The sequence below is a fragment of the Luteibacter yeojuensis genome, assembly GCF_000964085.1.
In the GTDB taxonomy this organism is placed as follows: domain Bacteria; phylum Pseudomonadota; class Gammaproteobacteria; order Xanthomonadales; family Rhodanobacteraceae; genus Luteibacter; species Luteibacter yeojuensis_A.
The window spans coordinates 1-55,007 of the sequence record NZ_JZRB01000028.1 but is presented as its reverse complement, the minus strand read 5'-3'; the positions used below and the strand labels follow the sequence as shown (position 1 = coordinate 55,007).

Here is a 55,007-nt window from a genome sequence, read left to right as displayed (position 1 = left end):
CGGAGAGGATCTGCGCGCCGATGGTCGAGGCTTTTTCGATGACGCACACCGATACATCGGGATTGAGCTGTTTCGTACGAATCGCGAACGCGAGGCCGGCGGGGCCGGCCCCGACGACAACGAGGTCGTATTCCATGGTTTCGCGTTCGCTCATCGCTGGCTCTCGAATCTGGCTGGCAGGATCAAACGGGTATTCTCGCGTTTCCCCCTAGGCCGGGCAAATCGCCGTTTGAAACGGCCGGGGAGGGGCTTGCACGTCGTTCACATACCGGGTTCATAATCGTCTCCAAGAGCAAGGAGATTCCATGAATACGATGTTGCCCGTCACCGCCACGGATATGCGCCGGGCCAGCCTGCTGCAGATCATGCATTGGCTGGCCATTGGCCGCGCACAGCCCCAGGCGCTGTCGGACGTGTACCAGGACGCCATTGAACGCCTTAACCCCGTGCTCAACGCGTATACCGATGTCAGCGTCTCGCTGATCCAGGAGCAGGCGCTGGCCGCCGACCGTCGCCGGCGCGATGGCGTCATGGGCCGCCTCGATGGCCTGCCCATCGCCATCAAGGATAATTTCGATGTCGCCGGCGTGCCCACGCGGGCCGGCATGCGGCGCCGCACCGTGGTGCCCGCGCACGATGCGCACGCGGTGGCGCGCCTGCGCGCGTCAGGCGCCGTGCTGCTTGGCAAGACGAACATGGATGAAGGCGCGCTCGGCCTCACCACGCATAATCCGTTTTATGGCGCAACGCACAATCCGCATCGCCTCGGTTACACCGCGGGTGGGTCGTCCGGTGGCGCGGCGGCCGCCGTCGCCGCCGGCATGGCCGTGGCCGCCATCGGCTCCGACACGCTGGGCTCCATCCGCGTGCCTGCCAGCTACTGCGGCATCTACGCCCTGAAGCCCACCCACGGCGAGATCTCCGCGCGTGGCCTGGTGCCGGCCGCGCGCCGCCTCGATGCGGTCGGCCTGCTGGCGCGTGGCGTGGACGATCTCACGGTGCTGTTGCAGACCCTGGCCGGCTACGACGCCGACGACGCTCGCTCGCGCCGCCGCCGCGTCGCGTTCCAGCCACCGGATTGGGAGCCGGGCAACCTGCGCACGGGGTTCCTGCCCGACCTGGCCGCCGTCGGCGTCGAGCGCGACGTGGCCGATGTCTTCAACAACGCGCTCTCGCAGCTCACGGGCGAGCTCGGCGAGCGCCGCCCCGTCGATTTCTCCGACTGGGATTTCGCCAGGACGCGCCGTGCCGGCTTGCTGCTGATGGAAGCCGAGATGCTCAACACGTTTGCCGATGAACTGGCCGACGAGGCCTATCCCGTCTCGCCGGGGTTCCGGCAGATGGTGGATTTCGCGGCGAAGAAGTCAGCGGCCGACTACGTCGCCGCCGACCTGGTGCTCGACGCCGCCACGCTGAAGATGCGCCGGCTGTTCGCGCAGGTGGATGTGCTGGTGCTGCCGACCACGCCGCAGGGCGCGTTCCCGCTCGACCAGCCCGCACCGGCGTCGCAGGCCGATTTGTGCAGCTTCGCCAGCCTGGCGGGCTGCCCTGCGGTCAGCATTCCAATGGGTACGCTGCCCAACGGCATGCCGGTTGGCATGCAGCTCGTGGGCGCGCGTGGCTCCGACCTGCGGCTGCTCGAGTTGGCGGCGGTGTGCGCTTCGTCGCTCGACGCCGAGCCCGCGTACCCCGTCGAGCCAAAGGCCTGAGCACCGCCTGGCAGCGCATTCCCTTGCCCGGCGCGGACGTGGCGTTCGCGCCGGCCTGGTTGCCGGGGGCCGAGGCCGACACTCTATATAAGGTGTTGCTCGACGAGATCCCGTGGGAGACCCACCAGCTGCGCATGTTCGGCCGGTGGGTCGATGCCCCGCGGCGCAATGCATGGGTGGGCGACGAGGGCACGAGCTACCGTTATTCGGGTAACACCTTCGCACCGCGGCCGTGGACACCGGCGCTGGCATCGCTGCGCGACCGCGCGGCGGTGGCGTGCGGCACGCGCTTCAACAGCGTGCTCGCCAACCTCTACCGCGATGGCGCCGACAGCATGGGCTGGCACAGCGATGATGAGCCGGAGCTGGGGGCTGAACCGGTAATCGCATCGGTGAGCCTGGGCGCCGGGCGGGATTTCCGGTTTCGCGCGAAAGCCGACGATGGCGAGACGGTGGTGCTTGCGCTGACGCATGGCTCGTTGCTGCGGATGGGCGAGGGCACCCAGCGGCTATACAAGCATGACCTGCCGAAGCGGCTGCGGGTGAAAACACCCCGCATCAACCTGACGTTCCGCTGGATCGCCCCGCTGTCGTAGGAGCGCACACCCGTGCGCGATGGGTGCTTGCCGCAAGATCCATCGCGCACAGGTGTGCGCTCCTACAGGGGTGGTGCGGAGGCAAACGTCCACGCCGTGACATCCGCCGACACCTTGTCCATCGCCCGGCCGAAGGCCTGCACCACCTGCGGTACCTCTTTCCCGTCGACCGGCTCGCGCACTTCGAAGCGGCGGCTGGCCACGATCTGGTGCTTGCGGGTGCTGGATAGCGTGGCGTCGTAACGCACCACCACCTCGGGCTTGCCGCTGGCGTATTCGGTCTGGAACGCGGCGAGGTTGCCACCGAGTTCCAGGTCGGCGGCGAGGTTGCTGTCGTCGGTGCTCAGCGCGGTGACGCGGCCCGTGTCGCGGAAGGCGTCGGCCAGGCGGTCGCGGAACAGGTGCGGCGCGCTGTCGCTCCAGCGCGCGCTGGCGTACACGGTGATGACATTCGAATCGGGCACCACGGCGATGCGCGCGTTGTCGAGTGCCCGCGGCGCGTTCGGCGCGGTGATGCGCAGCGCCCACGGCACCGGTTGCGGCGCGGCGGGTCGCCCACCCGGCGCGGCGGGCAACGTATAGATGCTGGGCTGCTCCGCCTTCGGCAGGATGGAGCAGCCCGCCAGCAGGGCGACGGCGAGGGGCAGGGCGATACGCATGCGGCTCATGGGGTGAACTCCTTGGTTTTCTCTCGCCCGAACAGGTAGCCGCTGGGGTTCTCGTCGAGCCGCCGCGTGATCGAGCGCAGCGACGAGAGGGTGTCGCGCAGCTCGCGCAATGCCGGGCCCAGGTCGCCGAGGCTGGCGGCGCCGCCGTTCAGGGCATCGCTGTTGTCGTTGAGCAGGCGGTCCACCGAGGCCATGGAGTGCTCCAGCGACGCCATGGCGCGCTGGGCGCTTTGCAGGGTGGCCTTGCCCTGGCCCTCGACGAGCCCGTTGGCGTTGTGCACCAGCGCCTTGCTTTCCGCCAGCGTGTCGTTGGCCTGCTGCGTGGCCATGGCCAGCTGCTTGATCAGCGAGCGGATGTCTTCGCGCTCGTCGGCGATCACGCCCGTGGTCTTGTCCAGGTGGTCGAGCGTGTTCTCGATGCGGTGCACGTTGGCGGGTGAGAGCAGCTCGTTGGCGCGGGCCGTCGCCTGGCTGATGTTGGTGATGAGGTCTTCGCCATTGCTCAGCAGCTTCGCCAGCGGCGAGGTATCGGCGTTGATGATGGGCACCTCGCCGTCATGCCCCACCAGCAGCGGGCTGCCGGGCGAGCCCCCGGAAAGCTGGATGATGGCGACGCCCGTCACGCCGGTCAGCGCCAGCTTGGCGTGGGTATCGGTACGCAGGGGCGTATCACCCGAGACGCGGATGCGCGCCAGCACGCGGCGCGGATCGTTCGGGTCCAGGCGCAGCTGGTTGACGTCGCCCAGGCGGATGCCGTTGTACTGCACGGCCGAACCCCGCGAGAGGCCGGTCACCGCCTCGTTGAACACCACGTCGTAGTAGTTCCATTCCTTCTCGGAATGCGCCTTGGCCAGCCAGATGCCGAACAGCAGGCCACCGATGACGATAAGCACGGTGAACAGGCCGATCAGGATGTGGTGCGCACGGGTTTCCATCGTTCACTCCTTGGCGGCGGCGCGGCCGCGGGGGCCGTTGAAGTAAGCCTGCACCCAGGCATCGTCGGTGCGGGCCACTTCGTCGATCGGGCCCACGGCCAGCACGCGGTGCTGCGAGAGCACGGCGACGCGGTCGCAGGTGGAATACAACGTATCGAGGTCGTGCGTGACAAGGAACACGGTGAGCCCCAGGGCGTCGCGCAACGTGACGATGAGGCTGTCGAACGCCGCGGCGCTGATCGGGTCGAGCCCCGCGGTGGGTTCGTCGAGGAACAGGATCTCGGGATCGAGCGCCAGCGCTCGGGCCAGCGCGGCGCGCTTTACCATGCCGCCGGAAAGTTGCGCGGGCGACTTGCGCCCCGCGTCCACCGGCAGCCCGGCGAGGGCCAGCTTGACGCCGGCGAGGCGGGTGGCGTCCACGCGGTCGAGCTTCGCGTGTTCGACCAGGGGCAGCGCGACGTTTTCGGCCACCGTCAGCGACGAGAACAGCGCGCCGCTCTGGAACAGCACGCCGAAGCGGCGCTCCACCAGGCTGCGCTTCTCGTCAGGTAGCGCCAGCAGATCCTGCCCGAACACGCGCACCTCGCCCGCCTGCGGCCGGTTCAGGCCGATGATGGTTCGTAGCAGCACCGACTTGCCCGTGCCCGAGCCGCCGACGATACCGATGATCTCGCCGCGGCGCACGTCGAGGTCGAGGCCCTCGTGCACCACCTGGGCACCGAACCGGTTGGTGAGGCCGCGCACCTCGATGACGGTGTCGTCGTTCACCAGCCCATCTCCATATAGAAGAGGGCGGCCACGGCATCGAGCAGGATGACCACGAAGATGCACTGCACCACCGACGAGGTGGTGTGCTCGCCCACCGATTGCGCGCTGCCCGAGACCTTGAAGCCCTCCATGCAGCCGATGACGGCGATCATGAAGGCGAACACCGGCGCCTTGGCCATGCCCACCAGGAACTGGCGCAGCTGCATGTCGGCCTGGAACATGCTGAGGAACATGGACGGCGACATCTTCAGTACCGCCAGGCACACCATGCCGCCGCCCACGATGCCGGCGATCATCGCCACGAAGGTGAGCAGGGGCAGCGCGATGAGCAGGGCCAGCACGCGTGGCAGCACCAGCAGTTCCACCGGGTCGAGGCCGAGCGTGCGGATGGCGTCGATCTCCTCGCGCGCTTTCATCGAGCCGATCTGCGCGGTGAAGGCACTGGCGGTGCGGCCGGCCAGGAGGATGGCGGTGAGCAGCACGCCGAACTCGCGCAGGAAGGCGAAGCCGATGAGGTCGACAGTGAAGACACTGGCACCGTAGGCCTCCAGCGCCGTCGAGCCAAGGAAGGCCACCACCGCGCCCACCATGAACGAGAGCAGGGCCAGGATGGGCACGGCATCCAGCCCGGTCTGCTCCAGGTGCGCCACCAGCGACGTCACCCGCCAACGCCGGGGGCGCAGCACGGTGCTGGCGAACCCCTGCAGCGTGATGCCGATGAAGCCGAGCAGTTTCAGCGTCTGCTTCCAGAACGATTCAACCGCGTTGCCGATGCGCTCCAGCATCACCACGAAGCCGGCGTCGCGGGGGCGCCGCACGCCGGTGCAATACGTATCGATGGCGTCGCCCACGGTTTTCAGCAGCGCGCGCCGGGCGGCGGGCAGCGCCTCGTCCTGGGCCAGCGCCTGGGTGCGCTGGCTGCCGAGCAGTTCCGCGACGACGAACGCGCCGGCGGTATCCATCGCGCCCACGTCGTGGAGGTCGATGGCGGCGCCGGCGGCGATGGTGCCCGCCAGCTCGTTGGCCCGCGCCTGCAGCGCCATGTAATAGGGAAGGGTCCAGTCGCCCCGCAGGATGAGGCGCTCGCCGCCGGCGTCGCGGGTGAGGGTGAGCGTGCCGGGCAGCGAAGGGGTGGCCATGGGGCGGAAGGCTAGCAGGAAGATGTTGCGGCGCGCTTGGACTTGGCGCTCGCTGGCCGGATAATCGGGGGCTGCCCCCATGGCCCACCCCCGAAGGTAAGACGATGACCGACAAGACCGAACTCAACGCCACCCACCGTGAACTCGGTGCCCGCATGGTCGACTTCGGCGGCTGGGACATGCCCATCGCGTACGGCTCGCAGATCGAAGAGCACCACGCGGTGCGCAAGGACGCCGGCATGTTCGATGTCAGCCACATGACCGTGGTGGATCTCACCGGCGAGAACACCCGCGGTTTCCTGCGCACGCTGGTGGCCAACAACGTCGACAAGCTGGCCAAGCCGGGCAAGGCCCTCTACACCTGCATGCTGGACGAGAACGGCGGGGTCATCGACGACCTCATCGTCTATTTCCTGCGCGAGGATTTCTTCCGCCTGGTGGTCAACGCGGCCACGCGTGCCAAGGACCTCGCCTGGATCGAGAAGCAGGCCGCCACCTTCGGCGTCGCCGTCCGCGAGCGGCCCGAGTTCGGCATGATCGCCGTGCAGGGGCCCAACGCGCGCGAGAAGCTCATCGGCCTGCTCCCGGCCGAGGCCCAGGAAAAGGCCCGCAAGCTCGGCAAGTTCGCCGCCCTGGAAACCGAAGGCCCCGACGGCATGCCGCTGTTCCTCGCCCGCACTGGCTACACGGGTGAAGATGGCTTCGAGGTGGTGGTGCCGAACAGCCGCGTCGTCGAACTGTGGAAGCACCTGCACGCGGCGGGCGTCGCGCCGGCGGGCCTGGGCGCACGCGATACGCTTCGCCTCGAGGCAGGCATGAACCTCTACGGCCAGGACATGGACGAAACCGTGTCGCCGTGGGAGGCCGCGCTGGCCTGGACCCTCTCGTTCGACGAGGGCCGCGACTTCATCGGCCGCGCCGCGCTCGAGCAGCACAAGGCCGCCGGCGTGAAGCGCGTCATGGTCGGCCTGGTCATGGACGACAAGGGCGTGCTGCGCCACGGCCAGAAGGTGCTTACCGCCAACGGCGAGGGCGAGATCCTCTCGGGTGGTTTCGCGCCCACACTGGGCAAGTCCATCGCGTTCGCCCGCATCCCTGCGGGCGAACCGGGCGAGGTCCGTGTCGACATCCGCGGCCGCGAGGTACCGGTCCGCGTGGTGAAGTTCCCGTTCGTCCGCGATGGTCAGCCGATGCCCGGCATCATCGGCTGACCCACCGCCGCGCCGTCAGCCGACGGTGTACGGCTCGAGGGTGAGCGTCGCGTTGTTCGACGCCCCCTTGTAGTCGGTGTAGGTCTTGCCGCGCTCGAGCACGTAGAACGAATCCACGTGGTCGGGGTTGTTCTTGAACCAGCCCGAATCCATGGCGCCTAGCACCGCCTGGCCCAGCGCCGACACCGCGGCGAACGGCGCGGTCACCGGGCTGAGCTTCAGCCCTTCGCCCACGGCCTGCACCAGGGCCTGTGCCAGCTTATGGAAGTCAACATCGCCGTCTTTGTCGAACAGCTGCAGGTTCACGTAGGGGGCGGAGCATTCCGCCCAGTTCACCAGGTCCATGTTCGGCGTGTAGTCCACCTTCGCCTTGGCGAGAAACGGCATGAGCTGGGTTTTCACGAAGGGCTGGCCATCGGCGCCGAAGCCCGTGGTGATGGCGAAGATCTCGGCATCGCCCTTCAATACGTTCTCCTTGTTGTCTTCGACCCGGATCTTCCGCAGCATGCTGAGCTCCTGCGAGGCGGCGGTAGCATGCGCACCGAGCGCGCATGCCAGCGGGGGCTGGCGCGAGCCGCCCAGGCCAGCAGCCGACAGCGCGTCGTTCATGATCGCGATGCCGGCCCGCAGCGCCGCCAGGCGGTCGGGCGTGGTGCGATCGGTGACGTGGGTGAGGTCTTCCATGGCATGTCCTTGATGAGTGGGGGAGGCCGGTACCGACCCTGGTACCGGTGCCACGCAGGGTAGGGCGGCCGGTGGCGCGAAGATGTAGGCCTGCGCCGCGACCGGCATCGGGCCATGGCTGATGCTGGCAAGGCGCCGCCCGTCACGGAAGCCGGGCTTACGCGCCGGGCGCGGACCGGTACAATCGTGGGGTCACCACCGCCCACTCCCTTACGAGGCCTACCCCATGAGCAACGAAATCCCAGGCGACCTGCATTTCCTCAAGTCCCACGAGTGGGTGCGCATCAACGACGACGGCACCGCCACGGTGGGTATCTCCGACCACGCCCAGGGCGCACTTGGCGACCTCGTCTATGTCGAGTTGCCGGAAGTGGGTAGCTCGGTCGAAGCGGGCGATGGCAAGGGCGTCGCCGTCGTCGAGTCGGTCAAGGCCGCATCCGATATTTATTCGCCGCTCTCGGGCGAGGTCGTCGCCGTCAACGAGGCACTCTCGGACGCACCCGAAACCATCAACTCGGAACCTTACGAGGGTGGCTGGATCTTCAAGATCAAGTACAGCGATCGGAAGGAAGTGGACGAACTCCTCACCCCCGACGCGTACGCCGAACTGATCGAAAACGAAGATCACTGACAGCCCTTCGACACGTTCGAACCTGGTGCCGGTCGTCCTCGACCGGCATTTTTTTGTCCGCGGCACCCCTTTCGGGAAATTTTTTTTTGGCCGCCAGTCGAGTTCCGTTCATCCCCGCGGACGCCCTTCGAGGACGTTCGCGGGCGCCCTGCGCGGCGTGGCGCCGGCGCGGTTCGTGGCGAAACCCGATTCGGAATTCCGTTCACGAAATGCCTTTATTTAAGGTGTTTTCGCAATGCGATGAATCTCGCAACGCGATTCAAAATGTAACGGCGCGAGTGGAACGGGGCGACGGAAAATGCGCCCAGCGGTTATCTCCGATGCCCCTCGCGGTCGCGTCGCGCATCCGCAACGTCTTCAATTTAGAGCCAAAATTTATTGACAGCGGATTTGTTCAGGAATAGCTTTTGCGTCAATTGACGGGGAACCCGGAAATGGAACTAGACAACTTCATCCGTCCGTATGTGGAGCACGGTTCGAAAGCAGGCGCGGTACGCAAGATCACGGTATCGATTCCACTGCATGTGCTCCGCCTGCTTTCCGATGAACGCACCCGCCGACAGGTGAACAATTTAAGGCACGCGACGAACAGCGATCTGCTGGTTGAAGCGTTCCTCCACGCTTTTACTGGGCAACCACTGCCAACTGATGAGGAGCTGAGACGAACCATGGCCACTGCCAAGAAAGCCACTGCCAAGAAGTCGGCCGCCAAGAAGGCGACCAAGAAGTCCACCGTGAAGCGCACCGCCGCCCGCAAGGCCCCGGCGAAGAAGACCGCCCGCAAGGCCGCGGTCAAGAAGACTGCCCGCAAGGCTGCAGTGAAGAAGACCGCCCGCAAGTCGGCGGTGAAGAAGGCTTCGACCCGCAAGGTCGCCGCCAAGAAGGCTGTAAAGAAGGCCGTCCGCAAGGCTGCGCCGAAGAAGGCCGCTGCCAAGAAGTCGGTTGCCAAGAAGACCGCCCGCAAGGCCGCTCCGCGCAAGGCCGCCTCGAAGAAGGTCGCCGCTGCCAAGGTCGTCCGTGCGACCAAGGCCGCCAAGGCCCCCAAGGCTCCGCGCGCCCCGCGTGCCCCCAAGGCCCCCAAGGCCTAAGCGACAAAGCGTCACCTAATAAGAAAGCTGTTTTACGAATTAGCTCCCCGCGGTGCCCAGCGCGGGGAGCCACTTCGAAAACCTTGACCCCGGCCTGGCCGGGGTTATTCATTTAAGAATTCCTCCTAGGCCGGCAGGCTGGATTCACGCCCCCATTACGGGTACCTTTCAGCCACGCGCTGCGTGGGACGGGGGGTCCTTCGCGTCAAGCCATCAGGGGGCGCGCGTTCATTCCGGAGTGCAGTACCGCCGCCATGGATACCCGCCGTCGATTCCCGATGCGCCGCCGCGTGGGCGGTGCCGTCAATCCCGTCACGCTTGCCGTCCTCGCCATCGTCGTGGTGCTGGGCGTGGCGGCGTACTTCCTTATCGTGAAGCCCTACCGCGACGCCAACGCGGACCTGGCCCAGCAGAATGCCGCCAGCGCGCCCAAGCAGGGCACGTCGAAGGAGGCGCCGCCGGCCAACGTCGATGCGCTCAGCGTCGACCAGCTGCTGGCCGAGGCGCGCACCGCCATGAACGACCAGCGCCTGGTCGCCCCGGCGGGCAACAACGCATTCGAGTTCTACATGAAGGTGCTGCAGAAGCAGCCCGGCAACGCCGTGGCCGCCGACGCGCTGCGCGAGACGTTCTCATATGGCGCCGCCGCCACCGAGCAGACCATCAACGGCCGCGACTTCAACGAAGCGCAGCGCGAGATCGACCTGCTCGCCAAGGCCGACCCGGCGAACTACACCCTGACCATCCTGCGCTCGAAGCTCGATGCGCAGCGCAAGACGCAGGACAGGGAGCAGCAGCAGGCTGCGCAGGACGCGCAGAAGGCGCAGCTGGCACAGCAGAACGCGGCTGCGGCGGCGAAGGCCCAGGCCGAGCAGCAGGCGGCCGCAGCGGCCGAGGCGCAGCGCCAGCAGGCGTCGCGTGACCAGGCCACGCGCGTGGCGCAGCAGCAGGCCACGGCGCAGCCCGCGGCGGCCGCGCGCGCACCCGCCGCCGCGGCACGCCCGGCGGCCGATTCGGAAGCCATCTCCGATGCCGTGCTGGTCCGCCAGGTGAACCCGCGCTACCCGACCGCCGCCATGCGTTCGAACCAGGAAGGCTGGGTGGACGTGGAGCTGACCGTTGGCACCGATGGCGCAGTGAGCAACGTCAATGTCGTCGACGCCCAGCCGAAGCATGTCTTCGACCGCTCGGCCATCGACGCGGTGAGCCGGTGGGAGTTCAAGCCGGCCACGCGCAACGGCGAGCCGATGACGGTGACCCTGCGCAGGCGCCTGCAGTTCAACCTCGGTCGCTAAGCAAAAAGGCCCCTGGTGAGGGGCCTTTTTTTGCCTGTCGCTTTTGTGGGAGCTTGCTTGCAAGCGATGTTCCTAAATCGGTTCATTCGCACGCGCGAATGAACCGATCTTATTTTTTCTTCTTCGACTTGGTGGTCGTGGCCTTCTTCTTGGCCGGTGCCGCCTTGGTCTTTGATTTGGCCGGTGCCTTGGCGACGGGCGCCGCGTGGACGCTGCCCTCCACCCCGGCCCAGTCGACATGCGGCAGGCCCAGCAGGTCGTCGAACACCATGGGCATGAGGCCGGCCGGGATGGGCGCCGCGGCATTCCACATGGTGACCACGCCCGCGTGGTATTTCGGGAAGAAGCCGATCATGGTGCGGTAACCGGACACGGCGCCCGCGTGGTAGACGAGATCTTCGTTCGCGTAACGGAACAGGCGCCAACCCAGGGCGTAGTGCGCGTCGGTGACGCGCGCGCGGCGCCACGGCTGCGAGTGTTCCTCGCCCGGCGTGGGCACGCCCGGTGCGTGCAGCACGTCGAGCAGCGGCGTGGGCAGCACGTCGGGGCGGCCACCCATCTGCGCCATGAGCCATTGCTCCATGTCGCGGAGGCTGGCGTTGACGCCGGCCGCCGGCGCGACGCGGTAGTAGGCGTCGTTGGGCTCGTAGGGGATCCAGTTGTGCGGTGCGCCGCGGTGGGGGCGCGCCCAGCTCTTGCTGGCCTCGAGCGCATCGCGGCCGTAGCTGGCGGTGGTCATGCCCAGCGGCGCGAAGATGCGGCGCTCCACCTGGCGGAAGAAGTAATCGCCCGTGGTGGCGTAGATGACATCGCCGATCATGCTGAAGGCGACGTTCTGGTAGCCGTAGCACGCGCCCACCTTGCAGGAGAGATCCACCTCGTCGAGCTTGCGGACCAGTTCCTCGTAGGGCGCATCGGCCTCGAGCATGGCATCGTACGTGTTGCGCGGCAGGCCCAGGCGCTGGCCGAGGATGTCGCGCACGGTGGCCTGCTCACCGGCCTGGGCATCCTTCAGCTTGAAGTAGGGCAGGGTGTCGGCGAGCTTGGTATCCCAGCTGAGGAAACCATCCTTGACCAGCACGGCGGTGACGCCGGTGGCGAACGCCTTGGACAGCGAGGCCAGGCGGAAGACGGTTTCCGGCGTGGCGGGTTCTTTCGTCTTCGCGTTGGCATAGCCGATGGCGCGTTCATAGACGACCTTGTCGTCGACGATCACCGCGGTGACGATGGCGGGCGCCGCGTCGCGTGCCTCGGCGCTATCCAGCCAGGCCTTGTAGTCGTCGATCGTCTTCCTGACGCGGTCGGCGGGAATTTTCGCTGCTTCCGGGTCCACGTGCACGACCGGCGGCTTGGGCGGTGGGGCGGCAAGGGCGAGTGGCGTGGCGAGGGCGGCGGCGAGCGCGCAGGCGAGCAGGGAGGTGGGACGGAACGGCATGCTGATCTCGCGGCTGTTGGATCGTAGTGCTGGCGAACTACCCTGCATTGTGGTGCGTTTGCCCCGCATCCACAACGCAAGCGTGAAGGCGGCCCCACGCAAGGGTTTGCCGCGCGAGCCGTGCTAGGCTTTGCCCGCCTCCACCGGAACCGCCGGCCAACGTGAACGCACGCCGACCCGCCCTGGGCGAGGGTGCCACCCTCGCGCTTTCGGTCATCGCCTTTTTCTTCGTGATGACCTCGTACTACGTGCTGCGGCCCGTCCGCGACCAGCTCGCCGGCGCCGCGGGCTCGTCGTCGCTACCCGGCTTCTACGCCATCGTGTTCATCGCCATGCTGCTGCTCACGCCCGTGTTCGGCTGGCTGGTGGCGCGGTTCCCGCGCAAGCGCGTGGTGGGCACAAGTTACCTTTTCTTCGTCGCGTGCCTGGTCGGCTTCGTGCCGCTGTTCGTGGCGCAGGACCGTATCGGCGCCGTCACGCTCGGCAAGGTGTTCTTCGTCTGGGTCAGCGTGTTCAACCTGTTCGTCGTGTCGCTGTTCTGGAGCTTCATGGCGGATATCTACCGCAGCCGCCAGGCGCGCCTGGTGTTCCCGTTCATCGCCTTCGGCGGCATGGGCGGCGCGCTGCTGGGGCCGCTCGTCACGCGCCTGCTCGTCGAGCGCATCGGCGTGCCTTCCATGCTCGTGATCTCGGCCGTGGGCCTGTTGCTGGCGCTGGGCGCGCTGCTGGCGCTGTCGGCGCGCCCCGGCGAGGAGGGCGCAGCGTCCGAAGCCCCGGTGGGCGGCTCCATCCTCGAGGGTGCGAAATCGGCCTTCTCGCAGCCGTTCCTGCGCTACATGACCCTGCTGATGCTGCTCAGCGACGGCATCGCCACCATGGCGTACGCGCTGGTGGCCGACTACGCCAAGGCGCACTTCGTCGATAACGCCGCCCGCACGGCGTTCTACGCCGACCTCGACCTGTGGGTCAACGGCATGGGCGCCGTGCTGCAGCTGACCCTCACGCCGCTTATCCTGCGCGGCCTGGGCGCGGTCTGGGCCATGGTGCTGCCCACCCTCGTCAATTTCCTGCTGCTGGCCATGCTGGCGTACTTCGGCCCGGTCGATGTCGGGCTCATGGGGCACGCGGTGCCGCTGATCGCCCTGGTGATGATCGGCAGCCGCGGCATGACCTACGGCATGACCAAGCCGGCGTCGGATTCGCTCTACACACGCATGCCGCGCGAGGCGCGCTACAAGGGCAAGAACTTCATCGAGACGGCCGTGTGGCGCTTCGGCGACCTGGTGGTCACGACCTCGCTGAACGCCGCGCGCGGGGCGGGCGTGGGCATCGCCACGATCGGGCTGGTGTGCGCCGGCCTCGCGGCGGTGGCCACCGAAGTGGCACGCCGCGCCGCCACCGCGCCCGACCTGGCGCCCGAGCGCGAGCCACCTAGCTCGTGATGTAGCTCTCGAGCTGGTTGATGGTTTCCTTCTGCTCCGAGATGGTGGCCTTCACCAGGTCGCCGATGGACACGACGCCGACCACGCGGCCCCCGTCGAGCACCGGCAGGTGGCGCAGGCGGCCATCGGTGCAAAGCCGCATGCAATCGTCCACCGTGGCGTCGGTGGCCACGGTGACGACGCTGGCGGTCATGATGTCGGCGACGGGCGTGTCGCGCGACGAGCGGTCTTTGAGGATCACCTTGCGGGCGTAATCGCGCTCGGAAATGATCCCGACCAGTTCGCTGCCCTTCATGACCACGAGCGCGCCGACGTTCTTCTCGGCCATCTGCCGGATCGCGTCGATGACCGGCGCATCGGGCGCCACCGCGAAGACCTCCCTGCCTTTCGTTCCCAGGAGATGCTTGACCTGCTGCATGCTCGACTCCCCGGATGGGTGCGGCGCGACCGCCGCGATGCGTCGAGTCTACGCCGGCCCGGCGGCGTGGGGGTCACGGGGGGGTGAAGGGGCTCACCGGGCCGCGCGAATCTTCCACGTAGTACAGCGGGCGGCGCTTGGTTTCCGAATACGTGCGGCCCACGTATTCGCCGATGACGCCGAGCGCCATGAGCTGGGCGCCACCCAGGAACAGGATGACGACGAGCAGGGTGGGGTAGCCCCGCACCGGGTCGCCCCATACCAGCACTTTCAGGATCACCCAGATGCCGTAGAGGAAGGCGAGGGCGGCGGTGGAGAGCCCCAGCCAGGTCGCCATGCGCAGCGGTGCCGCCGAAAACGAGGTGATGCCCTCGATGGCCAGGTTGGTGAGCCGCCAGTAGTTCCATTTCGTGGCGCCCGCCGCGCGTGCGTCGCGGTGGTAGCGGAACGCCACCTGGCGGTAGCCGATCCACGCGAACAGCCCCTTCATGAACCGCTGGCGCTCGCGCAGGCCGCGCAACGCCGCCACGGCGCGGCGCGAGAGGACGCGGAAATCGCCCGTGTCGCGTGGCATGGGGTTGTCGGAGAGCCGCTCCATCAGGCGGTAGAACCCCGCCGAGGTGAACTTCTTGAAGCGGGTTTCCCCCGCGCGGTCGTCCCGCGTGGCGTAGACGACGTCGTTGCCCTCGCGCAGGCGCGCGACGAGCTGGGGGATGAGTTCCGGCGGGTCTTGCAGGTCGGCGTCGATGACGACCACGGCATCGGCATCGGCGGCGTCGAGGCCCGCGGTGAGCGCGGCCTCCTTGCCGAAGTTGCGTGACAGGCGCAGGCCGGCGACACGGGAATCGCTGGCTGCCAGGCGCGTGATGATGGCCCAGGTGTCGTCGGCGCTGCCGTCGTCCACGTAGATGACGCTCGCCTCCACGTCCATCGTTGCGAACACGGCGGCGAGGCGGCCGTGGAAGCGCTCCAGCACCTCGGTTTCGTTATAGGCGGGCACGACGACGGCGAGGGAGTAGGGCATGGTGGTCGTCATCGCACGCGGCCTTTCACGGGGGCGGGGCGGGTAAGGTAGCCGGGGCCGCCGAGCTGGCCCATCTGCTGGGCGATCCACGCCGTGCGCCGCTGCACGTAGGCGCTGGGCGCATCCACGCGAAAACGCCGCGGGTTCGGCAGCACGGCGGCCAGGCGCGCGGCCCGCGTGACATCGAGCCGCGACGGCGGCACGTGGTAGAAGACATCGCTGGCGGCACCAACGCCGTACACGCCATCGCCCAGCTCGACGATGTTCATGTACACCTCGAGGATGCGCTGCTTCGGCCACAGCGCCTCGATGAGCACGGTGAAATAAGCCTCCAGGCCCTTGCGGACAAAGCTGCGCCCGTTCCACAGGAACAGGTTCTTCGCGGTCTGCTGGCTGATGGTGCTGGCGCCGCGCAGCCGCTTGCCTTCATCCGCCGCATCGATCGCATCCTGGATGGCATCGACGTCGAAGCCGTGGTGGAACGGGAATTTCTGGTCCTCGCCCGCCACCATGGCGATGCCCACCTGCGGCGAGACCTCGTCCCACGGCACCCAGCGGTGATGGAACGTGAAATCCTTCTCGCCCGTGGCGAGCGCTTCGATGCGGCGCTCCATCATCATGGCGCTGGTCCACGGTGGCACGAAGCGCAGCACCAGCACCACCAGGCACGAGAGCGCGAGCCAGGCGACGGCGAGCGTGGCGACGAGGCGGACGATGCGGCGGGGCAGCGAGCGGGGCGTCGAAGGCATGGGAGCATGATGGCGAGGGATGGCGCAGTATAAGGGCCATGGCACCGGGCTTGTCGCCCGCCGCCCGCGCCCCCATCTTCCGTCGGATCACCAGGAGACCATCGTGACCGATTCCCTTGTCGAAACCATCGCTTCCGACGACGTGCTGCACCGCTTCATGCTGGAGAACGCCGGCGTGCGCGGCGTGCTCGTGCGGCTGGGCCCGAGCTGGCAGGAAATCGCATCGCGCATCGACTACCCCGGTGCGCTGCAGAACACGCTGGGGCAGGCCGTGGCCGCCAGTGCCCTGCTCACGGGCAATATCAAGTTCGAGGGCGCGCTCTCGCTCGAGTTCAAGAGCCAGGGCGCCGTGCGCCTGCTGTTCGCCGAATGCACCGACCAGGGCCGCGTGCGCGGCCTGTCGCGCTTCGATGCCGAGACCGTGGGCGATACGCTCGACCTCGCCACGCAGCCCGAGTCGATGCTCGTCATCACGGTGGGCCATGCCGAGAAGGGGCGCTACCAGGGCGTGGTGGACCTCGACGGCACCGGCTCGCTGGCCGAGGCGATCGAGGGCTATTTCGAGCGATCCGAGCAGCTGCCCGCGCGCATCGTGCTGGCTGCCAACAGCCACCACGCGGTGGGCCTGATGCTGCAGCCGGTGCCGGGCGAGGGCGGCCACAGCGCGGCTGACGCCGACGACGACGCCTGGGAGCGCGTGGGCCACCTCACCGCCACGCTGGGTGCGAAGGAACTGCTGGAAACCCCGCCCGACGAACTGCTCTACCGCCTGTACCACGAAGAAACAGTGCGCCTGTACGAGCCGCGGCCGCTGGCGTTCGGGTGCACGTGCTCGCGCGAGCGCGTCGAGGGCATGCTGCGCGCGCTCGGCCGCGACGAAGTGGAGGCCACGCTCGACGACCGCGATGGCGAGATCGAAGTGGTGTGCGAGTTCTGCGCCACGCGCTATACGTTCGATCGGGTGGATGCGGAGCAGGTGCTCGCGGGGCCCGAGGCCCCGCCGGCGCCTAGCACGCTGCAATAAGAGCATCGCGCGCAAGCGCGCTCCCACAGAAGGGCAACGGGTCACAGCGTGCCATGTGGGAGCGCGCTTGCGCGCGATGTTTTTCAGGCGTCGAGCGACAACGGCGCGCCCAGCCACTTGCTGGCCGGCTGCGGCTGGGCGAACAGGAACCCCTGCCCATACCGGCAGCCAATGCGGCGCAGCGCGCGTAGCTGGGCCTCGGTCTCGATGCCTTCGGCGATCACCTGCATGCGCAGCGAATCGGCCAGCGCCTGGATGGCGCGCACCACGGCCGTGCTATGGCCTTCGCTTTCCTCGGCCGGCAGCTCGATGACGAACGAGCGGTCGATCTTCAGCGTCTCGATCGGGTACTGGTGCAGGTAGCTCAGCGACGAGTAGCCCGTGCCGAAATCGTCCAGCGCGATACCCACGCCGTGGTGGCGGAGGTTCTCGAGGATGCGCTTCACCTGCGCCGGGTTCTCGAGCAGCGCGCGCTCGGTCACTTCCACGCGGATGCAGCGCGCCGGCACCTGGTGCTCGGCGAAGAGGTCGAGCAGGCGCTGGTCGAGGTTAGGCGAGCGGAAATGGCTGCCGCTGACATTGATGCTGATGAAGCCCTCGTCGCGCGTCAGCGCGCGCGCCTGGCGGGCCACCTGCTCGAAGATCTGCCAGTCGATGGCCTCGGCGCAGCCGGTGTCCTCGGCCACGGCCAGGAACTCGCCCGGCGGCAACAGGCCGCGCTCGGGGTGGCGCCAGCGCAGCAGGGCCTCGTAGCCCACCACGCGCGTATCGACGATGTCGACGATGGGCTGGAAGAACGGTACGAACTCGTTTCGCGCGATGGCGCGGCGCAGGTCGCCTTCCAGTTCCAGCAGCATCAGCGCTTCGCGGCGCAGGCGGTCGTCGAACACGGCGGCGCGGTGCCGGCCCTCGGCCTTGGCGCGGTACATGGCCGAGTCGGCGTCGCGGAGCAGTTCTTCCGGCCGCGTGTAATCCGGCGTGGGCAGCGCGATGCCGATGGATGCCGAGGTGAAGATTTCCTTCGCGCCCAGGCGGAACGGGGTCTGCAGCTGCGCGATGATGCGTTCGGCGATGTGCGTGGCCGCCTGCGGGTCGGTGATGCCCTCGACCAGCACGGCGAACTCGTCGCCGCCCAGGCGCGCGACCACGTCGCGGGTCTTCAGGCAGGCACGCACGCGGCCGCCCACCTGGAACAGCAGGTCGTCGCCCACCAGGTGGCCGACGGAGTCGTTGATGACCTTGAAGCGGTCGAGGTCGATGAACAGCACCGCGAAGAGGTCCGACGGGTTCTCGCGGTAATGGTTGAGCGCCTGCTCGAGCCGCTGCAGCAGCAGCGTGCGGTTGGGCAGGCCGGTGAGCGAATCGTGCAGGGTTTCGTACTTCAGGCGGCGCTCGACGCGCTCGCGCTCGGCGATCTGCTCGCGCAGGTCGCGGTTGGCCAGGGCCAGCGCGCGGGTGCGCTCGGTGACGCGGCGCTCGAGGCTGGCGTAGGCCTGCTTCAGCGACTCGGTGGTGTATTTGCGCTGCAGGGCGTTGGCGATGTGGTAGCTCACGAACGTGAGCAGCTCCTGGTCGCGCGCGCTGTAGGTGTGCTCGGGCGTGTAGCTTTGCACCGCGAGCACGCCCATCGATTTCTCGTTCCAGATGAGCGGCACGCCCAGCCAGTGCAGCGAGCGCGCGCCACTGGTCGAGAGCACCATGTCGCGGTTCAGGCGGTCGATCTCGTCGCGATCGGCCAGCAGGGCTTTGCCGTTGCGGAGCACGAACTCCGTGAGGCCACGGCCCAGCTCGCGCGGTTCGCGCACGCCGTCGAGTTCGTCGACAGAGTACGGGAAGGTGAGCTTGTTCTGGTCTTCGGAAAGCAGCGCGATGTAGAAGTTGCGGGCGTAGAGCAGGCCACCGATGACGCGGTGCACCGCGGCATAGAAGTTCTCGATGCTGTCCGAGGTGTTGGCCAGCTCGGCGATGCGGAACAACGCGGCCTGCAGGCGCTCGCCGCGCTGGCGCTGCAGCACCTGCTGGCGCAGCACGCGGTTGGCCTCGCGCAGGGCGGCGGTGCGCGTGGTGACGCGGCGCTCCAGCTCCTCGTGCGCCTGGCGGCGCTCCAGCGCCGTCTGCACGTGCTGCGCCACGTAGGTGAGCAGCTCGCGGTCGTTCTGCGTGTAACGGGTATCCGGGCGGTAACTCTGCACCACGAGGGCGCCGACGACATCGTCGGCGCGCTTCATGGGCACGCCGAGCCAGTCGTCGCTCGGCGGCCCGATGGGCACGCGCGGGCCGGGCAGGTTCTTTTCCAGCTCGGTGCTGGCACCCATCATCGACTTGCCGCTCTTGAGCACATGCCAGGTAAGCGTGTTCTCGATGGCCTCGATGGGGCGGATGCCTTCGGGGTCCGGGATATCCGGGTCGACCGAATCGACGAAGTACGGGAAGCGCACCGTGCGGTTCTGCGCGTCGTACAGCACGATGAAGAAGTTTTCGGCGTACATGAGGCTGCCCACGATGCCGTGGAGCGCGCTCATCATGTCGTTCATGTTGTGCTCGGCGCCCGCCTGCTCGGCGATGGCGTAGAGCGCGCGCTGCAGCCGCTCGGCCAGCGCAAGGCGCGAGATGGCCTCGTAGAGGTTGGCGGTCTCGGCGAGCTGGCGCAGGCGCGCCGATGCCAGCCGGCCCAGCCAGCCGATCATGTCGGCCCAGGCCGCGCTATCGGGTTCGGTGGTATGCAGTTCGAGCACGCGATCGGTTTGCGGATCGGCGCCTAGTTCCACCACGAGGTGGCCACCCACGGGCTCGGCCGCGGCCTCACGCCACGTGAGCCGGGCCTCGGGCAGCAGGCAACGGGCGAAGGCCTCGCACTCGTTGCGGACACTCTCGGCATCGGCGGCCCGCAGCAGGCGCTCCACGGCATCGTGCAACGGCTCGATCTCGCCGTGACCGGACGCCTGCAGAGCGGGGCTTTGTGATGGAGCGATGGTCATCGCCTGCATGGTTCCGGTCGTGGTCGGGTCAGTCTATATGCGTTCACGCCGGGGCGCGACGGGCGCCACCGCGCCAGTCTCACCGGCGCTGCGCCAGCCCCGGTTCTACCCCTGTGGATGTCATAAACGGCAGCTAATCTTTTTTCTTAAGGTGGCCCCGATGGGGTGTTAGTAAAAAGTAAAATGAAGTATGCTCGAACCCTCCCGCCACAGCTGGCGCGGGGGGAACGGGGAAAGCCAGCTACCTGCCACCACGGTACCCATGCGCAAGTCCTTGCTCACCACGCTTTTGCTGATGCCGCTCGCCGCGGCAGGGCAGGTCGTGCCGGTGGGTTCGGATACGTCGCCGGCCCGGCTGCTCGCCGCGCCGGTCGAGGGCGATGCCGGCCAGTCGGCCGTGCCGCTGTGGCGCACCCAGGATGGCAGCCGCACGCTCTCGGCCACGTCCAACGACCGTGCCGACCCGTCGGCCCCGCTCGCCCCGCGTGCGGTGCAGTCCGGTCCGTTCCTCTCCAGTGGCCTGCAGTACGACCTCGGCCCGCGCGTCTCCGCGCACGCCAACGTCAGCGGCCAGGGCTGGGTTAATTCCACCGAATCCTGCGGCACGCCGTCCGCGGCGGCGCGCAGCGGCGATCGCTGCAGCACGCCGGGCACGCCGCCGCGCATCGTCGGCAGCGAGGTGGGCGCCACCTACCGCGGCACGGGCTACAGCCTGGGCATCGGCGTGGGTTCGTCGCGCCCCAACGGCACCAACGCCGCCTTGCCGCGCGTGCTGCCGGGGCTCACCACCCAGTCGGGCCTGCCGTTCAGCGCGCTGTCGTCCAGCACCGAACTCAATGCGCATGGCCGCCTCGACCTCGGCGCCCGCAGCGGCATCGACCTCGGTGCCAGCGTGGGCCGCGTGCGCCTCGTGCCGGGCAACCTGCTCGGCATCGGCGCCGTCGACCAGAAGTCGCTGAGCCTCGGCGTCGATCGCGGCCCCATCTACGGCGCCATCACCGGCCGCACCATGGCGCCGGAGGCCGGCACGGTGAACGCGCTGAACGCGGGCGACCGCCGCTGGAATGCCATCGACCTGGGCGTCACGCTGCGCCTGCCCTGGCGTGGCGAGCTCTCCGTCGGTGCCCAGAATGTCTGGTCGTCCGGCTCCAACGAGCCTGGCAACGGGCCCGCGCTCCGCGAGCCCGACCAAAGCCGAACGCCCTACGTCCAGTACCACCAGGACCTTTAAAAAAGCCGCGCACCCCGCGGCTTTTTCTTGGTTAAACCGTTTTCCCCTTGCCTGCATCCAAGCTGGCAAGATGAACGCACTATGCCTCGCCGCCACTTCCTTCATGCAGCCTGAGCTGCCCGCCGCGACGTCGGACGACGACATCGTGCGCGCCGCGGCCGGTGGCGACCGCAAGGCGTTCGAGACGCTCTACCGCCGGCATGCCGATCGCGTGTACGGCGCCGTGCTCCGCCTCGCCGCGTTCGACCACGCGCGGGCGGAGGACCTGACCCAGGAGGCTTTCGTCCGCGCCTGGCAGAAGCTGGAAAGCTTCCGCTTCGAGAGCGCCTTCGGCACCTGGGTCTACCGTCTGGCGGTCAACGTGGCGCTCATGTCCATACGCGCCCGCAACGCCGACCCGGTCAGCATCGTCGACGACGAACACCTGCCGGATATCGCCGACACCGATAACCCGCTGCGCGCCATCGAGCGCGGCGAACTGGAAAAGGCCATCTCGGGTTTGCCCCCGAGGGCCCGCGCCGTCCTCGTGCTGCACGACGTGGAAGGTTGGAAACACGAGGAAATCGCCGCCGAGCTCGACATGGCGGTGGGCTCCTCCAAAGCTCAGTTGCACCGTGCCCGCGGCCTGCTACGCCGCGTGCTGGGAGAAAGGCCATGAACGAACTCGATTACCTGCGCCAGATGCGCTCGCTCAACCGCCCCGTCGCGCCCCGTCGCGATCTATGGGCCGATATCGACGCCCGCCTCGATGCCGCGCCGGCCGCCGCGCCCTCGCGACATCGCCGCGCGCAGCCCTGGCTCATGGCTGCCGCCATTGCCGCGGTCGCCGTCCTCAGCGGTGGCATCGGCCTGCGCCTGGCACCGGGCGGCGGCGACCCCGCCGTGGCCCAGGCGCACGCCGGCTGGAAACCCACCGACCCGCGCCTCACCGGCGCCGCGGTGGAACTGGATGCCGCCCGCATGGAACTCACCCAGGCCATGCAGGATTCCCCGCAGTCCGCCGCCCTGCAGCGGTTGCTGCAGAAGACCGAACGCCAGCGCGACCGCCTGCGCACCTTCGACAAGCAAGCCGGCTAATACCGCGACAATCGCCAGGATCCATGCCATGAAAACGCTCTATGCCACCCCCCTGCTGCTGGCGCTGTCGATCGGTCAGGCGTACGCCTCCACGCCGATCAACCTTTCGAAAGACATCCAGCCCACCGCGAAGATCAGTATCGACAACACCAAGGGTGAGGTCACCGTCACCGCCTGGGACAAGAACCAGGTGCAGGTCACCGGTACGCTCGGCGACGGCGCCAAGCCCATCGAACTCGAGGGCGACGCCAACAGCGTCGATATCCGCGTCGATACCGGTGGCAAGAACGGCAGCTGGTTCAGCTGGGGCAACGACACCCGCATGCAGCCCACGGTGCTCAACGTGCGCGTGCCCAGGGCCGTGCAGGTCGATATCAACGTCGTCAGCGCGCCCGTCAGCATTGACGGCCTCGACGGCGGCAAGGTGTCGGTCGATTCGGTCAGTGGCCGCATCCGCGCCAACGTGCGCTCGCCCGAGGTCAGCATGCAAACGGTGAGCGGCACTATCGACCTCGCCGGCAAGGCGGGCAAGGCCGACCTGCAAACCGTCTCGGGCGACATCACCGCGCCGGCCATCGGCGAGAAGGTGGAAGCGCAGACGGTGTCGGGCCGCATGACGATCGGTGGCGGCCCGTGGCATGAAGCGAACTTCAGCACGGTCTCCGGCGAAACCCAGGTGCGCGGCGGCATCACGAACGGCGGCAAGCTCACGGTGGATTCGATGAGTGGCGACGTGGATATCGGCTTGCCTTCCGATACGTCGGCGAAGCTCGAGGCGTCCACGTTCAGTGGTGACCTGCGCAGCGATTTCGGCAGCCCGACGAAGGGCGAGGATGGCCCGGGCAAGGAGCTGAAGGCCACGATCGGGTCGGGCAGCGGCACCATCCACGTTGAAGCGTTCAGCGGTGACGTGAAGATCCGCAAGGGCGGTAACTGAGCTCAAAAAAAGGGGCCCCCGAAGGGGCCCCCCGACGGGCGCTTACGCCACCCGTTCCTCCCTCCGCTCCGCCGCAGCCTCCAGCGCGTGGCTGACGCGCTGGCGCTCGGCCTTCAGGCGGCCCGGCATGCGGGCGCCGAAGCCATCGAGGTACGTGCCAATGGCGTTGAGCTCTTCCACCCACCCATCGATATCGACGCGGAGCAGGTCGTCGACCGTGGCTGGCGCGATCGCCAGGCCCTCGGTGTTGAGCTCGCCCCTCGCCGGCACGATGCCGATGGGCGTGTCCTCGCCAACCGCGAGGCCCTCCACGCGCTGGATCATCCAATCCAATACGCGCAGGTTCTCCCCATACCCCGGCCACATGAAGCGGCCTTCGGCGTCCTTGCGGAACCAGTTCACGTGGAAAATGCGCGGCAGCTTCGCACCCGGCTTGTCGAACGACAGCCAGTGCGCGAAGTAGTCGGCGAAGTTGTAGCCGCAGAACGGTTTCATGGCCATGGAATCGCGGCGCAGCACGCCTACGGCACCCGTGGCGGCGGCGGTGGTTTCCGAGCCCATGGCGGCACCGACCAGCACGCCGTGCGCCCAGTCCTTCGCCTCGAACACCAGCGGCACCAGCGACGGGCGCCGGCCACCGAACACGATGGCGGATATGGGCACGCCCGCGGCGTCTTCCGACTCCGGCGCCCAGCTGGGGCACTGCCGGGCCGACACGGTGAAGCGGGAGTTCGGATGGGCCGCCGGGCCGTTGGCGGCCGCATAGGGGCGGCCTTGCCAGTCAACGGCCGGCTCGCCTTCGCCCAGGCCCTCCCACCATGGCTGGCCGTCGGCGGTGATGGCGGTGTTGGTGAAGATGGCATCGTGGCGCAGCGTGGCGAGCGCCGCGGGGTTGGTGTTGGCGCCCGTACCCGGTGCCACGCCGAAGTAGCCGGCCTCCGGGTTGATGGCCCACAGGCGGCCGTCGGCGCCCGGGGTCATCCAGCAGATATCGTCGCCCACCGTCCATACCTTCCAGCCAGCCTTGCGGTAGCCCTCGGTGGGGATGAGCATGGCCAGGTTGGTCTTGCCGCAGGCGGAAGGGAACGCGGCGGCGATGTAGTGCTTCTCGCCCTTCGGGTTCTCGATGCCCACGATGAGCATGTGCTCCGCCAGCCAGCCTTCGTTGCGGGCCTGGTGGCTGGCGATGCGCAGGGCATGGCATTTCTTGCCGAGCAGCGCGTTGCCGCCGTAGCCCGAACCAAACGATTTGATGGCCAGCTCATCGGGGAAATGCATGATGAAGCGGCGCTCGGGGTCGAGCTCGCCCGTGGAATGCAGGCCCCTGACGAAGCGGCCTTCGCGCTCGATCCGCGCCAGGGCCGGCGCGCCCATGCGGGTCATGATGCGCATGTTGGCCACGACGTAGGGGCTGTCGGTGATCTCGACGCCGCAGCGCGCGATGGGCGAATCGATGGGCCCCATGCAGTAGGGGATGACGTACATGGTGCGGCCACGCATGGCGCCCGCGAACAGGGCATCCATCTTGGCGTGGGCATCCGCCGGGGCCATCCAGTGGTTGTTCGGGCCGGCGTCGTCCTCACTGGGGGTGCAGACGAAGGTGAGGTGCTCGACGCGGGCCACGTCCGAGGGGTGGGAGCGGTGCAGGTAGCTGCGGGGGTTGGTCTTCTCGTTGAGCGGGAGGAGATCGCCGCTGGCGAGCATGGCCGCGACGAGCCGGGCATATTCCGCCTCGGAGCCATCGCACCACACGACGGAGGCGGGCTCCGTCAGGCGGGCGACATCGTCAACCCATCGATTCAGTGCATCCAACGAACTGCCTTGCGAACCCATCCGGTGTGGTCTCCACGTAATTGCCTGTGGAGACAGTAGTTTGCAGTTCGTGGTATTTACAAGGCACGGCGCAGCAATTTGCCGGCGCCGTTCAGGTCAGTCTTCGGGCTTGGCCGGCGTGAGGGTACCGATGACGTGCTCGACGTAGGCGTCGAACTCCTCGTGGGAGAGCCGCGGCAAGCCCAGCGTGAAGTTGAGTTGCAGGAAGCCGACATACGCCGCGTAGGTGAGGCGGGCGCGGTGCAGGGCCACGACGGGCTCCAGCCCGGCTTCGCGGTACATGCGGGTGAGGAACTCCATGCGGCGCTGGGAGACGCGCGACATGACCGGCACCACCTGTGGGTGGTCGAGCGCCTTCAGCAGCGCGGCGTAGACGCGGTGCGGCTGCAGCTCGTGGGCCACACGGCGGAAGAGCTCGGGCAGGCGCTTGCGCGGGTCGGCGATGCGGTCGATCTCCGCCAGCACCTCGCGTTCGCCGTACTCCTCCCAGCGTTCCAGCGCCGCCTGCAGCAGGGCCTCGCGGGTGCGGAAGTGCCAGTAAAAGCTGCCTTTGGTGACGCCCAGGCGGCGGGCAAGGGCCTCCACGGCCAGCGCGCCCACGCCTTGTTCGGCGATCAACGCCAGGGCGCCGTCTTCCCAATCTTCGGCGGAGAGGCGGACTCGTTCGGTCTTGGCACCATCGTTCATCGCCGCATGGTAGCTGGAACGCGCCCATTTGCAATCCATCCGCCTCCGTACGTGCTGCGTAAGACCTTGACTTTCCGGCCGTTACATGACCGTACGGCGCCGTATTGACGTAGGGCCCGGCGCCCCACATACTCGGCCGTATGGTTGCCCAGCCCTCCACCACCGACGTCACGCCCCTCCGCCTCACAGCGGCTGATGGCCTGCGGCTGGCTGGCGAGCGTTTCGGAGGCGGCGCGGGCCCCGCGCTGGTGTTCGCGCACGGCTTCGGCCAAACCCGCCACGCGTGGACGGGCAGCGCCCGCACGCTCGCAGGGCAGGGCTTCCCGGCCATCACGTTCGATGCGCGCGGCCATGGCGAAAGCGGGCGCGTGCCGCGTGGCGATTACCACATGGAGCAGTTCGTCGCCGACCTGCTCCACGTCGCGGCGGCGGCCACGCCCGCGGGTGGCCCGAAACCGGTGGTCGTCGGGGCGTCGATGGGCGGCCTGCTGTCGCTCGTGGCGGCGGGCGAGGCCACGGGCGAATGCCCCTTCTCGGCACTCGTGCTGGTGGACATCACCCCGCGATGGGAAACCCGCGGCGTGGAACGTATCCTCGGTTTCATGCGCGCCCACCCCGACGGTTTCGCTGGCTACGACGAGGCGGCCTCGGCCATCGAGGCGTACCTGCCGCACCGCCGCGAGCGCAAGACCGAAGACCAGCTGAAACCCCTGCTGCGCCAGGGCGCCGATGGCCGCCTGCGCTGGCACTGGGACCCGTCCCTGCTCGATGGCCTGGTGGAAGAGAGCGAACGCTACCAGCCGCGCCTCTTTGCCGCCGCCGCCAACGTGCGCGTGCCCGTGCTCCTGCTCTCGGGCGCGCGCAGCGATGTCGTGTCAAGCCATACCGTGGAAGAGTTCCTCCGCCTGGTCCCGCATGCGCGCCACGTGTCGCTTGCCGACGCCACGCACATGGTGGCCGGCGACGCGAACGACGCGTTCACGCGCGAAATCGCAGCGTTCATGCAAACCCTTTGAGCCACCCTTTCCAAAGCAACACATTCGTCACGAGGTGATACCCATGTCTGCGATCCTGGTTGTACTGGCGGCACTGATCGCCTCCGGTGCATGTGCCTACCACCGCACGTCCCTCAAGACGTGGGCCATCGTCACCGCGGCGGCCACGCTCGTCGTTGGCGTCCTCGCCGGCGCGCCGGTCACCACGGTCATCCTGCTGGTGCTGCTGGCCGTCGTCGCCGTGCCGCTGCTGATGGTCGATTTCCGCCGCAAGAAAATCAGCGCGCCGCTGCTGTCCATGTTCGCGAAGGTGACGCCGAAGCTGTCGGAGACCGAGCAGACGGCGCTGGAAGCCGGCACGGTCGGCTTCGAGGGCGAGCTGTTCTCGGGCATGCCGAAGTGGAGCGTGCTGCTGAAGCAGCCGAAGCCGGAACTATCGGTCGAGGAGCAGGCGTTCCTCGACGGCCCGGTGGAAGAGCTCTGCGGCATGATCGACGACTGGCAGATCACCCACGAGCTGGCCGACCTGCCGCCGAACGTGTGGGAGTTCATCAAGCGGAACAAGTTCTTCGGCATGATCATCCCGAAAAGCTACGGCGGCCTGGGCTTCTCCGCGCTGGCCCACTCGGCCGTGCTGCAGAAACTCAGCAGCATGTCGCAGACCTTGGCCTCCACCGTGGCCGTGCCCAACTCGCTCGGCCCGGGCGAGCTGCTCATGCACTACGGCAGCGACGAGCAGAAGAACCACTTCCTGCCGCGCCTGGCCGATGGCCGCGAAATCCCGTGCTTCGCCCTCACGGGCCCGTACGCCGGCTCCGACGCCACCTCCATCCCCGACTTCGGCATCGTCTGCAAGGGCATGTGGAACGGCGAGGAAACCGTCGGCATCAGGTTGACGTTCGACAAGCGCTACATCACGCTCGCGCCCATCGCCACCATCGTGGGCCTCGCGTTCCGCATGTACGACCCGGAAAAACTGCTGGGCGACAAGGAAGACCTGGGCATCACGCTCGCCCTGTTGCCGCGTGAAACCCCGGGCATGGAGATCGGCCGCCGCCATTTCCCGCTCAACACCCCGTTCCAGAACGGCCCCATCCACGCGAAGGACATGTTCGTCCCGCTGTCGGTGCTGATCGGTGGCCCGCACATGGCCGGCCAGGGCTGGCGCATGCTGGTCGAGTGCCTGTCGGTGGGCCGCGCCATCTCGCTGCCGTCGAACGCCACGGGCGCCTCGCGCATGGCCGTGGCCGCCACCGGCGCCTACGCCCGCATGCGCAAGCAGTTCGGCCTGGCCATCGGCCGCTTCGAGGGCGTGGAAGAAGCACTGGCCCGTATCGGCGGCCTCACGTACGCCACGCAGGCGCTGTCGCGTGCCACCGCCGCGGCCGTGGATCGCGGCGAGAAGCCGGCCGTGCCGTCGGCCATCGCCAAGTACCACGCCACCGAGTGGTGCCGCCAGATCGCGTCCGACGCGATGGACGTGCACGGCGGCAAGGGCGTCATCCTCGGCCCGAAGAACTACATGGGCCGCGGCTGGCAGAGCGTGCCCATCGCCATCACGGTCGAGGGCGCGAACATCATGACGCGCAGCCTCATGATCTTCGGCCAGGGCGCCATCCGCTGCCACCCTTACGTGCTGAAGGAAATGCAGGCCCTGGGCATCAGCGATTACCGTGAGCGCCTGAAGACCTTCGACAAGGCCCTGTTCGGTCACATCGGCTTCGGCTTCTCCAACGCGGTGCGCAGTTTCGTGCTGGGCATCACGTCGGCCCGCATCGGTGATGCGCCGGGCGATGCCTACACCCGCCGCTACTACCGCAAGCTCAACCGCTACTCCGCGGCGCTGGCGCTGTGCGCCGACGTCTCGATGGGCGTGCTGGGCGGCAAGCTGAAGTTCAAGGAAAAGCTGTCGGCGCGCCTGGGCGATACCTTGTCGTACCTGTACATCGCCAGCGCCATGCTCAAGCGCTATGAAGACACCGGCCGCCCGGAAGCGGATCGCCCGCTACTGGCGTGGGCGTTCCACGAGTGCGTGTGGCGCATGCAGATGGCGCTCGACGGCGTCATCCGCAATTTCCCCGTGCGCCCGGTGGCGTGGCTGCTGCGAGCCCTGGTGTTCCCCTTCGGCCGCCGCGAGGTGCCGCCGTCCGATCGCCTCGGCCGTCGCGTCGCCGCGCTCATCACGGCGCCGAGCGAAGCCCGCGACCGCCTCACCACGTGGACCTACCTCACCCCGACCGCCAACAACACCGTGGGTCGCATGAACGCGGTGCTGCCCGACGTGATCGCGGCCGAGCCAGTGGAGCGCAAGTTCCTCAAGGCGTTCAAGGGCGGCCAGTTGCAGGCACACACCTACAACGAACAGCTGGCGGAAGCGGAGAAGCTCGGCGCCATCACCGCGGCCGAGCGTGCGCTGCTGCAGCGCGTCCGCGACGAGGTGGCCGAGTTCATCTCGGTGGATGATTTCGACAGCGATGACCTGAAGGCAGGCGTGGCGGCGAAGGCTGCGAAGATGGAAGCCTCGCGGGCGGCGTAAAAACCTGCGCGGTTTCAACAGGAAAGGCCGGCATCTCGCCGGCCTTTTTTGTATTTGCAGGAACCGTGTAGGCATTCCCCTACAGATTTAGCAGGCCCGGGCCTCTAGCATTCGTCGGCGAAGATGCCACCGGCTTTCACGGTGGATGGCGACGCAGCCGCCGGCTGCGCTCTTCCATGGCTCAAGGAAGGATCAAGGCCCCATGTTCCGTAGCTTCGTGCACAAGCTTTTCTCCCGCGGCGCCACCGTGCCCGCGTATGGCGTCGAAGGCGCCATAGCCCAGGGCCCGCAGCCCCACGGCCCGTCGTCGGGCCAGCCGCACCTCAGGGCTTTCATCGCGTTGGTGCTCAGCCCGCTCGGCCCCCGCTCGGTCGCGCTCGTGACACGGCATGTCGTCGAGGGCATGCGGCCAGGCGAGGGTGTCGTCGCGGCATTGACCCGGGGCTTCGACGATGCCGTGGAGGAAATCCCCGCGTCCGTGCACCTGTCGCTATCGCACAGCGACACGGCGGAAGTCACTTGGCAAGTCGACCGCGCCATGGCCTCGCTGGGCAGTTTCGCGCGCTGGGACGGCCCCGCCGACGAGCGCGCGGCGCTGCCTGCCGTGCTGGCCGAGGCGGGCGCCTGGTTGCACCGCAAGGGCTTCGCGCTGCTCGACATCGCGACCGGCACCGACGACTGCTTCGCGGTCGTGGTGCCCACCGCCGAACGCAAGGAGGCCATCGCCGCCGCCACGCGCGCAGGCATGGCCATGGCCACGCGCGCCTGATGTGGGAGCGCGCTCGCGCGCGATGGCTGCTAGCCGTCGCGTCCTCGATAGCCTGCATCGGCTGCACCCACGCCGGTGAGATGCCGTGGTACCTCGTGGCCCACAACCCTTCCTACCGAATGGCCGCCCAAGGCAACCCCTGGTCGTCAGGGGGAGCGGCGGTTTCCCTCGCGAAGGTGCCCGGTGGCAGCGAACCATGGGGCAGCGCGGCAGCCGGCTTCGATGCGGCGCCGTTCGCAGGCCGCGAGGTTGTCCTCAGCGGTGAGATCGCCAGCTCGGGCGGGGCGACCGATGCGGCGATCTGGCTTCGCACCGATAGCGAAAGCCCCTATGGCCGCGGTTTCCAGACGACGCAGGGCAGTGTCGTCGCCGAGGGCACGGCACCCGTGGTAAAGACCGTTCGTATCTACGTACCGAAGCAGGCGTCGCGTATCACCGTCGGTGTCGTGCTGGATGGCCCGGGCGAGGCGCAGTTCACGCACTTGCGGCTGGCGGCCGTGGATCCAGAAGCGTCGAAGATCGATGCGACTGCTTTGCTTGACGAAGCTGTCGCGCTGATTCGTGGCCAAGCCCTCGCGGCGGGTCACGTGGATTGGCAGGCCTTCCTCGATGAAGCGCACACACAGGTCGACCGTGGCGAGCCGGCGGAGGCGGCCTATCCAACGATCCGCCACGCCATCGCGGTGCTCGGCGACGGACACAGCGCATTCCAGGACAAGGCGCAGGCAAACATCGCCGCGACCGTGGATGGCACGCGCTTCCCTCCCTCGGTGAAGATCCTGCCGGGCGGCGTCGGCTACATCGAGCTGCCTGGCATGACGGGCCCGCCGGAGGCACGCAAGCGTTACGCCGATACAGTGGCCAGCGCCATCGAGCACCTCGCCCCCTCGGCGACCCACGGCTGGATCGTCGACCTCCGCCGCGACACGGGCGGCAGCGTGCCACCCATGGTCGCGGGTGTTCGCGCGCTGCTTGGCAACCAGCAAGTCGGGGCGTATCGCGCACCCGGCAAGCCGGACCAGCCGATCTACGCGAACCAGCGCCTTGGATTCGAGGTGCAGCCTTCGGTCGACCTCACGGCAGCACCCGTCGCCGTCATCTTCGGGCCGAAAACGGCAAGCGCCGGGGAAGCGGTCGCGGTCGCCTTCCATGGCCGCCCCCACACGCGCTCGTTCGGCCAGCCAACCTTTGGCCAGGCGAACGCCAATTCGGTATTTCCCCTAACCGACGGGAGCGCGCTCGTGCTGAAAACCGCCATTGATGTCGACCGCCATGGCGAAGCCTTTGGCAAGCAGGTCATCCCCGATGAGTCTGCTGGTGACGATACCGCCGTGGCACATGCCACCGCGTGGTTAACCCAACAGTCGCCCACTCACCTGTAGGAGCGCGCTGGCGCGCGATGGGTGCTTGCGCACAGTCCGCCTGGTGTCAGCGATTCGCGTCCGTTGGAAGCCTGGTTCGTGCCGCGCTTGGAGAATCGCCTGCGCGTGCAGGGGCGTGGCTGTGCTGCCATCGCGCGCAAGCGCGCTCCCACCGAATCCTTGCTACGCCGCGCCGGCGCAGCCGTCTTGCTTCGCGACCACGGCCAGCAGGCGTTCTTCCACTTCGTCGCGGGTGTGCGCGCGGAAGAGGTGGGGCGCGGCGCGGCGTAGCGCGGCGCAATCGAGCGTGGTGAGGCGGTCGCGCACCTGCAGCAGCTGGCCGGGGTGCATGGAGAATTCCTCCAGGCCCATCGCCAGCAGCAGCGCGGTGAACTGCGTATCACCGGCGATCTCGCCGCACAGGCTTATGGGCTTCTTCGCGCGGCGGGCCGCGGCGATGACATGCGCGATGAGGCGCAGGAACGCCGGCTGCAGCGGGTCGTAGATGCCGTCGAGCGCATCGTTGTTGCGGTCGGCGGCCAGGGTGTACTGGGCCAGGTCGTTCGTGCCGATGGCGAGGAAATCGGCCTTCTGCAAAATCGAGGTGACGCCGATGGCCGCGGCGGGCACTTCGATCATGGCGCCGACGTCGAGGCGCTCCGGCAGTTCGTGGCCCTCGAGCGCCAACTGCTCGCGGGCCTTGCGCAGCAGGCGGCGCACCTCGGTCAGCTCGCCCAGGTGGGTGACCATGGGCACCAGCACGCGCACCGGGCCGTAGCAGGCGGCGCGCAGTATGGCGCGCAGCTGCACGAGGAAGATATCGGGGTAGCGCAGCGACAGGCGGATGCCACGCACACCCAGCGCGGGGTTGTCCTCGCCACGGATGGCGAGGCCGGCGGCGTCGGCCTTGTCGGCACCGAGATCGAGCGTGCGGATGGTGACGGGCAGGCCGCCCATGCCGATGACGACATCACGGTAAGCGGTGAACTGCTCGTCCTCGCTGGGCAGGCCGCGCTGGCGCAGGAAGAGGAATTCGGAGCGGTACAGGCCCACGCCATCGGCACCGCGCGAGCGGGCGAGCGTGACGTCGCCGGCGAGCTCCGCGTTCGCGTACAGGCGCACGTGGGCGCCGTCGCGGGTCAAGGTGCGGGCGGAGGCAAGCGCGGCAAGGCGGCGGCCCTCGGCGGCGGCCTGGCGCTGCCACTGGCGGTAGCGGGCGAGATCCTGCGCGGTGGGGTGCACGATGACTTCGCCGTGCTCGGCGTCGATCAGCACCAGGTCGTCGTCGTTGATGACGGCCAGGGCATCCTTCGTGCCGACGAGCATGGGCAAGTTGAAACTGCGGGCCAGGATGGCGCTGTGCGAGTACACGCTGCCGGCGCTGGCCACGACGCCCAGCATGCCCTGGCCGGCCATGCCGGCCATGTCGGCCGGCGCGATGGTGTCGCTGACCACGATCTCGCCCACGCGTGCGGCGATCTTGCGTTCTTCGCGGCTGGCCTGCTGGAAGAGGGCGGACATGACCCGCCCGATGACCTGGTCGATGTCTTCGCCGCGGCTCTTCAGGTAGGGGTCGTTCATGGCGTCGAACACGGCCGCGAGCCGGTCACGCTGCATCTTCAGCGCGGCGCTGGCGGTGTAGTGGCCGACCGAGACGAGCTCGTCGAGGCCGCGCAGCAGTTCCTCGTCGTCGAGCAGCAGGCTATGCGCGTCGATGAAGTCGCCCACTTCGCGGGCGAGGGCGCCGTGCAGCTTGCCGCGCAGTTCGCGCAGCTCGGCGCGGGCGTGGTCGAGCGCCTTGTGCAGGCGATCGAGCTCGGGGCCGATCTCGGCATCCTCGAGCATGCGCATGTCGGCGGTGTAGAGGCTGGGCTGGATCAAGCGTGCCCGGCCCAGGGCCATGCCCCGGGATGCTGGGTTGCCTGTCAGCAGGTACCTCATGCGCGCTACTGCCCCTCGTCGAACTTGCGGTTGAAGAGCTCGACGACGGCGGCGACGGCGGCCGCCTCGTCATCGCCCTCGGCGCGCACCACGAGCTGGGTGCCCATGCCCGCCGCCAGCATCATGACGCCCATGATGCTTTGCGCGTTCACTTCGCGTCCCTTGCTCACCAGGTGCACGGTGGCCTTGAAGCTGGACACCAGCTGCACGAGCTTGGCGGACGCGCGGGCGTGCAGGCCAAGCCGGTTGGATACGGTGATTTCCTGTTCAAGCATGGTCGATGAAGATCCCCCCGCGTCCCCCGGTGGCGGCCACTTCCGCCAGTTCGGTGAGCGATTTTTCGGAATAGTTGAGCACACGCAGAAGCATGGGCAGGTTGAGGCCGGAGACGCAGCGCAGGCGCACGCCCAGCTCGGCCAGCGACAGCCCGATGTTGCAGGGGGTGGCGCCGTACAGGTCGGCCAGCACGAGCACGCCGTCGCCGGTATCCAGCGCGCGCGCATGGCGGGCGGTGAGCGAACGCATGACATCGGGGTCGGCGCCGGGTGGCACCTCCACGGCATCGACCGTCAGCGGCAGCTTGGGCATGACGTGGCGCGCGGCGGAGACCAGGGCATGGCCCACGGCCTCGTGCGTCATGAGGAGCACGCCGACGCTCATGGCCGGGCCCTGGCGTGGCTGGGTTGGGTTGGAGTGCTCATTCGAGCTCGCGGTGGAAAGTAAGGACGTTGCCGCGCTCCGTGCGGAAATGCTGAGCCAGGCGTTCCACCAGATACACCGAGCGGTGGCGCCCGCCCGTGCAGCCGATCGAGACCGTGACGTAGCTGCGGTCTTCGCCTTCGAAGCGCGGCAGCCACGTATCGAGCCACCGTGCCACGTCGGCATAGTATTCGCCGACAACCGGCTGCGCGTCGAGGTATTCGCGCACCGCCTGGTCGCGGCCCGAGAAGGGGCGCAGGCGCGGCTCCCAGTGCGGGTTGGGCAGGCAACGGGCGTCGAACACGAAGTCGGCATCCGACGGCAGGCCGCGGCGGTAGGCAAAGGATTCGAACAGCAGCGTGGTGCCGTCGCTGGCCGCGGCGTAGCCGGTGGCGAACAGGCGGCGCAGCTGGTGCACGTTGAGCTCGGAGGTATCGATGACCTTCTCGGCGATGGCCACCAGCGGGCGCAGCAGCCGGCGTTCCTCGGCGATGGAGTCGGCGAGGGAGCGGCGCTCGACGGCCAGCGGGTGGCGCCGGCGGGTCTCGGAATACCGCTTGATGAGCACGTCGTCGCGGCTGTCGAGGAAGATGAGGTGCACGTGCACGCCCGCGGTGGACAGCTCGGACAGCACGTGCGGCATGCGCTCCAGGTCGGAACGGCGGTTGCGCACGTCCACGCCCACGGCGATGCGCCGGCGCGGCCCGTGCTCGCCGTGGCTCACGGCGGCGACCAGCTGCGGTATCAGCTCCGCGGGCATGTTGTCGACGCAGTAGAACTCGAGGTCCTCGAGCGCGCGCAGGGCCACCGTCTTGCCGCCACCGGACATGCCGGTGAGCACCACGAGGTGCAGGGCGTCGGCGTTGTGGATGGGGCTGTTCTCGTCGGTCACCTGGCTCACCATGGGGAGAAGCGGCGCATCTGGTGCGCCTGCCGGTCGATGAAGGTCTGAGCCGGGTCGATGCCCTTGCTCTTCAGCACATGGTTGCGCACCGCCGCCTCGACCAGCACCGCGAGGTTGCGGCCGGGGGCGACGGGGATGGTGATCTTGGGCACGTCGACATCGAGCACGTTGCGGCGGCTGACATCGCCGGTAAGGCGGGTCATGGCGTCGGTTTCCTCGCCATCTTTCAGCGGCTTGAGGTGGATGACCAGGCGCAGGTACTTCGATGGCTTGACCGCCGTGTGGCCGAACATTTCGCGGATGTTGAGCACGCCCAGGCCGCGTACCTCGAGCAGGTCCTGTAGCAGTTCGGGGCAGGCGCCGTCGATGACGTCGGGGGCGATGAGCGTGAACTCGGTGGCGTCGTCGGCCACCAGACGGTGGCCGCGGCTGATGAGTTCCAGCGCGAGCTCGCTCTTGCCCGAGCCCGGCTCGCCGGTGATCAGCACGCCGATGGAGAACACCTCGAGGAACACGCCGTGCAAGGTGACCCGCGGCGCGAGCGTACGCGCCAGGTGGTATTGCAGGTAGGTAAGCAGCTCATGCCCGCGCTTGGTGCTCTGCCACAGCGGGGTGTCGGTTTCCTCGGCCACTTCGCGCAGATCAGGCGGGATGGCCTGGTCCTTGGTGACGATGAGGGCGGCAGGCTGGTACGCGGCGATCTTGTGGATGGCCTCCCAGCGCTGGCGCGAATCCAGGCCGTCGAGGTAGTTCAGCTCCTCGGTGCCGATGATCTGCAGCTTGTTGGGGTAGATGACGTTGAGGTAGCCCACCAGCGACGGGCGGCGGCTCTGCTTGGTGTTGGGCTCCAGCACGCGGGCCTCGCCACGCATGCCGGCGACCCAGCGCAGGGCCATGCGTTCGTGCACGCCGTCGAAGAGTTGTCTGGCGGTGAGCCGTTCCACGCAGGGTCCTTGGGCCACAAGAAAAAAGCCGGCACGCGGGGGTGCCGGCTTGCTTATATTGTGCCACAGGGCTGGTTTGGCGCCTCAGATGGCTTCGCGGGCCTCGCGGACCTCGGCGTTGTGGTGGTCCTTAAGCTTTTCCTTATGCTTCTTCAGCTGGTCGGCGAGCTTCGTGATCATCTCGTCGATGGCGGCGTACATGCGGTCGCTGATGGTGCCGTCCTGCTGGCGGGCCAGGCCATCGGCGTGCAGGCGGGTGCCCGAACAGTGCAGGGTGCCACCGGCCTTGTGTTCAGCCTTGTCCACGGAGAGGACCACATCAAGGGCGGTGATGTTGTCGAAAAGGCGTTCGAAGCGGCCGATTTGCTGCTCCACGCGCTCGCGGAGGGCAGGGGTGACCTGGATGTGCTGGCCGCTGATCTGGATTTGCATGACGCCTCCTTCTTGCTGAGGGTGCCGCCGTCGGGGGCGGCGAGGGGGGAGTGGCGGGGGTGCCGCTCCTATTTCCGATGTAGGTGGGACCGCGGGCCTCCGATGGGGTTCCGTCGCGGGCGTTCAGCCCGCGCGCACGCGTTCGCTGGAACTGGGGATGCGCATGGCTTCCCTGTACTTGGCCACCGTACGGCGGGCGACCTGAATTCCGCGTCGATGCAGTTCCTCCGCCAGGGCCTGGTCGGACAGCGGGCGACGCGGGTCTTCCGCCGTGATCAGCTTGCGCAGCATGGCCTGGATGGCCGTGGCGGACGCGCTTCCGCCATCCTCCGTGGCCACGCCACTGGAGAAGAAATGCTTCAGCTCGAAGGTACCGCGCGGCGTGTGCATGTACTTGCGCGTGGTGACCCTGGAAATGGTGGATTCGTGCATGCCGACTTCCTCGGCCACCTCGCGCAGCACCAGGGGGTGCATGGCCTCGGGGCCGTAATCGAGGAAGGCGGCCTGGCGGCGGACGATGACCTCGGCCACCTTGGTGAGCGTCTCGGCGCGCGACTGCAGGCTCTTCAGCAGCCAGCGGGCCTCCTGCAGCTGGCCCTTCATCCACGTGGCGTCGTCGCCGCGGGCGCGGGCGATGAGGTTGCAGTAATGCTGGTTGAGGCCCAGGCGGGGCTGGGCGTCGGGGTTCAGGCTGACCCGCCAGCGGCCGTTCTCACGGCGCGCGTAGACGTCGGGGGCCACGTACTCCACCGGGGTGGCGTCGAGGGCGGCGCCCGGCCGCGGGTCGAGGCTGCGGATGAGCGCGGCGGCCACGGCGACGTCGGGCTCGGCCGCCTTGAGGCGGCGGGCGATCTTGCCGGTGTCGTTGCGCGCCAGCAGCTCGATCTCCTCGTTGACGATGCGGATGGCGAGGTCGCGCTGGGGTGTATCGGTGGCGAACTGGCTGAGCTGGCACAGCAGGCAGTCGCGCAGGTCGAGGCTGGCGATGCCCGTGGGGTCGAACCGCTGGATGCGCTTGCGCACGGCCTCGATCTCGTCGAGGTCGGCGTGGAACTCGCGCAGCGCGGCCTGCACCGCCTCGAGCCCGTCGCGCAGGTAACCGTCCTCGTCCAGCACATGGATGATGGCGGTGGCGATGGCGTGGTCGCGCGGGGTGAACTGGGAGAGGTTGAGCTGCCACTCCAGGTGCTGCTGGAGGCTCTCCGGTGCGGCGTTCTGCGGCTCGAAGCCTTCTTCGTCGCCGCCCCCGCTGCGGGAGGGGGCGCCCGCGTAGTCGCCGGCTTCGCCCTGGAAGCGATCGTCGTCCCAGTCGGGGGCGAGATCCTCGGAAGAGGAGGCGGTGGTTTCTTCCTCGCGGGTGGCCTTGGCGGGCACCTCGTCGCGGGAGCGGAAATCCATGGCCTCGTCGAAGCTGGCGGTTTCCTCGCTGGCCTCGGGCTCGGATTCGGCATCCTCGGCGAATTCGAGCAGCGGGTTGCTTTCCGCGATCTGGCGGAGCTCGGCCTCGAGCTCAAGCTGCGACAGCTGCAACAGGCGGATGGCCTGCTGGAGCTGGGGCGTCAGCGTGAGCTGCTGGTGCAGGCGAAACTGGAGTCCGGGTTTCATACCTTCGCGGAGTAGGGTTACGAACCCATCGTAACCCCTTGCGGCCCCGCTAAACCAGCCACCGTGCCGGCTAGGCCGGCTGGCCGGTTTTGCGCAGTGCTAGATGCGGAACTCACGGCCCAGGTACACCTCGCGCACCTTTTCGTCAGCCAGGATGTGCTGGGGCGTGCCACGCGACAGCACTTCGCCATCGTTGAGGATGTAAGCGCGGTCGCAGATGCCCAGGGTTTCGCGCACGTTGTGGTCGGTGATGAGCACGCCGATGCCGCGCTCCTTGAGGTGGCGCACGATGCGCTGGATCTCGCCCACCGAGATGGGGTCGACGCCGGCGAACGGCTCGTCGAGCAGCATGTAGCGCGGGCGGGCGGCGAGGGCGCGGGCGATCTCGACACGGCGGCGCTCGCCACCGGAGAGGCTGATGCCCTTTTGCTCGGCGATATGCGAGATCTTCAACTCGTCGAGCAGGCTTTCGAGTTCGTCCTCGCGCTGCTTCTGGGTCATGTTCTCGCGCAGCTCGAGCACGGCCAGGATGTTGTCCGAGACGCTGAGGCGGCGAAACACCGAGGCCTCCTGCGGGAGATAGCCGATGCCGAGCTTGGCGCGGGCGTGCATGGGCAGGCCGGTGATGTCCTTGTCGTCGAGCTTGATGACGCCGGCATCGGCCTGGATGAGGCCCACCACCATGTAGAAGCAGGTGGTCTTGCCGGCGCCGTTGGGGCCGAGCAGGCCCACCACTTCACCTTCGCGGATGGAGAAGGCGAAATCGCGCACCACCTGGCGGGCGCGGAACCGCTTCTGCAGGCCTTGGGCTGAAAGCATCGGTCAGGGCTTCTTCTTGTCGGCGGCCGGGGCGGCGCCTTGCTGGTTCTTCGGCTGGAAGGTCATGTGCACGGTGGAGGCGCCATTGCTTTCGCCGGTCATCGTGCTGTCGTTGGTGTTGTAGGTGAGCTTGTCGCCGTCGGACGTGCCCTTGTTGGGCTGGTCGACGTGGGCGTTGCCGGTGAGGATGGCCACGCTGGTTTCGTTGTTGTAATCGATGTTGTTGGCGCGGCCGTGCATCCAGTTGCCCTGCTCATCCTGCTGCTGCACGGTGGCGGGCTTGCCATCGATGACGGCGCGCTTCACGGAGTTATCGTCGTTGAGGTACACCGTGGCCTTGGCGCCGGTGATCTTCAGGGTGCCCTGGGTGATCACCACGTTGTTGGTGTAGATGACGATGCCCTGCGGCTGCTGCGAGCCGTCGAAGGTCTTGGCATCGACGTGGACGACTTCGTTGCGGTCCGATTTCTTGGCCATGGCCGGCGAGGCGAGCGCCAGGAGCGCCACGGCGCAGGCCGCGGCGAGTGCCTTAGCGCTTGCGTGGCTGGTACGTGGTGTGGACTGCATCGAGGAGCTCCAGGTGCTTGGTGTCGAGGTTGGCGCGCATGCCTACGCCGTCCATTGTAGAGCTTCCCTGCACGATCCGGGCCGCTTCGGCCGTCTCAAGCCGGTTTTCCTTCGGCCACGCGGTGACCTCGGAGGTATCGATGCTGGCGGGCGGGTTGGCCTGGAAGGCGACCCGATCCATGTGCACCTTGCCCTGCAGTTTCAGCAGCGAGCCATCCTTGTTGACCCACCCGTATTGCGAGTGGCCCGTCCACGGCGGCGCGGTGGTGTCCTTGGTGGGCGGCAGCACGAAATCGGGGGCGTTGATGTACAGCGATTCGTCGCCCTCGCGGCGCTCGAGGTGGGGCGCGATGAGCTTGAACGCGGGCTTGCCCTGTTCGTTGTACGAGTCGAGGTCGAAGTTAGTGAGGACATAGCCCGACCGCGGTGGGCCGACGAAATCCTGCACTTTCTTCTCGGGCGCCACCCAGTAATACAGCAGCACGCTGGCGCCGAGGGCGGCGGCCAGCACGCCACCCACGCTGGTGGCGCTGCGGTCCTTGAACAGGTTGAGCACGCTCACAGCCAGCGTTCCAGCTCGGCCTCGGCCTTGCCCTGCGCCGCCAGGATCATGTCGGCCACCTCGCGGGCGGCGCCGTAGCCACCGGTGAGGCGGGTGCGCCAGTGCGCACGCCCGGCCACCCACGGATGGGCGTTGGCCACCGCGACGGCCAGGCCGGCGATGCCCATGGCCGGCAGGTCGGGCAGGTCGTCGCCGACGAAGGCGGCTTGCTCGGGCGACAGGCGCAGGGCCTCGAGCAGGGCATTGAGCGTGGCGCGTTTGTCTTTCTGGCCCTGGTAGACGTGCTGGATGCCCAGCTCCTCGGCGCGCAGCGACACGGGGTGGCTGATGCGGGCGGTGATAATGGCCACCTTGATGCCGTTCTCCTGGAGCCGTTTCAGGCCCAGGCCGTCGTGGACGTGGAACACCTTGGTTTCGCGGCCATCCTCGCCATACCAGAGGCGGCCATCGGTCAGGGTACCGTCCACGTCGAACACCACGACGCGGATGCGTGCGGCGCGTTCGGCGATGTCGGCGGGGATGTCGGTGTAGTGGGTGTAGGCCATGCTCGGATTTCAGACGACGCGGGCGCGCAGCAGGTCGTGGATGTTCAGGGCGCCGACCACGCAGCCATCGGCGTCGGTGACCAGCAGGGCGTGGATCTGGTGTTTCTCCATCAGCTGGGCGGCCTCGACGGCCAGTTTGTCCGAGCCGATGGTCTTGGGCCCGCGGGTCATGAGCTGGGCCACGGTGGCGCCGCGCAGGTCCACCCCGTCGTCGTCCAGCGCGCGGCGCAGGTCGCCGTCGGTGAAGACACCGAGGAGGCGGCCATCGGCGTCGACCACGGCGGTCATGCCCAGGTGCTTGCGGGTCATCTCCACCAGGGCCTCGCTGAGGCTGGCGGTAACCGGCACGCGGGGCACGTCGTCGCCGCTGTGCATCACGTCGGCGATATGCAGGAGCAGGCGGCGCCCCAGGCTGCCGGCCGGGTGCGAACGGGCGAAATCGTCGGAGGTGAAGCCGCGGGCATCGAGCAGGGCCACCGCCAGGGCATCGCCCAGCACCAGCGCCGCCGTGGTGCTGGCGGTGGGCGCCAGCCCGTGCGGGCAGGCCTCGGAGGCCACGTTGCCATCGATGTGCACGTCGGCCTGGCTGGCGAGGGACGACCTGGCGTTGCCGGTGATGGCGATGAGCGGGATGCCCTGGCGCTTGATGGCCGGCAGGATGAAGAGCAGCTCGTCGGTTTCGCCGGAGTAGGAGATGGCCAGCACGATGTCGTCGGGCTGGATCATGCCCAGGTCGCCATGGCTGGCCTCGCCCGGGTGGACGAAGAACGAGGGCGTGCCCGTGGAGGCGAGGGTGGCGGCGATCTTGCGGGCGATGTGCCCCGACTTGCCCATGCCCGAGACCACCACGCGGCCCTTGCAGGCGAGGATCATGTCGCAGGCGCGGACGAAGGCGGCATCGACCCGGCGCTCCAGGGCCCGTATGGCGGCGGCCTCGGTGGCGATGACCGTGCGCGCGCTGCGCACGACGGCATCGGCGTTCACGGGCGTCTTGCTGGCAGGCGGGGCGGTGCGGGCGTTCATGCGGGTTTGGGTCCGGGCGTAGGGTTTTGTCCCTGGGCAACCCGGGATGTCCATTTCTGCGACACCGGATTTCCATTACCATTACATATTCTCATTTTATCGTCGCTGCCATCGACCGGTGATTCAGGGACCGTTTCGGAACCCCCGGCCGCGCGACGATTTCCCCCATCCTTTGGAGCCCCCATGGACGCTGCCCGCATCCAGGCATTGATCGAAGCCGGCCTGCCCGGCGCCCGGGTGGACGTGCGCGGCGACGACGGCGTCCATTTCGAAGCCGAGGTCATCTCGGCCCAGTTCGCCGGCAAGCTGCCGCTTGCCCGCCACCGCCTCGTCTACGCCACCCTGGGCGACCTGATGGGCGGCGCCATCCATGCGCTGGGCCTGAAGACCCTTACCCCCGAAGAAGCGAATTCCTAAAACACACCATGGCCAAGATCCTTATCAGCGGCGGCCAGCCGCTCCAGGGTGAGGTGAGCATCAGCGGTGCCAAGAACGCCGTGCTCCCCATCCTTGCTTCCTGCCTCCTCGCCGACGAGCCGGTCAGCATCGGCAACGTGCCCCACCTGCACGACGTCACCACCTTCATCGAGCTGCTCGGCCGCATGGGCGTGCGCGTGGTGCTCGACGATCGCATGAAGATGCACATCGACCCGCGCCCGGAGAACAGCTGCGTGGCGCCGTACGAGCTGGTGCGCACCATGCGCGCCTCCATCCTCGTGCTCGGCCCCCTGGTGGCCCGCCACGGCAAGGCCGAAGTGTCGCTGCCCGGCGGCTGCGCCATCGGCTCGCGCCCGGTCGACCAGCACATCCGCGGCCTGCAGGCGCTGGGTGCCGATATCACGGTCGAGAACGGCTTCATCAAGGCGAAGGCCGGCCGCCTCAAGGGCGCGCGCATCGTCATGGACATGGTGACGGTCACCGGCACCGAGAACATCCTGATGGCCGCCACCCTGGCGGAGGGCACCACCATCATCGAGAACGCCGCCCAGGAACCCGAGGTGGTGGATCTCGCCCACTGCCTCATCGCCATGGGCGCGAAGATCGACGGCATCGGCTCCTCCACGCTCATCGTCGAGGGCGTCGAGCGCCTGCACGGCGCGCACTACGAGGTGCTGCCCGACCGCATCGAAACCGGCACGTTCCTCGTCGGCGCCGCCATGACCGGCGGCAAGGTGCGCGCCCGTGGCGCGCGTGCCGATACGCTCGACGCCGTGTTGCAGAAGCTCGAGGAATCCGGCGCGCACATCAGCACCGGCCCCGACTGGATCGAGCTCGACATGCAGGGCCGCCGCCCCAAGGCCGTGAACCTGGTGACCGCGCCGTACCCGGCGTTCCCCACTGACATGCAGGCACAGTTCACGGCGCTCAACTGTGTGGCCGAGGGCGTGGGCGTCATCACCGAGACGGTGTTCGAGAACCGCTTCATGCACGCGCTGGAACTGCAGCGCCTGGGTGCGGATATCCGCCTCGAGGGCAACACCGCCATCATCACGGGCGTGCCCAAGATGAGCGGTGCGCCCATCATGGCCACCGACCTGCGCGCCTCCGCGTGCCTCGTGCTTGCCGGCCTTGTCGCCGAAGGCGACACCACGGTCGATCGCGTGTACCACATCGACCGCGGCTACGAGAACATCGAAGAGAAGCTCGGCGTGCTGGGCGCACGCATCCGCCGCCTGCCGGGCTAACCGCCAGCTGTCGTAGGAGCCCACCCCGTGGGCGATAGCTCTTCGCGAAAACCTGTCGCCCACAGGGTGGGCTCCTACAGGTAAGAAAACCCGCCGTGAGGCGGGTTTCTTTTTTATTTCCCTTCGAACTTCACCAACTCGAGCGTGAGGTCGCCGCCATCCTTCTGGGCGAGCTTGACCGGCACGGGGTATTTCGTCGGCACGTACCATGCGTTGAAGCCGCGATCCTGGTCGGTGCGGTCGACGCGGATGGCGTCGAACGAGCCGGCGGGCACGGTGACTTTCTCGTTGCCACCGACCTTGAACGACTGCGTCTCGATGGCCTGCTTCACGCCGACGGGGAACGTGGCTTGCTTCGCCCCGCCGCGCAGCGCCACGCCGAGGGCGAGCGGCAGCGTGTTGCGCTCGACCATGCCGGCCTGCGCGGGGTACGAATACGACTTGCTGTTGTCCTTCACCTGCACCGTGTTGCCGCTGACCGTCAGCTCGCGGCTCTTCGGCTTGAACGCCGACGAGAGGTCGTACTTATACGACACGGCCTGCGGCACCTTGCCGGCCCACGTGAAGCGCGACACCTCGGACGAGCTGGCGCCAATGGCGGCGGCGAGGCCGGACGTGCCGGTCACCTTGTTGCTGTATTCGAACTGGCCATTGCCGGCAGGCTTGAGCGTGAGCGTGGCATTGCCGAGCGGCGAGCCGCCCTGCAGCACGTTATACGTGGCGGTGAACTGCTGCGGCACGTCGGCGGCGAACGCGGTGGCGGCGGGCAGGGCGAGGGCCAGGCCAAGGCTGGCGCGGAGAAGGGTCGTTTTCATGCAGCGAGTGTAAACCCGCCGCCTGAATAGACGGCGACAACCGGTAGGAGCCCACCCTGTGGGCGACAGCTTTTGGGCGATGACGCTGCAGGGCCTGTCGTGCTTTCGCGAAGAGATGTCGCCCACGAAGTGGGCTCCTACAGCGAGGCGGCGTCCAGAGGGTGCTCGAGAGGCTTGCCATCGAACATCGCCAGGCCGCGCCATTGCAGGCGGCCGCTGGCGATGGCGCCGACCACGGCGGGGAGCAGCGTGTGCTCCTCCACCAGCAGGCGCGTGGCGAGGGTTTCTTCGGTATCCGTGGGGCCTACGGCAATGCGCGCCTGGGCCACGACGGGGCCGCCATCGAGTTCGGCGGTGACGAAGTGCACGCTGGCGCCGTGCTCGGTGTCGCCCGCCTCGAGGCAGCGGCGGTGCGTGTGCATGCCGCGGTATTTCGGCAGCAGGGAAGGGTGGATGTTGATGGCGCGGCCCTCCCATGCGGCAACCACCGAGGCGTCGATGATGCGCATGTAGCCCGCCAGCACGAGCAAGTCGGGCCGAGCCTCGGCCACGGCACCGAACAGCGCGCGATCGAACGCCACGCGGTCGGCAAAATCCTTCGCCTGCATGGCGACGGTGGGGATGCCCGCCTGGCGCGCCACGTCGAGCGCGCCGGCCGAGGGCTTGTCGCTACCCACCAGCACGAACTCCACGGGCAGGCGCGCGGCGATGAGTGCGGCGAGGTTGCTGCCGCGCCCGGAAGCGAGCGCGGCGACACGCAGGGGACGATCCACGGCTTTTCTCAGCCGATGTGGACGCGGTGCCCGCCATCGGCGGCGACCACGCTGCCGATGACCCAGCTGGCCAGCCCGTGGGCCGAAAGGGCGGCCTTGGCGGCGTCGACCTGGCCCTTGTCGAGCAGCACGGTGAAGCCGATGCCGCAATTGAACGTGCGCCACATCTCCTCGCGCGCGACGTTGCCCTCGCGCTGCAGCCACTGGAACACAGGCGGCAGTTCCCACGATGCGGCGTCGATGGCCAGGCCCAGGCCCTCGGGCACCACGCGGATGATGTTCTCGGTGAGGCCGCCGCCGGTGACATGGGCCATGCCGTGCACGTCGACCTTTTGCAGCAGCTCGAGGATCGGCTTCACATAGATGGTGGTCGGTGCCATCAGGGCGTCGACCAGCTTGACGCCACCGACGTCGGCGTCGAGCGGCGAGCCGGCGCGCTCGAGGATGCGGCGGATGAGCGAGTAGCCGTTCGAGTGCGGGCCCGACGAGGCCACGCCGAGGATGACATCGCCAGCCACGATCTTCGTGCCGTCATTCATGTGCGCCTTCTCGACCGCGCCGACGGTGAAGCCGGCCAGGTCGTATTCGCCCGGCGGGTACATGTCGGGCATCTCGGCCGTTTCGCCACCGATGAGGGCGCAACCGGCCAGTTCGCAGCCGCGGGCGATGCCGCCGACGACCGACGCGGCGGTGTCGACGTCGAGCTTGCCGGTGGCGAAGTAATCGAGGAAGAACAGCGGTTCGGCACCCTGCACGAGGACGTCGTTGACGCACATGCCGACCAGGTCGATGCCGATGGTGTCGTGGCGGCCGAGCGTCTGCGCCAGCTTGAGCTTGGTGCCCACGCCATCGGTACCCGAGACCAGCACCGGCTCCTTGTAGCGGCCGCTGAGGTCGAACAGGCCGCCGAAGCCACCCAGCCCGCCCATGACCTCGGGGCGGAACGTGCGCTTGACCATCGGCTTGATGCGCTCGACGAGGGCATTGCCGGCATCGATGTCGACGCCCGCGTCGCGGTAGGTAAGGGAGCCCTGGTCGGAGGACATACGTGGTTCCGGCGCTGGTGGAAACGCGCAATGATAGCAGCAAGCCGGGCCCCCGGCCGGGCCCTGCACGCCGTCTGGATGGACGCTGGCCTAAGGTTTGGGCAGACTTCCCGCCTTCCCAGAGCGATGCCATGCCCATGCGCGCAGCCCGTCCCTTCGCCTTCCTGATCCTTTGCCTGCTCGCCCTGGCGGGGCCGGCCTGGGCCCAGACGTCGATGTACACGGTGTCCGTGCCGGTGCCTGACACCACCGCGGCCGTGCGCGACCAGGCCTTCGCCAACGGCCTTACCCAGGTGCTGGCCCGCGCCAACAACGGCGCCGACCCCCGCACCAAGCCGGGGTTTGCCGACGCCATGAAGCAGCCGGGCGGGCTGGTGCAGCAGTACCAGTATTCGCGCACCGGCGGCGCCAACGGCGCCCCCCTGGCCCTGGAGATCACCTTCGACCCGGGCGCCATCCGCCGCGTGCTGGCGGTGGGCGATGCCGCAGCCTCGGCGCCGAAGCCCCCCGTGCTGGTCATCGCCCACGATGCCGCCGGCAAGGCGCTCAACATGCAGGATCTGGCCCCGCTCGCCCAGATGGCCGATACCCGCGGCTACCAGATCGTCACCCCGAAGTCGGATACCCCCGTGGACGCCAAGGCCATCGCCGCCGGCGATACCTCGGCGGTGGCCGGGGTGGCCCGCCAGTACAACACCGCCACGGTGCTCGTCGGCACGGTTCGCGACGACGGCACCGAGTGGACGCTGGTGAACGCGGGCCGCACCTCATCGTGGTCCGACAGCGGCGAAGCCCGCGCGGCGCTGCTCAGCAACGGGGCCAATGCCATGGCCGACAAGCTCGACCGCTCGTTCACCGCCAACGCCGGCGGCAGCAACAGCGGCAAGGTGTGGGTCTCGGGGCTGCGCTCGGCCACCGACTACGCCGGCCTGCTCGCCACGTTCCAGAACGATCCCGCCATCAAGACGGTGGCGCCGCTCAGCGCCACGCCCGACGGCGTGCTGTTCAACGTGAGCGCCAATGCGCCGCTGGCCCGGCTGGTGGCCGGCTATGCCGCGGGCGGCCACGTGCTGGCCGCCGACGCACACGACGGCGCCGACCTCGCCGTCCGCTGGGTGCCCTGACCCATGGCCAACGATACTTCGCGCCGCTGGCAGATGCTGGCGCTGGTCGGCGTCATCATCCTCGTCATCTGGGGCCTCGCGCCGGTGCTCATGCCGTTCGCCCTGGCGGCCATGCTGGCCTACCTGGGCGACCCGCTCGCCGACCGCCTGCAGCGCCTGGGCATGGGCCGCAGCTGGGCGGTGAGCATCGTGTTCACCGTCATCACCGTCATCTTCGTGGGCGTGCTGTTGTTGCTGGTGCCGCTGGTGCAGCGCCAGGTCGCCAACCTCATCGATAACCTGCCGCATTACGTGGAATGGGCGAAAACGGTGGCCTTGCCGTGGGTGCAGCAGCGCCTGCACCTGGAGCCGGATACGTTCGACACCGACAAGGTGCTGGCCACCATCCGCGAGCACATCGGCAGCATCGGCAGCATCGCCGCGCGCGCCATCGCGCGTGTCACGCAATCGGGCATGGGCATCATCACCTGGATGACCAACGCCGTGCTGATCCCGGTGGTGGCGTTCTACCTGTTGCGCGACTGGGACACCATGATCGCGCACATCCAGCGCCTCATCCCGCGTTCGGTCGAGCCCACCGTCGTCCGCCTCTCGCGCGAATCCGACCAGGTGCTGGGCGCGTTCGTGCGTGGCCAGCTGCTGGTGATGCTGGCGCTGGGCGTGTTCTACGGCCTCGGCCTCACCCTGGTGGGCATCTCCATCGGCCCGCTCATCGGCATGATCGCCGGCCTGCTCAGCTTCGTGCCCTACCTCGGCTTCATGATCGGTTTCGTGGCCGCGCTGGTGGCCGCGCTGGTGCAGTACGGCGACTGGACCCACGTGCTGCTCGTGTGCGGCGTGTTCACCGTGGGCCAGCTGCTCGAAGGCTACGTGCTGGTGCCGCGCCTGGTCGGCGGCAAGATCGGCCTGCACCCGGTCGCGGTCATCTTCGCCGTCCTGGCGGGCGGCCACCTGTTCGGCTTCCTGGGCGTGCTGCTGGCGCTGCCGGCCGCCTCCGTCGTCGTGGTGGTGCTGCGCTATGTGTTCGCGCGCTACCGCGAAAGCAATCTGTACAAGGCGTCGGCGCCGCCAGCGGAACGCGAGAAGCTGGACGTGGACGTCAACGTGGATGTGACGGTCACCCGGCCGCCCGTGCCTGCCGTGCCCGTGCCCGTGCCCGTGCCGCCGTTGGCCAAAGACGGGCCATGACCACCCAGTTGCCCCTCGCCCTGCGCTGGCCCCGCCGCCAGCGCTTCGAGCATTTCCACGCCGGTGAGAACGCCGTGGCCGTCGAGGCCGTCGGTGCCGCCGCCGTGGACGCGGGCGCGCCGTGGGTGTTCGTCTCCGGGCCGTTGGGCAGCGGGCGCACACACCTTCTCGTGGCAGCCTGCCAGGCCGCGATCGATGCGGGGCGCAGCGCGCAATACCTTCCCTTGGGCGGCCTCCGCGGTACGCGGGCAGCCGCCATCCGCGGCATGGCCGGCAGCGACCTGCTGGCTATCGACGACCTGGATGCGGTGGCGGGCGACCCCGACGCGGAGCACGCGCTGTTCGACACCTTCAACAGCTACAAGGCCGACGGCTGCACCTTGCTGTTCGCGGCGAACGTGGCGCCGGCGGCGCTGGAGCTCGGCCTGCCCGACCTTCGTTCCCGCCTGGGCTCGCTGACGCAGGCCGTGTTGAAGCCGCTGGGTGACGTGGAGCGCCGCCAGGTGCTGCGCGACCACGCGGCGGGCCGCGCCATCGAGCTGGACGACACGGTGCTCGACTGGCTGTTCGCGCACCATCCGCGCGACCTGGGCGCGCTGCTCGACCTGCTCGATACGCTCGACCGCGCGACGCTGGCTGCCCAGCGTCGCGTCACGGTGCCGTTCCTGAAGAACCTGCTAAAGCCGGATTAACCGGCGGTACCGAGCAGGCGCGGCGTGGCGTTGGCCGTGATGACCTGGGTCATGGCGGCAGCCACCTTGTGGTTCGCGGCGATGATGTTGCCGCTCTCCGGCAGGCCCTCGCGGCCCGAGAAATCGTTGTAGACACCACCGGCCTCGCGCACCAGCAGGGCGCCCGCGGCCATGTCCCACGACTGCAGGCCCGGCTCGAAGTAGCCGTCGAGGCGGCCGGCGGCCACGTAGGCCAGGTCGAGCGCGGCCGAGCCCATGCGGCGGATATCTTCCGCTTCCTGGAGCAGCGCGCTGGTCATGGCCAGCTGCGATTCGAGGTGGTTGCGCACGCGGTAGGGGTAGCCCGTGCCGAGCAGCGCGCCGGCGAGGCCATCACGACGGCCGACGCGGATGCGGCGGTCGTTGAGGTAGGCGCCATCGCCCTTGCTGGCAGTGAAGAGCTCGTCGCGCAGCGGGTCGAACACCACGCCGTACACCGGCTCGCCCTTTTCGAGCAGCGCGATGGACACGGAGAAGTGGGGGATGCCGCGCAGGTAGTTATGCGTGCCGTCGAGCGGGTCGATGACCCACACCAGCGGCCCCTTGCCGGTCTGGCCCGATTCCTCGCCCACGATGGCGTGGGTGGGGTAGGCGCGGCGCAGTTCCTTGACGATCTCGGCTTCGGCGAGGCGATCGACCTCGGAGGCGAAGTCCATCCGCTGCTTTTCGACGACCGCGAGGCCCTCGATGCGATTCATGTAGCGCAGGATGATGTTTCCTGCGGAGCGCGCGGCGCGCGCCGCGACGTTGACGGCGGGTCTTGGCATGGGGATCGGCTTGGCAAAAGAACAGGGGAAGCGGTCGGGGCCGCGTCGGTCGGGCAGTTTACCACCGGCTGCGCGCGCGCCCAAGTCAATGGCCGGTGTAGACTTTCCGGTCCTGACGATACCCTCCTGGCGCCCATGGCCCTCGCTCCGTACGACCACTTCCGCTTCGTCCTCGTCCGCACCTCGCATTCGGGCAACATCGGCTCGGCCGCCCGCGCCATCCGCACCATGGGCTTCGACCGCCTGACCCTGGTGGCCCCGAGCCGCTTCCCCGACCCGGAGGCCACGGCCCTCGCGGCCGGCGCCGATGACGTGCTCGGCAACGCGGTGGTGGTGGACGACCTGGTCGGGGGCCTCGCCGGCACCACGTTCGCCCTGGGCCTGTCGGCCCGCCGCCGCGGGGTGAACCTGCCCGAGCTCGACCCCCGCGAAGGCGCCGCCCAGGCCATCGCCGCCGCGCGCCGCGGCGAGCAGGTGGCCCTGGTGTTCGGCAACGAGCGCACGGGGCTGGAAAACGACGAACTCTCGCGCTGCCACGCCATGGTGCGTATCCCGAGCGTGGACGATTTCAGTTCGCTGAACCTTTCGCAGGCGGTGCAGGTGGTGGCCTACGAGATCCGCTCGGCGTTGCTGGCGGATGCGGCCGAGCCAGTGGCCGCAGTGGAAGCCGAGGTGGATCCGGATGAAGTTCCCGCGGATGCGGAGCAGGTGGAGCGGTTCTTCACGCACCTGGGCGAGACGCTGGATGACATCGAGTTCCACAAGGGCCGTTCGCCGACGACGATCATGCTGAAGCTGCGCAAGCTGTTCCTGCGCGCGCGGCCGGAGCTGCGTGAGCTACGCATCCTCCATGGCATCCTGGCCGATGCCCAGCGCATGGCAGGCATGGCAAAAAAACGCGACTAACCCTCGCCATGGTAGGAGCCAGCTTGCTGGCGATGCTTTTCTCACCGGTTCATTCGCTTTCGCGAATGCATGTCGTCAGCGGCATTCGCCGCCTAGTGCGTGTGGGCTCGAGGCAAAGAGCCCTTGGCGCCCACCTGCAGGCTGCGATTGCTTAGGCCCAGGTGCAAGCCACATCCGCTCACCTGCCGTTCAAGACGCTCTGGCAACGTTCGCGGTATGGCTGAGAAAGAACCCCGCGAAGACAAGACGGCTGCCCTGCTCAGGGCGGCTGCGCTATCGACACCGGGCGACCGCATCACTGTCGAGCAGCTTCTCGAGCCCCTGAAGCGCCGCGCCTTCGGGTTCCTGCTTTTGCTGCTGGCCATACCCAACTTCATCCCGGTGCCTGTCGGTATAGGCGGTGTGATGGGTGTCCTTGTCGTCGGCTTGGGCCTGGAAATGCTGATCGGCCTCGAGCATCCGTGGATTCCGGGATTTCTCAAGCGGCGCGGCATGTCGCGCGATGGCCTGCTGCGTTTCCTCGACCGCATCGAGCCCATCACGCGCCGACTCGAAAAGGCCTGCAAGCCACGCGTCCAACAACTCACGCGTCGGCCCTTCACGTTCATCTCGGGCGCGGTGATGATCCTGATCGGCATCCTTCTTGCCCTGCCAATCCCGTTCACGAACTACCTTTTCGGCGGCATGCTGATCGCATTCGCGTTCGCACTAGTCGAACGCGATGGTGTCTTGCTTCTGGCGGTGTGGGGATCGACTGTCGCGGCCGTCGCCTTGTCGGCGACCTTCAGCCACGCACTGATCAAGTTCTTCCGCGACATGTTCTGAGCAACAGCTTGTGCCTCGACGCCACACGCGCTAGGCGGCGATAGCCGCTGAGGACAGGCGTTCGCGAGCGCGAATGAACCGACAAAGAGCATCGCGCGCAAGCGCGCTCCTACAGGGGGGGCTAGTCCTCGACGACGGGCTCGTCCGGCAGGACGCCCACCAGCACCTTGTCGATGCGGGCGCCATCCATGTCCACCACCTCGAAACGGTGCCCCTGCCACTCGAACGACTCACCCGCATGCGGGATGTGGCCGAAGGCCGTGGTCACCATCCCCGCCACCGTACGGAAATCGTGTTCCTCCTCGTTCGGCAGGCGGTCGAGCTGGAGCAGCTCACGCAGGTCGTCCGCGGGCAACGAGCCGTCGACCAGCCAGCTGCCGTCGTCGCGGCGGATGATCGGCCCCTCGTGCGATGTATCGTCCGCAGCCGGCGCCGTGGCGCCGACCACCGCCGAGAGCAGGTCGTTCAACGTCACCAGGCCCTCGATGTCGCCGTATTCGTCGACCGCCAGTGCCAGCTGGGTGTCGGCGTCGCGGAAGGCCTCGAGCAGGTCGAGCGCGCGCGCCGTGGCCGGCACGAACAGCGGGCGGGCGATGTGGGCGAACAGGTCCACCTCGCCGGTTTCCAGCGAACGGATGAGCGACTTCACCTCGACGGTGCCGATCACCTCGCTTTCGTCGCGGCGGCACACGGGGTAGCGCGAGAACGGCGTTTGGCGCAGCACGTCCAGGTTTTCCTCGCGCGGGGCGTTGATGTCCAGCCACGCGATCTTCATGCGCGGGGTCATCACCGAGCCCACCGTGCGGTCGCCCAGCCGCAGCACGCGGTTCACCATGTTGCGCTCGTCGCTGTCGAGGATGCCCTGCTCGGCGCTCTCGGCCACCAGCAGGCGGATCTCTTCTTCGGTGGCGGCGTTGGCGCCCTTCCGGTGCAGGCCGAGCACGCGCAGGATGCCGGTGGAGACGTGGTTGAGCAGCCACACCAGGGGCAGGGTGATCCGCGAGACCACCATCATGGGTACCGCGATCTGGCTGGCGATCTTCTCCGGCGCGGTGAGCGCGGCCCGCTTGGGCACCAGCTCGCCGACGATGATCTGGATCAGCGACATCAGCAGGAACCCGAGCAGCCAGCCGAGCACCCGCATGTAGGGCTCCAGCCAGGCCGGGCCGTCGCCGTGGATGAGCTCGGCGAAGTGGTCGGCGAGCTGGTCGCCCGCCAGGGCGCCGGTGACCAGGATGATCAGGGTCATGCCCACCTGCACGGTGGACAGGAACTGTTCCGGGGCCTCGGCGAGCTGCAGGGCCACCCGGGCCCGCCGGCTGTCGCGGGCCATCTGCTTGAGGCGGCTTTTGCGCGAGGCCACCACGGACATCTCGGACAGGGCGAAGAACCCGTTGCCGAGGGAAAGGACGAAGACCAGCAGGAGTTCGGTGAGCATGTGCGGGCTATATACCAGACGCGGCAGGGAAGGTCTTGCGGGCAGGGCGCAGCATGGCGGGCGGAAGGTCCGGTAACATATCGGTCATATTCCCCGGCATACCCCAGGCAACCCCATGTTTTCACTCCAGACCATGTTCGGTAAGGGCGACAAGTTCTACGGCCTGCTCGAAGAAAGCGCCGAAGCCGCCCGCGAAAGCGCGAAAGCGATGCACGAACTGGTGACCAAGACCGATCGCGCCCCCGTCATGGCGGCCTTCACCACCGCCCGCGCCCGGGAAAAGGCCCTGCACGGGCAGATCGGCGAGGAACTGGTGAACACCTTCGTCACCGCCCTGGACCGTGAAGACATCGAGGCGCTGAACTCGGCGCTGTACAAGATCCCCAAGACGATCGAGAAGTTCGCTGAACGCTACATCATCGTCGCCGAAAAGCTCCAGGGCGTCGATTTTGGCCAGCGTGCGGTGCTGCTCGAGCGCTCGGCCGACGTCGTGGTCGACATGATCGCCCAGTTGCGCCACGGCCTGAAGATCGGCCCGGTGAAGAAGCTCCGCGACCAGCTCCACGCCCTCGAGGCCGAGGCCGACCGCCTGCTGCTCGACCCCTACCGCACCCTGTACGCCGAGGCGTCCGATCCGCTTCGCGCCATCCTTGCCAAGGATCTCTTCGAGCTCATCGAGAAGGCGGTCGACAAGTGCCGCGACGTCGGCAACGTGGTCTACGCCATCGTCCTCAAGAACTCCTGACGGCGGGCGCCCCATGAGCATGGTCATCGCGGTCGTCCTGATCGCCCTTGCCTTCACCTACATCAATGGGTTCCACGACACGGCGAACTCCATCGCCACCGTGGTGGCCACCAAGGTGCTCACGCCGGGCCAGGCCGTGCTGCTGGCCGCCGTCACCAACCTGGCCGGCGCCCTGTGGGGCACGGCCGTGGCGGCCACCATCGCCTCCGGCCTCATCGATACCGGGGTGGTCGATGTCGGCTCGCACCTGCTGATCAGCGCGCTGCTCGGCGCCACGATCTGGAATCTCATCACTTGGTGGCTGGGCCTGCCGTCCAGCTCCAGCCATGCCCTGGTCGGTGGCCTGTGCGGCGCCGCCCTGGCGGCATCGCAGGAAAACATCCACGCCATCATCTGGTGGCAGGGCGGCGCGCACTGGTGGCTGGGCAAGGGCGTGCTGCCCAAGGTCATCGTGCCGATGATCGTGTCGCCGTTCCTGGGCTTCGTCATCGGTTTCCTGCTGATGGGCGCCCTTTACGCCCTGCTTGGCTGGTTCTCGAGCCAGAAAGGCGTGCTGCACCGGTTCGGCCGCACCCCGTTCGTCAACAGCTTCTTCGGCAAGGCGCAGATCGTGTCGGCCAGCGCCATGGGCCTGTCCCACGGCATGAACGATGCCCAGAAGAGCATGGGCATCATCGCGCTGGCCCTGGCAGGTGCCACGGCGGCGGGCCAGTTCGACCACCTGCCGGCGTTCCTGTCGTTCCTGCGCATCGCGCACGACCCGGCCGCGCCGGGCGGCTTCCCCATCCCCGTGTGGGTGAAGGTGGTCTGCGCGCTGACCATGGCCGGCGGCACCGCGGGCGGCGGCTGGCGCATCATCAAGACCCTCGGCCACAAAATGGTGAAGCTGCACCCCATCAACGGCTTCGCCGCCGAGGGCAGCTCGGCCGCCGTGATCCTCACCGCCTCGGTGCTCGGCATCCCGGTGTCGACCACGCACAACGTCTCGGCGTCGATCATGGGCGTGGGCGCGGCCAAACGCTTCAACGCCATCCGCTGGTCGGTGGTCGAGCGCATGGTGTGGGCCTGGATCCTGACCCTGCCCATCACGGCGGGCATTGGCTACGCCCTGGTCAAGTTAGGCCATCTGTTCTAAAGCATCCGTAACCGGTTCATCCGCTTTCGCGGATGCATGTTTCCAGCGGCTTGCGCCGCCTTAGGCTGGTGGGGTGTCGGCGGTCGGGGGCGGGCAGGCCCTTGGTGCCGCCAGTCGCGGACCTGCGGACCGGGCCGTAGCGCCGCTTTTGCGATAACCGTTGCGTTTGGCGGCCCTCCGCTCATGTCGGCCCCAAGGGCCTGCCCGCCCCCGAGTCGGTACGCCTCGTTCCGTGTCGCACAAGCCGGTGTCGCTTGACGCTGGCAATACGCCAGCCACATGGCGTTTCGATGGGCGACGATACGTGGACTCGACGGAGCACGCTTGCTGAGGGTTTGTCGCCGCGCACCGCGCCCGTTCGAGCGAAAGGCATTGGAGCCAGCGGCGTAGTCATAACGTTCACCCGTACACACAGCGCGCGGGACGGCTCGCCTCGTCTCCGTTTTTGCTGCACGAACCGAAGCGCCTGGGGTCGGTGGGGGGTGGGCCCCTGGGGTCGACATGAGCGGAGGGCCGCGTTACGCCCCGAAGCGGCGACGGCGGTGCTACGGCCCGGTCCGCAGGTCCG

At 68.2% G+C, this 55,007-nt stretch carries 55 protein-coding genes (1 of these 55 running past the window's edge); 25 read left to right on the top strand and 30 right to left on the bottom strand.

Annotated elements, in window-relative coordinates:
* Window positions 1-154, bottom strand: partial view of an electron transfer flavoprotein-ubiquinone oxidoreductase gene (locus tag VI08_RS13285; RefSeq protein ID WP_045830078.1) — the beginning only. It extends 1,454 nt beyond the left edge of the window; 154 of the gene's 1,608 nt are visible here — the first part of the coding sequence; the start codon lies at window positions 152-154; its stop codon lies off the left edge, out of view.
* Window positions 155-305: 151 nt separating this feature from the next.
* On the opposite strand from VI08_RS13285, the gene VI08_RS13280 reads away from it, so the two are divergent.
* Window positions 306-1,709 carry an amidase gene (locus tag VI08_RS13280; RefSeq protein ID WP_045830077.1) on the top strand — a complete coding sequence of 468 codons (1,404 nt, stop codon included), beginning with the start codon at window positions 306-308 and terminating at the stop codon, window positions 1,707-1,709.
* Between the two features lie 23 nt (window positions 1,710-1,732).
* Window positions 1,733-2,305 (top strand): alpha-ketoglutarate-dependent dioxygenase AlkB family protein, encoded by a 573-nt coding sequence (locus tag VI08_RS13275; protein ID WP_232309547.1) that lies wholly within the window; start codon window positions 1,733-1,735, stop codon window positions 2,303-2,305.
* A 62-nt stretch (window positions 2,306-2,367) separates the two neighbouring features.
* Here the strand turns inward: VI08_RS13275 and VI08_RS13270 are convergent, their stop codons facing one another.
* Genes VI08_RS13270 through VI08_RS13255 form a run of 4 tightly spaced genes read right to left on the bottom strand, consistent with a single transcriptional unit; the run spans window position 2,368 to window position 5,815 of the window.
* On the bottom strand, window positions 2,368-2,973 hold the full coding sequence (locus tag VI08_RS13270) for an ABC-type transport auxiliary lipoprotein family protein (protein WP_045830076.1): 606 nt from the start codon (window positions 2,971-2,973) through the stop codon (window positions 2,368-2,370).
* Complete coding sequence (locus VI08_RS13265; protein ID WP_045830075.1) at window positions 2,970-3,908, bottom strand: MlaD family protein; 939 nt, start codon at window positions 3,906-3,908, stop codon at window positions 2,970-2,972. The genes VI08_RS13270 and VI08_RS13265 overlap by 4 nt, the downstream gene beginning before the upstream one ends.
* 3 nt (window positions 3,909-3,911) lie before the next feature.
* On the bottom strand, window positions 3,912-4,676 hold the full coding sequence (locus VI08_RS13260) for an ABC transporter ATP-binding protein (RefSeq protein WP_045830074.1): 765 nt from the start codon (window positions 4,674-4,676) through the stop codon (window positions 3,912-3,914).
* A complete protein-coding gene (locus VI08_RS13255; RefSeq protein WP_045830123.1) occupies window positions 4,673-5,815 on the bottom strand; it encodes an MlaE family ABC transporter permease in 1,143 nt (380 codons plus the stop codon). Before VI08_RS13255 ends, VI08_RS13260 begins: the two co-directional genes overlap by 4 nt.
* Window positions 5,816-5,919: 104 nt before the next feature.
* On the opposite strand from VI08_RS13255, the gene gcvT reads away from it, so the two are divergent.
* Window positions 5,920-7,026 (top strand): glycine cleavage system aminomethyltransferase GcvT, encoded by a 1,107-nt coding sequence (gene gcvT / locus VI08_RS13250; RefSeq protein ID WP_045830073.1) that lies wholly within the window; start codon window positions 5,920-5,922, stop codon window positions 7,024-7,026.
* Window positions 7,027-7,041: 15 nt separating this feature from the next.
* On the opposite strand, the gene VI08_RS13245 is transcribed toward gcvT, so the two are convergent.
* A complete protein-coding gene (locus VI08_RS13245; protein ID WP_045830072.1) occupies window positions 7,042-7,710 on the bottom strand; it encodes a DUF3103 family protein in 669 nt (222 codons plus the stop codon).
* A 226-nt stretch (window positions 7,711-7,936) separates the two neighbouring features.
* On the opposite strand from VI08_RS13245, the gene gcvH reads away from it, so the two are divergent.
* The 3 genes from gcvH (at window position 7,937) to VI08_RS13230 (ending at window position 10,724) form a co-directional block, all read left to right on the top strand.
* Window positions 7,937-8,341: a glycine cleavage system protein GcvH gene (gcvH, locus tag VI08_RS13240; RefSeq protein WP_045830071.1), complete on the top strand. Its 405-nt coding sequence runs from the start codon at window positions 7,937-7,939 to the stop codon at window positions 8,339-8,341.
* 434 nt (window positions 8,342-8,775) lie between these two features.
* Entirely contained in the window at window positions 8,776-9,429 is a 654-nt protein-coding gene (gene metJ, locus VI08_RS22570) for a met regulon transcriptional regulator MetJ (RefSeq protein WP_084621496.1), read from the top strand.
* 254 nt (window positions 9,430-9,683) lie between these two features.
* A complete protein-coding gene (locus tag VI08_RS13230) occupies window positions 9,684-10,724 on the top strand; it encodes an energy transducer TonB (protein WP_045830069.1) in 1,041 nt (346 codons plus the stop codon).
* A gap of 109 nt (window positions 10,725-10,833) precedes the next feature.
* Here the strand turns inward: VI08_RS13230 and VI08_RS13225 are convergent, their stop codons facing one another.
* A complete protein-coding gene (locus VI08_RS13225; protein WP_045830068.1) occupies window positions 10,834-12,159 on the bottom strand; it encodes a serine hydrolase domain-containing protein in 1,326 nt (441 codons plus the stop codon).
* A 161-nt stretch (window positions 12,160-12,320) separates the two neighbouring features.
* Between VI08_RS13225 and VI08_RS13220 the strand changes: the two genes are divergently transcribed.
* Complete coding sequence (locus VI08_RS13220) at window positions 12,321-13,601, top strand: NTP/NDP exchange transporter (protein WP_084621495.1); 1,281 nt, start codon at window positions 12,321-12,323, stop codon at window positions 13,599-13,601.
* Here VI08_RS13220 and VI08_RS13215 read toward each other — a convergent pair.
* From VI08_RS13215 to mtgA, 3 genes are all read right to left on the bottom strand, one after another.
* Window positions 13,591-14,019 carry a CBS domain-containing protein gene (locus tag VI08_RS13215; protein ID WP_045830067.1) on the bottom strand — a complete coding sequence of 143 codons (429 nt, stop codon included), beginning with the start codon at window positions 14,017-14,019 and terminating at the stop codon, window positions 13,591-13,593. The two genes, VI08_RS13220 and VI08_RS13215, sit on opposite strands and share 11 nt — an antisense overlap.
* Before the next feature lie 73 nt (window positions 14,020-14,092).
* Window positions 14,093-15,043: a glycosyltransferase family 2 protein gene (locus VI08_RS13210; protein ID WP_052697921.1), complete on the bottom strand. Its 951-nt coding sequence runs from the start codon at window positions 15,041-15,043 to the stop codon at window positions 14,093-14,095.
* Window positions 15,044-15,051: 8 nt separating this feature from the next.
* Window positions 15,052-15,792, bottom strand: coding sequence for a monofunctional biosynthetic peptidoglycan transglycosylase (gene mtgA / locus VI08_RS13205; RefSeq protein ID WP_045830065.1), 741 nt, complete (start codon window positions 15,790-15,792; stop codon window positions 15,052-15,054).
* Window positions 15,793-15,895: 103 nt separating this feature from the next.
* Here mtgA and VI08_RS13200 point away from each other — a divergent pair, with 103 nt between their 5' ends.
* Window positions 15,896-16,816, top strand: a complete 921-nt coding sequence (locus VI08_RS13200) for an Hsp33 family molecular chaperone HslO (protein ID WP_269745843.1) — start codon at window positions 15,896-15,898, stop codon at window positions 16,814-16,816.
* Between the two features lie 83 nt (window positions 16,817-16,899).
* Here VI08_RS13200 and VI08_RS13195 read toward each other — a convergent pair whose 3' ends face one another.
* Window positions 16,900-19,794: a bifunctional diguanylate cyclase/phosphodiesterase gene (locus VI08_RS13195; protein ID WP_157006743.1), complete on the bottom strand. Its 2,895-nt coding sequence runs from the start codon at window positions 19,792-19,794 to the stop codon at window positions 16,900-16,902.
* Window positions 19,795-20,056: 262 nt separating this feature from the next.
* On the opposite strand from VI08_RS13195, the gene VI08_RS13190 reads away from it, so the two are divergent.
* The 4 genes from VI08_RS13190 to VI08_RS13175 all read left to right on the top strand — a co-directional run bounded on the left by VI08_RS13190 (window position 20,057) and on the right by VI08_RS13175 (window position 23,039).
* The gene (locus VI08_RS13190; RefSeq protein WP_045830063.1) at window positions 20,057-21,025 is read left to right on the top strand and encodes a hypothetical protein; all 969 of its coding nucleotides are present in this window, start codon (window positions 20,057-20,059) and stop codon (window positions 21,023-21,025) included.
* 103 nt (window positions 21,026-21,128) lie between these two features.
* Entirely contained in the window at window positions 21,129-21,683 is a 555-nt protein-coding gene (locus VI08_RS13185; protein WP_045830120.1) for an RNA polymerase sigma factor, read from the top strand.
* Complete coding sequence (locus VI08_RS13180; protein ID WP_045830062.1) at window positions 21,680-22,102, top strand: hypothetical protein; 423 nt, start codon at window positions 21,680-21,682, stop codon at window positions 22,100-22,102. Before VI08_RS13185 ends, VI08_RS13180 begins: the two co-directional genes overlap by 4 nt.
* 28 nt (window positions 22,103-22,130) lie before the next feature.
* Window positions 22,131-23,039, top strand: a complete 909-nt coding sequence (locus tag VI08_RS13175) for a DUF4097 family beta strand repeat-containing protein (RefSeq protein WP_045830061.1) — start codon at window positions 22,131-22,133, stop codon at window positions 23,037-23,039.
* 42 nt (window positions 23,040-23,081) lie between these two features.
* Here VI08_RS13175 and VI08_RS13170 read toward each other — a convergent pair whose 3' ends face one another.
* Window positions 23,082-24,872: a phosphoenolpyruvate carboxykinase (GTP) gene (locus VI08_RS13170; protein WP_045830060.1), complete on the bottom strand. Its 1,791-nt coding sequence runs from the start codon at window positions 24,870-24,872 to the stop codon at window positions 23,082-23,084.
* 96 nt (window positions 24,873-24,968) lie between these two features.
* Window positions 24,969-25,559: a TetR/AcrR family transcriptional regulator gene (locus VI08_RS13165; RefSeq protein ID WP_045830119.1), complete on the bottom strand. Its 591-nt coding sequence runs from the start codon at window positions 25,557-25,559 to the stop codon at window positions 24,969-24,971.
* Window positions 25,560-25,699: 140 nt separating this feature from the next.
* Between VI08_RS13165 and VI08_RS13160 the strand changes: the two genes are divergently transcribed.
* From VI08_RS13160 to VI08_RS20930, 4 genes are all read left to right on the top strand, one after another.
* Window positions 25,700-26,575, top strand: a complete 876-nt coding sequence (locus tag VI08_RS13160; RefSeq protein WP_045830059.1) for an alpha/beta fold hydrolase — start codon at window positions 25,700-25,702, stop codon at window positions 26,573-26,575.
* Between the two features lie 43 nt (window positions 26,576-26,618).
* On the top strand, window positions 26,619-29,090 hold the full coding sequence (locus VI08_RS13155; protein WP_045830058.1) for an acyl-CoA dehydrogenase: 2,472 nt from the start codon (window positions 26,619-26,621) through the stop codon (window positions 29,088-29,090).
* A 202-nt stretch (window positions 29,091-29,292) separates the two neighbouring features.
* Window positions 29,293-29,859, top strand: coding sequence for a DUF6630 family protein (locus VI08_RS13150; RefSeq protein ID WP_045830057.1), 567 nt, complete (start codon window positions 29,293-29,295; stop codon window positions 29,857-29,859).
* Between the two features lie 80 nt (window positions 29,860-29,939).
* A complete protein-coding gene (locus tag VI08_RS20930; protein ID WP_157006740.1) occupies window positions 29,940-31,241 on the top strand; it encodes a S41 family peptidase in 1,302 nt (433 codons plus the stop codon).
* Between the two features lie 162 nt (window positions 31,242-31,403).
* Here the strand turns inward: VI08_RS20930 and ptsP are convergent, their stop codons facing one another.
* From ptsP to VI08_RS13085, 12 genes are all read right to left on the bottom strand, one after another.
* The gene (ptsP, locus tag VI08_RS13140; protein WP_045830056.1) at window positions 31,404-33,161 is read right to left on the bottom strand and encodes a phosphoenolpyruvate--protein phosphotransferase; all 1,758 of its coding nucleotides are present in this window, start codon (window positions 33,159-33,161) and stop codon (window positions 31,404-31,406) included.
* A 5-nt stretch (window positions 33,162-33,166) separates the two neighbouring features.
* On the bottom strand, window positions 33,167-33,436 hold the full coding sequence (locus VI08_RS13135; protein ID WP_045830055.1) for an HPr family phosphocarrier protein: 270 nt from the start codon (window positions 33,434-33,436) through the stop codon (window positions 33,167-33,169).
* On the bottom strand, window positions 33,429-33,821 hold the full coding sequence (locus VI08_RS13130) for a PTS sugar transporter subunit IIA (protein ID WP_045830054.1): 393 nt from the start codon (window positions 33,819-33,821) through the stop codon (window positions 33,429-33,431). Before VI08_RS13130 ends, VI08_RS13135 begins: the two co-directional genes overlap by 8 nt.
* Window positions 33,822-33,858: 37 nt before the next feature.
* Window positions 33,859-34,764 (bottom strand): RNase adapter RapZ, encoded by a 906-nt coding sequence (gene rapZ / locus VI08_RS13125; protein ID WP_045830053.1) that lies wholly within the window; start codon window positions 34,762-34,764, stop codon window positions 33,859-33,861.
* Window positions 34,758-35,660: an HPr(Ser) kinase/phosphatase gene (gene hprK / locus VI08_RS13120; protein WP_045830117.1), complete on the bottom strand. Its 903-nt coding sequence runs from the start codon at window positions 35,658-35,660 to the stop codon at window positions 34,758-34,760. Before hprK ends, rapZ begins: the two co-directional genes overlap by 7 nt.
* A 132-nt stretch (window positions 35,661-35,792) precedes the next feature.
* A complete protein-coding gene (hpf, locus tag VI08_RS13115; RefSeq protein WP_045830052.1) occupies window positions 35,793-36,140 on the bottom strand; it encodes a ribosome hibernation-promoting factor, HPF/YfiA family in 348 nt (115 codons plus the stop codon).
* A 123-nt stretch (window positions 36,141-36,263) separates the two neighbouring features.
* Complete coding sequence (locus VI08_RS13110; RefSeq protein ID WP_045830051.1) at window positions 36,264-37,745, bottom strand: RNA polymerase factor sigma-54; 1,482 nt, start codon at window positions 37,743-37,745, stop codon at window positions 36,264-36,266.
* A gap of 99 nt (window positions 37,746-37,844) precedes the next feature.
* On the bottom strand, window positions 37,845-38,564 hold the full coding sequence (gene lptB / locus VI08_RS13105) for an LPS export ABC transporter ATP-binding protein (protein ID WP_045830050.1): 720 nt from the start codon (window positions 38,562-38,564) through the stop codon (window positions 37,845-37,847).
* A gap of 3 nt (window positions 38,565-38,567) precedes the next feature.
* On the bottom strand, window positions 38,568-39,131 hold the full coding sequence (gene lptA / locus VI08_RS13100) for a lipopolysaccharide transport periplasmic protein LptA (RefSeq protein ID WP_045830049.1): 564 nt from the start codon (window positions 39,129-39,131) through the stop codon (window positions 38,568-38,570).
* Window positions 39,094-39,693, bottom strand: coding sequence for an LPS export ABC transporter periplasmic protein LptC (lptC, locus tag VI08_RS13095; protein ID WP_045830048.1), 600 nt, complete (start codon window positions 39,691-39,693; stop codon window positions 39,094-39,096). Before lptC ends, lptA begins: the two co-directional genes overlap by 38 nt.
* Entirely contained in the window at window positions 39,690-40,238 is a 549-nt protein-coding gene (locus tag VI08_RS13090; protein WP_045830047.1) for a KdsC family phosphatase, read from the bottom strand. Before VI08_RS13090 ends, lptC begins: the two co-directional genes overlap by 4 nt.
* Before the next feature lie 9 nt (window positions 40,239-40,247).
* Window positions 40,248-41,261, bottom strand: a complete 1,014-nt coding sequence (locus VI08_RS13085) for a KpsF/GutQ family sugar-phosphate isomerase (protein ID WP_045830046.1) — start codon at window positions 41,259-41,261, stop codon at window positions 40,248-40,250.
* A gap of 183 nt (window positions 41,262-41,444) precedes the next feature.
* On the opposite strand from VI08_RS13085, the gene VI08_RS13080 reads away from it, so the two are divergent.
* Together VI08_RS13080 and murA are read left to right on the top strand one after the other, a co-directional pair.
* Entirely contained in the window at window positions 41,445-41,678 is a 234-nt protein-coding gene (locus tag VI08_RS13080; protein ID WP_045830045.1) for a BolA family protein, read from the top strand.
* Window positions 41,679-41,686: 8 nt separating this feature from the next.
* On the top strand, window positions 41,687-42,946 hold the full coding sequence (gene murA / locus VI08_RS13075; RefSeq protein ID WP_045830044.1) for a UDP-N-acetylglucosamine 1-carboxyvinyltransferase: 1,260 nt from the start codon (window positions 41,687-41,689) through the stop codon (window positions 42,944-42,946).
* A gap of 113 nt (window positions 42,947-43,059) precedes the next feature.
* Here murA and VI08_RS13070 read toward each other — a convergent pair whose 3' ends face one another.
* From VI08_RS13070 to purM, 3 genes are all read right to left on the bottom strand, one after another.
* Window positions 43,060-43,761 carry a DUF3108 domain-containing protein gene (locus VI08_RS13070; RefSeq protein WP_045830043.1) on the bottom strand — a complete coding sequence of 234 codons (702 nt, stop codon included), beginning with the start codon at window positions 43,759-43,761 and terminating at the stop codon, window positions 43,060-43,062.
* 137 nt (window positions 43,762-43,898) lie between these two features.
* Complete coding sequence (gene purN, locus VI08_RS13065) at window positions 43,899-44,534, bottom strand: phosphoribosylglycinamide formyltransferase (protein WP_045830042.1); 636 nt, start codon at window positions 44,532-44,534, stop codon at window positions 43,899-43,901.
* Between the two features lie 8 nt (window positions 44,535-44,542).
* Entirely contained in the window at window positions 44,543-45,580 is a 1,038-nt protein-coding gene (purM, locus tag VI08_RS13060) for a phosphoribosylformylglycinamidine cyclo-ligase (protein WP_045830041.1), read from the bottom strand.
* Between the two features lie 137 nt (window positions 45,581-45,717).
* Here purM and VI08_RS13055 point away from each other — a divergent pair, with 137 nt between their 5' ends.
* Genes VI08_RS13055 through hda form a run of 3 tightly spaced genes read left to right on the top strand, consistent with a single transcriptional unit; the run spans window position 45,718 to window position 48,584 of the window.
* The gene (locus tag VI08_RS13055) at window positions 45,718-46,704 is read left to right on the top strand and encodes a DUF2066 domain-containing protein (protein WP_045830116.1); all 987 of its coding nucleotides are present in this window, start codon (window positions 45,718-45,720) and stop codon (window positions 46,702-46,704) included.
* A gap of 3 nt (window positions 46,705-46,707) precedes the next feature.
* Window positions 46,708-47,892 carry an AI-2E family transporter gene (locus VI08_RS13050; protein WP_045830040.1) on the top strand — a complete coding sequence of 395 codons (1,185 nt, stop codon included), beginning with the start codon at window positions 46,708-46,710 and terminating at the stop codon, window positions 47,890-47,892.
* The gene (hda, locus tag VI08_RS13045; protein WP_045830039.1) at window positions 47,889-48,584 is read left to right on the top strand and encodes a DnaA regulatory inactivator Hda; all 696 of its coding nucleotides are present in this window, start codon (window positions 47,889-47,891) and stop codon (window positions 48,582-48,584) included. Before VI08_RS13050 ends, hda begins: the two co-directional genes overlap by 4 nt.
* Here hda and VI08_RS13040 read toward each other — a convergent pair.
* Complete coding sequence (locus VI08_RS13040; RefSeq protein WP_045830038.1) at window positions 48,581-49,390, bottom strand: inositol monophosphatase family protein; 810 nt, start codon at window positions 49,388-49,390, stop codon at window positions 48,581-48,583. The two genes, hda and VI08_RS13040, sit on opposite strands and share 4 nt — an antisense overlap.
* Before the next feature lie 135 nt (window positions 49,391-49,525).
* On the opposite strand from VI08_RS13040, the gene VI08_RS13035 reads away from it, so the two are divergent.
* Window positions 49,526-50,296 carry an RNA methyltransferase gene (locus VI08_RS13035; RefSeq protein WP_045830037.1) on the top strand — a complete coding sequence of 257 codons (771 nt, stop codon included), beginning with the start codon at window positions 49,526-49,528 and terminating at the stop codon, window positions 50,294-50,296.
* Window positions 50,297-50,512: 216 nt separating this feature from the next.
* Window positions 50,513-51,121, top strand: a complete 609-nt coding sequence (locus tag VI08_RS21375) for an exopolysaccharide biosynthesis protein (protein WP_045830036.1) — start codon at window positions 50,513-50,515, stop codon at window positions 51,119-51,121.
* 121 nt (window positions 51,122-51,242) lie between these two features.
* Here VI08_RS21375 and VI08_RS13025 read toward each other — a convergent pair whose 3' ends face one another.
* Window positions 51,243-52,559, bottom strand: a complete 1,317-nt coding sequence (locus tag VI08_RS13025) for a hemolysin family protein (protein ID WP_045830035.1) — start codon at window positions 52,557-52,559, stop codon at window positions 51,243-51,245.
* Between the two features lie 115 nt (window positions 52,560-52,674).
* On the opposite strand from VI08_RS13025, the gene VI08_RS13020 reads away from it, so the two are divergent.
* Both VI08_RS13020 and VI08_RS13015 read left to right on the top strand, forming a co-directional pair.
* On the top strand, window positions 52,675-53,304 hold the full coding sequence (locus tag VI08_RS13020; protein WP_045830034.1) for a DUF47 domain-containing protein: 630 nt from the start codon (window positions 52,675-52,677) through the stop codon (window positions 53,302-53,304).
* 13 nt (window positions 53,305-53,317) lie between these two features.
* Complete coding sequence (locus VI08_RS13015; protein WP_045830033.1) at window positions 53,318-54,439, top strand: inorganic phosphate transporter; 1,122 nt, start codon at window positions 53,318-53,320, stop codon at window positions 54,437-54,439.
* Window positions 54,440-55,007 lie beyond the last annotated feature (568 nt).

Bases quoted from the DNA above. Each gene is read 5' to 3' on its own strand.
- VI08_RS13280 (WP_045830077.1), top strand. From the start codon at position 306: ATGAATACGATGTTGCCCGTCACCGCCACGGATATGCGCCGGGCCAGC.
- VI08_RS13270 (WP_045830076.1), bottom strand. From the start codon at position 2,973: ATGAGCCGCATGCGTATCGCCCTGCCCCTCGCCGTCGCCCTGCTGGCG.
- VI08_RS13265 (WP_045830075.1), bottom strand. From the start codon at position 3,908: ATGGAAACCCGTGCGCACCACATCCTGATCGGCCTGTTCACCGTGCTT.
- VI08_RS13255 (WP_045830123.1), bottom strand. From the start codon at position 5,815: ATGGCCACCCCTTCGCTGCCCGGCACGCTCACCCTCACCCGCGACGCC.
- gcvT (WP_045830073.1), top strand. From the start codon at position 5,920: ATGACCGACAAGACCGAACTCAACGCCACCCACCGTGAACTCGGTGCC.
- VI08_RS13245 (WP_045830072.1), bottom strand. From the start codon at position 7,710: ATGGAAGACCTCACCCACGTCACCGATCGCACCACGCCCGACCGCCTG.
- gcvH (WP_045830071.1), top strand. From the start codon at position 7,937: ATGAGCAACGAAATCCCAGGCGACCTGCATTTCCTCAAGTCCCACGAG.
- metJ (WP_084621496.1), top strand. From the start codon at position 8,776: ATGGAACTAGACAACTTCATCCGTCCGTATGTGGAGCACGGTTCGAAA.
- VI08_RS13230 (WP_045830069.1), top strand. From the start codon at position 9,684: ATGGATACCCGCCGTCGATTCCCGATGCGCCGCCGCGTGGGCGGTGCC.
- VI08_RS13225 (WP_045830068.1), bottom strand. From the start codon at position 12,159: ATGCCGTTCCGTCCCACCTCCCTGCTCGCCTGCGCGCTCGCCGCCGCC.
- VI08_RS13215 (WP_045830067.1), bottom strand. From the start codon at position 14,019: ATGCAGCAGGTCAAGCATCTCCTGGGAACGAAAGGCAGGGAGGTCTTC.
- VI08_RS13210 (WP_052697921.1), bottom strand. From the start codon at position 15,043: ATGCCCTACTCCCTCGCCGTCGTCGTGCCCGCCTATAACGAAACCGAG.
- mtgA (WP_045830065.1), bottom strand. From the start codon at position 15,792: ATGCCTTCGACGCCCCGCTCGCTGCCCCGCCGCATCGTCCGCCTCGTC.
- VI08_RS13195 (WP_157006743.1), bottom strand. From the start codon at position 19,794: ATGACCATCGCTCCATCACAAAGCCCCGCTCTGCAGGCGTCCGGTCAC.
- VI08_RS13190 (WP_045830063.1), top strand. From the start codon at position 20,057: ATGCGCAAGTCCTTGCTCACCACGCTTTTGCTGATGCCGCTCGCCGCG.
- VI08_RS13185 (WP_045830120.1), top strand. From the start codon at position 21,129: ATGCAGCCTGAGCTGCCCGCCGCGACGTCGGACGACGACATCGTGCGC.
- VI08_RS13180 (WP_045830062.1), top strand. From the start codon at position 21,680: ATGAACGAACTCGATTACCTGCGCCAGATGCGCTCGCTCAACCGCCCC.
- VI08_RS13175 (WP_045830061.1), top strand. From the start codon at position 22,131: ATGAAAACGCTCTATGCCACCCCCCTGCTGCTGGCGCTGTCGATCGGT.
- VI08_RS13170 (WP_045830060.1), bottom strand. From the start codon at position 24,872: ATGGGTTCGCAAGGCAGTTCGTTGGATGCACTGAATCGATGGGTTGAC.
- VI08_RS13165 (WP_045830119.1), bottom strand. From the start codon at position 25,559: ATGAACGATGGTGCCAAGACCGAACGAGTCCGCCTCTCCGCCGAAGAT.
- VI08_RS13160 (WP_045830059.1), top strand. From the start codon at position 25,700: ATGGTTGCCCAGCCCTCCACCACCGACGTCACGCCCCTCCGCCTCACA.
- VI08_RS13155 (WP_045830058.1), top strand. From the start codon at position 26,619: ATGTCTGCGATCCTGGTTGTACTGGCGGCACTGATCGCCTCCGGTGCA.
- VI08_RS13150 (WP_045830057.1), top strand. From the start codon at position 29,293: ATGTTCCGTAGCTTCGTGCACAAGCTTTTCTCCCGCGGCGCCACCGTG.
- VI08_RS20930 (WP_157006740.1), top strand. From the start codon at position 29,940: ATGCCGTGGTACCTCGTGGCCCACAACCCTTCCTACCGAATGGCCGCC.
- ptsP (WP_045830056.1), bottom strand. From the start codon at position 33,161: ATGAGGTACCTGCTGACAGGCAACCCAGCATCCCGGGGCATGGCCCTG.
- VI08_RS13135 (WP_045830055.1), bottom strand. From the start codon at position 33,436: ATGCTTGAACAGGAAATCACCGTATCCAACCGGCTTGGCCTGCACGCC.
- VI08_RS13130 (WP_045830054.1), bottom strand. From the start codon at position 33,821: ATGAGCGTCGGCGTGCTCCTCATGACGCACGAGGCCGTGGGCCATGCC.
- rapZ (WP_045830053.1), bottom strand. From the start codon at position 34,764: ATGGTGAGCCAGGTGACCGACGAGAACAGCCCCATCCACAACGCCGAC.
- hprK (WP_045830117.1), bottom strand. From the start codon at position 35,660: ATGGCCCTGCGCTGGGTCGCCGGCATGCGTGGCGAGGCCCGCGTGCTG.
- hpf (WP_045830052.1), bottom strand. From the start codon at position 36,140: ATGCAAATCCAGATCAGCGGCCAGCACATCCAGGTCACCCCTGCCCTC.
- VI08_RS13110 (WP_045830051.1), bottom strand. From the start codon at position 37,745: ATGAAACCCGGACTCCAGTTTCGCCTGCACCAGCAGCTCACGCTGACG.
- lptB (WP_045830050.1), bottom strand. From the start codon at position 38,564: ATGCTTTCAGCCCAAGGCCTGCAGAAGCGGTTCCGCGCCCGCCAGGTG.
- lptA (WP_045830049.1), bottom strand. From the start codon at position 39,131: ATGCAGTCCACACCACGTACCAGCCACGCAAGCGCTAAGGCACTCGCC.
- VI08_RS13090 (WP_045830047.1), bottom strand. From the start codon at position 40,238: ATGGCCTACACCCACTACACCGACATCCCCGCCGACATCGCCGAACGC.
- VI08_RS13085 (WP_045830046.1), bottom strand. From the start codon at position 41,261: ATGAACGCCCGCACCGCCCCGCCTGCCAGCAAGACGCCCGTGAACGCC.
- VI08_RS13080 (WP_045830045.1), top strand. From the start codon at position 41,445: ATGGACGCTGCCCGCATCCAGGCATTGATCGAAGCCGGCCTGCCCGGC.
- murA (WP_045830044.1), top strand. From the start codon at position 41,687: ATGGCCAAGATCCTTATCAGCGGCGGCCAGCCGCTCCAGGGTGAGGTG.
- VI08_RS13070 (WP_045830043.1), bottom strand. From the start codon at position 43,761: ATGAAAACGACCCTTCTCCGCGCCAGCCTTGGCCTGGCCCTCGCCCTG.
- purM (WP_045830041.1), bottom strand. From the start codon at position 45,580: ATGTCCTCCGACCAGGGCTCCCTTACCTACCGCGACGCGGGCGTCGAC.
- VI08_RS13055 (WP_045830116.1), top strand. From the start codon at position 45,718: ATGCGCGCAGCCCGTCCCTTCGCCTTCCTGATCCTTTGCCTGCTCGCC.
- VI08_RS13050 (WP_045830040.1), top strand. From the start codon at position 46,708: ATGGCCAACGATACTTCGCGCCGCTGGCAGATGCTGGCGCTGGTCGGC.
- hda (WP_045830039.1), top strand. From the start codon at position 47,889: ATGACCACCCAGTTGCCCCTCGCCCTGCGCTGGCCCCGCCGCCAGCGC.
- VI08_RS13040 (WP_045830038.1), bottom strand. From the start codon at position 49,390: ATGCCAAGACCCGCCGTCAACGTCGCGGCGCGCGCCGCGCGCTCCGCA.
- VI08_RS13035 (WP_045830037.1), top strand. From the start codon at position 49,526: ATGGCCCTCGCTCCGTACGACCACTTCCGCTTCGTCCTCGTCCGCACC.
- VI08_RS21375 (WP_045830036.1), top strand. From the start codon at position 50,513: ATGGCTGAGAAAGAACCCCGCGAAGACAAGACGGCTGCCCTGCTCAGG.
- VI08_RS13025 (WP_045830035.1), bottom strand. From the start codon at position 52,559: ATGCTCACCGAACTCCTGCTGGTCTTCGTCCTTTCCCTCGGCAACGGG.
- VI08_RS13020 (WP_045830034.1), top strand. From the start codon at position 52,675: ATGTTTTCACTCCAGACCATGTTCGGTAAGGGCGACAAGTTCTACGGC.
- VI08_RS13015 (WP_045830033.1), top strand. From the start codon at position 53,318: ATGAGCATGGTCATCGCGGTCGTCCTGATCGCCCTTGCCTTCACCTAC.